Annotated in this window: 47 protein-coding genes (2 of these 47 running past the window's edge); 26 read left to right on the plus strand and 21 right to left on the minus strand. The window is 71.8% G+C overall.

The genetic code is table 11. The annotated features are described in order from the left end of the window. Positions 1-757: the 5' portion of a tetratricopeptide repeat protein gene (locus ACH4DX_RS24165; RefSeq protein WP_398156653.1), read on the minus strand. It extends 611 nt beyond the left edge of the window; the window shows 757 of its 1,368 coding nt (coding positions 1-757); the start codon lies at positions 755-757; its stop codon lies beyond the left edge, outside the window. 209 nt (positions 758-966) lie between these two features. On the opposite strand from ACH4DX_RS24165, the gene ACH4DX_RS24170 reads away from it, so the two are divergent. From ACH4DX_RS24170 to ACH4DX_RS24185, 4 genes are all read left to right on the plus strand, one after another. Next, positions 967-1,725, plus strand: a complete 759-nt coding sequence (locus ACH4DX_RS24170) for a hypothetical protein (protein WP_398156654.1) — start codon at positions 967-969, stop codon at positions 1,723-1,725. 80 nt (positions 1,726-1,805) lie between these two features. After that, positions 1,806-2,717, plus strand: a complete 912-nt coding sequence (locus tag ACH4DX_RS24175) for an aminoglycoside phosphotransferase family protein (protein ID WP_398156655.1) — start codon at positions 1,806-1,808, stop codon at positions 2,715-2,717. Position 2,718: 1 nt separating this feature from the next. Continuing rightward, complete coding sequence (locus ACH4DX_RS24180; protein WP_398156656.1) at positions 2,719-3,411, plus strand: class I SAM-dependent methyltransferase; 693 nt, start codon at positions 2,719-2,721, stop codon at positions 3,409-3,411. A 31-nt stretch (positions 3,412-3,442) separates the two neighbouring features. Continuing rightward, positions 3,443-3,988 carry an HAD domain-containing protein gene (locus tag ACH4DX_RS24185; RefSeq protein ID WP_398156657.1) on the plus strand — a complete coding sequence of 182 codons (546 nt, stop codon included), beginning with the start codon at positions 3,443-3,445 and terminating at the stop codon, positions 3,986-3,988. A gap of 17 nt (positions 3,989-4,005) precedes the next feature. On the opposite strand, the gene ACH4DX_RS24190 is transcribed toward ACH4DX_RS24185, so the two are convergent. Continuing rightward, positions 4,006-5,853: an Hsp70 family protein gene (locus ACH4DX_RS24190; protein ID WP_398156658.1), complete on the minus strand. Its 1,848-nt coding sequence runs from the start codon at positions 5,851-5,853 to the stop codon at positions 4,006-4,008. Beyond that, positions 5,853-7,229, minus strand: a complete 1,377-nt coding sequence (locus ACH4DX_RS24195) for a P-loop NTPase fold protein (RefSeq protein ID WP_398156659.1) — start codon at positions 7,227-7,229, stop codon at positions 5,853-5,855. The genes ACH4DX_RS24190 and ACH4DX_RS24195 overlap by 1 nt, the downstream gene beginning before the upstream one ends. Positions 7,230-7,677: 448 nt before the next feature. On the opposite strand from ACH4DX_RS24195, the gene ngcE reads away from it, so the two are divergent. The 10 genes from ngcE to ACH4DX_RS24245 all read left to right on the plus strand — a co-directional run bounded on the left by ngcE (position 7,678) and on the right by ACH4DX_RS24245 (position 21,692). Next, positions 7,678-9,126, plus strand: coding sequence for an N-acetylglucosamine/diacetylchitobiose ABC transporter substrate-binding protein (gene ngcE, locus ACH4DX_RS24200; RefSeq protein ID WP_398115629.1), 1,449 nt, complete (start codon positions 7,678-7,680; stop codon positions 9,124-9,126). 118 nt (positions 9,127-9,244) lie between these two features. After that, positions 9,245-10,174: a carbohydrate ABC transporter permease gene (locus tag ACH4DX_RS24205; RefSeq protein ID WP_398115627.1), complete on the plus strand. Its 930-nt coding sequence runs from the start codon at positions 9,245-9,247 to the stop codon at positions 10,172-10,174. Between the two features lie 14 nt (positions 10,175-10,188). Next, entirely contained in the window at positions 10,189-11,115 is a 927-nt protein-coding gene (locus tag ACH4DX_RS24210) for a carbohydrate ABC transporter permease (protein WP_398156660.1), read from the plus strand. Positions 11,116-11,329: 214 nt separating this feature from the next. Further along, complete coding sequence (locus tag ACH4DX_RS24215) at positions 11,330-12,529, plus strand: ROK family transcriptional regulator (RefSeq protein WP_398115623.1); 1,200 nt, start codon at positions 11,330-11,332, stop codon at positions 12,527-12,529. Between the two features lie 122 nt (positions 12,530-12,651). Continuing rightward, positions 12,652-13,749 carry a substrate-binding domain-containing protein gene (locus ACH4DX_RS24220; protein WP_398156661.1) on the plus strand — a complete coding sequence of 366 codons (1,098 nt, stop codon included), beginning with the start codon at positions 12,652-12,654 and terminating at the stop codon, positions 13,747-13,749. Positions 13,750-14,095: 346 nt separating this feature from the next. Further along, the gene (locus tag ACH4DX_RS24225; protein WP_398115619.1) at positions 14,096-14,896 is read left to right on the plus strand and encodes an ATP-binding cassette domain-containing protein; all 801 of its coding nucleotides are present in this window, start codon (positions 14,096-14,098) and stop codon (positions 14,894-14,896) included. Then, the gene (locus tag ACH4DX_RS24230; RefSeq protein ID WP_398115617.1) at positions 14,893-16,209 is read left to right on the plus strand and encodes a sugar ABC transporter permease; all 1,317 of its coding nucleotides are present in this window, start codon (positions 14,893-14,895) and stop codon (positions 16,207-16,209) included. The genes ACH4DX_RS24225 and ACH4DX_RS24230 overlap by 4 nt, the downstream gene beginning before the upstream one ends. Before the next feature lie 257 nt (positions 16,210-16,466). Then, the gene (dxs, locus tag ACH4DX_RS24235; protein WP_398116112.1) at positions 16,467-18,389 is read left to right on the plus strand and encodes a 1-deoxy-D-xylulose-5-phosphate synthase; all 1,923 of its coding nucleotides are present in this window, start codon (positions 16,467-16,469) and stop codon (positions 18,387-18,389) included. A 239-nt stretch (positions 18,390-18,628) separates the two neighbouring features. Then, complete coding sequence (locus ACH4DX_RS24240; RefSeq protein ID WP_398115615.1) at positions 18,629-20,131, plus strand: amino acid permease; 1,503 nt, start codon at positions 18,629-18,631, stop codon at positions 20,129-20,131. Between the two features lie 76 nt (positions 20,132-20,207). Further along, positions 20,208-21,692: an ArnT family glycosyltransferase gene (locus ACH4DX_RS24245; RefSeq protein ID WP_398156662.1), complete on the plus strand. Its 1,485-nt coding sequence runs from the start codon at positions 20,208-20,210 to the stop codon at positions 21,690-21,692. Positions 21,693-21,919: 227 nt separating this feature from the next. Here the strand turns inward: ACH4DX_RS24245 and ACH4DX_RS24250 are convergent, their stop codons facing one another. Beyond that, positions 21,920-22,813, minus strand: a complete 894-nt coding sequence (locus tag ACH4DX_RS24250) for a hypothetical protein (RefSeq protein ID WP_398156663.1) — start codon at positions 22,811-22,813, stop codon at positions 21,920-21,922. Positions 22,814-22,917: 104 nt separating this feature from the next. Between ACH4DX_RS24250 and ACH4DX_RS24255 the strand changes: the two genes are divergently transcribed. The 5 genes from ACH4DX_RS24255 (at position 22,918) to ACH4DX_RS24275 (ending at position 29,992) form a co-directional block, all read left to right on the plus strand. Further along, positions 22,918-24,117 carry a CapA family protein gene (locus ACH4DX_RS24255; protein ID WP_398156664.1) on the plus strand — a complete coding sequence of 400 codons (1,200 nt, stop codon included), beginning with the start codon at positions 22,918-22,920 and terminating at the stop codon, positions 24,115-24,117. A 279-nt stretch (positions 24,118-24,396) separates the two neighbouring features. Then, a complete protein-coding gene (locus ACH4DX_RS24260) occupies positions 24,397-26,625 on the plus strand; it encodes a HAMP domain-containing protein (RefSeq protein WP_398115609.1) in 2,229 nt (742 codons plus the stop codon). Positions 26,626-26,631: 6 nt separating this feature from the next. Beyond that, entirely contained in the window at positions 26,632-28,428 is a 1,797-nt protein-coding gene (gene pgsB, locus ACH4DX_RS24265) for a poly-gamma-glutamate synthase PgsB (RefSeq protein ID WP_398156665.1), read from the plus strand. Beyond that, positions 28,425-28,907: a poly-gamma-glutamate biosynthesis protein PgsC/CapC gene (locus ACH4DX_RS24270; protein WP_030574387.1), complete on the plus strand. Its 483-nt coding sequence runs from the start codon at positions 28,425-28,427 to the stop codon at positions 28,905-28,907. Before pgsB ends, ACH4DX_RS24270 begins: the two co-directional genes overlap by 4 nt. A 14-nt stretch (positions 28,908-28,921) precedes the next feature. Further along, positions 28,922-29,992: a C40 family peptidase gene (locus ACH4DX_RS24275; protein WP_398115606.1), complete on the plus strand. Its 1,071-nt coding sequence runs from the start codon at positions 28,922-28,924 to the stop codon at positions 29,990-29,992. A gap of 94 nt (positions 29,993-30,086) precedes the next feature. Here the strand turns inward: ACH4DX_RS24275 and ACH4DX_RS24280 are convergent, their stop codons facing one another. Beyond that, positions 30,087-30,458 carry an NTP pyrophosphohydrolase gene (locus ACH4DX_RS24280; RefSeq protein ID WP_398115604.1) on the minus strand — a complete coding sequence of 124 codons (372 nt, stop codon included), beginning with the start codon at positions 30,456-30,458 and terminating at the stop codon, positions 30,087-30,089. Positions 30,459-30,581: 123 nt separating this feature from the next. On the opposite strand from ACH4DX_RS24280, the gene ACH4DX_RS24285 reads away from it, so the two are divergent. Further along, positions 30,582-31,616, plus strand: coding sequence for a hypothetical protein (locus ACH4DX_RS24285; RefSeq protein WP_398156985.1), 1,035 nt, complete (start codon positions 30,582-30,584; stop codon positions 31,614-31,616). Between the two features lie 112 nt (positions 31,617-31,728). Here the strand turns inward: ACH4DX_RS24285 and ACH4DX_RS24290 are convergent, their stop codons facing one another. The 3 genes from ACH4DX_RS24290 to ACH4DX_RS24300 are packed head-to-tail and all read right to left on the minus strand — an operon-like array spanning position 31,729 to position 36,130. After that, positions 31,729-33,867 carry a 3-hydroxyacyl-CoA dehydrogenase NAD-binding domain-containing protein gene (locus tag ACH4DX_RS24290; RefSeq protein WP_398115602.1) on the minus strand — a complete coding sequence of 713 codons (2,139 nt, stop codon included), beginning with the start codon at positions 33,865-33,867 and terminating at the stop codon, positions 31,729-31,731. Beyond that, entirely contained in the window at positions 33,864-35,090 is a 1,227-nt protein-coding gene (locus tag ACH4DX_RS24295) for an acetyl-CoA C-acyltransferase (RefSeq protein ID WP_398156666.1), read from the minus strand. Before ACH4DX_RS24295 ends, ACH4DX_RS24290 begins: the two co-directional genes overlap by 4 nt. 53 nt (positions 35,091-35,143) lie before the next feature. Then, complete coding sequence (locus tag ACH4DX_RS24300) at positions 35,144-36,130, minus strand: TetR/AcrR family transcriptional regulator C-terminal domain-containing protein (RefSeq protein ID WP_398156667.1); 987 nt, start codon at positions 36,128-36,130, stop codon at positions 35,144-35,146. A 126-nt stretch (positions 36,131-36,256) separates the two neighbouring features. Between ACH4DX_RS24300 and ACH4DX_RS24305 the strand changes: the two genes are divergently transcribed. Continuing rightward, positions 36,257-37,831: an MFS transporter gene (locus tag ACH4DX_RS24305; protein WP_398156668.1), complete on the plus strand. Its 1,575-nt coding sequence runs from the start codon at positions 36,257-36,259 to the stop codon at positions 37,829-37,831. 27 nt (positions 37,832-37,858) lie between these two features. Here ACH4DX_RS24305 and ACH4DX_RS24310 read toward each other — a convergent pair whose 3' ends face one another. The 3 genes from ACH4DX_RS24310 to ACH4DX_RS24320 form a co-directional block, all read right to left on the minus strand. Beyond that, on the minus strand, positions 37,859-39,154 hold the full coding sequence (locus tag ACH4DX_RS24310; protein WP_398156669.1) for an HRDC domain-containing protein: 1,296 nt from the start codon (positions 39,152-39,154) through the stop codon (positions 37,859-37,861). A 78-nt stretch (positions 39,155-39,232) separates the two neighbouring features. Next, complete coding sequence (locus ACH4DX_RS24315) at positions 39,233-39,895, minus strand: response regulator transcription factor (RefSeq protein ID WP_016643199.1); 663 nt, start codon at positions 39,893-39,895, stop codon at positions 39,233-39,235. 438 nt (positions 39,896-40,333) lie between these two features. Beyond that, complete coding sequence (locus ACH4DX_RS24320) at positions 40,334-40,990, minus strand: DUF3000 domain-containing protein (protein ID WP_398115592.1); 657 nt, start codon at positions 40,988-40,990, stop codon at positions 40,334-40,336. Positions 40,991-41,551: 561 nt separating this feature from the next. Between ACH4DX_RS24320 and hemE the strand changes: the two genes are divergently transcribed. After that, complete coding sequence (gene hemE, locus ACH4DX_RS24325) at positions 41,552-42,619, plus strand: uroporphyrinogen decarboxylase (protein WP_398156670.1); 1,068 nt, start codon at positions 41,552-41,554, stop codon at positions 42,617-42,619. 38 nt (positions 42,620-42,657) lie between these two features. Here hemE and ACH4DX_RS24330 read toward each other — a convergent pair whose 3' ends face one another. The 3 genes from ACH4DX_RS24330 to ACH4DX_RS24340 all read right to left on the minus strand — a co-directional run bounded on the left by ACH4DX_RS24330 (position 42,658) and on the right by ACH4DX_RS24340 (position 46,654). Continuing rightward, positions 42,658-43,557 (minus strand): NAD-dependent epimerase/dehydratase family protein, encoded by a 900-nt coding sequence (locus ACH4DX_RS24330; protein ID WP_398156671.1) that lies wholly within the window; start codon positions 43,555-43,557, stop codon positions 42,658-42,660. Between the two features lie 488 nt (positions 43,558-44,045). Beyond that, entirely contained in the window at positions 44,046-45,434 is a 1,389-nt protein-coding gene (locus ACH4DX_RS24335) for an FAD-dependent oxidoreductase (RefSeq protein ID WP_398156672.1), read from the minus strand. An 86-nt stretch (positions 45,435-45,520) separates the two neighbouring features. Continuing rightward, complete coding sequence (locus ACH4DX_RS24340; protein ID WP_398156673.1) at positions 45,521-46,654, minus strand: DUF4349 domain-containing protein; 1,134 nt, start codon at positions 46,652-46,654, stop codon at positions 45,521-45,523. Between the two features lie 155 nt (positions 46,655-46,809). Here ACH4DX_RS24340 and hemG point away from each other — a divergent pair, with 155 nt between their 5' ends. From hemG to ACH4DX_RS24355, 3 genes are all read left to right on the plus strand, one after another. Beyond that, complete coding sequence (hemG, locus tag ACH4DX_RS24345; RefSeq protein ID WP_398156674.1) at positions 46,810-48,324, plus strand: protoporphyrinogen oxidase; 1,515 nt, start codon at positions 46,810-46,812, stop codon at positions 48,322-48,324. 4 nt (positions 48,325-48,328) lie between these two features. Continuing rightward, complete coding sequence (gene hemQ / locus ACH4DX_RS24350) at positions 48,329-49,048, plus strand: hydrogen peroxide-dependent heme synthase (protein ID WP_398115581.1); 720 nt, start codon at positions 48,329-48,331, stop codon at positions 49,046-49,048. 187 nt (positions 49,049-49,235) lie between these two features. Further along, positions 49,236-49,619, plus strand: a complete 384-nt coding sequence (locus ACH4DX_RS24355) for an RNHCP domain-containing protein (RefSeq protein ID WP_398156675.1) — start codon at positions 49,236-49,238, stop codon at positions 49,617-49,619. Between the two features lie 16 nt (positions 49,620-49,635). Here the strand turns inward: ACH4DX_RS24355 and ACH4DX_RS24360 are convergent, their stop codons facing one another. From ACH4DX_RS24360 to ACH4DX_RS24375, 4 genes are all read right to left on the minus strand, one after another. Then, entirely contained in the window at positions 49,636-51,294 is a 1,659-nt protein-coding gene (locus ACH4DX_RS24360; protein ID WP_398156986.1) for an alpha/beta hydrolase, read from the minus strand. A 290-nt stretch (positions 51,295-51,584) separates the two neighbouring features. Continuing rightward, positions 51,585-52,352, minus strand: a complete 768-nt coding sequence (locus ACH4DX_RS24365; protein WP_398156676.1) for a TIGR04222 domain-containing membrane protein — start codon at positions 52,350-52,352, stop codon at positions 51,585-51,587. Between the two features lie 189 nt (positions 52,353-52,541). Then, on the minus strand, positions 52,542-53,888 hold the full coding sequence (locus tag ACH4DX_RS24370; protein WP_398156677.1) for a DUF692 domain-containing protein: 1,347 nt from the start codon (positions 53,886-53,888) through the stop codon (positions 52,542-52,544). A gap of 266 nt (positions 53,889-54,154) precedes the next feature. Next, on the minus strand, positions 54,155-54,922 hold the full coding sequence (locus ACH4DX_RS24375; RefSeq protein ID WP_398116107.1) for a DUF4142 domain-containing protein: 768 nt from the start codon (positions 54,920-54,922) through the stop codon (positions 54,155-54,157). Positions 54,923-55,239: 317 nt separating this feature from the next. On the opposite strand from ACH4DX_RS24375, the gene ACH4DX_RS24380 reads away from it, so the two are divergent. Further along, the gene (locus tag ACH4DX_RS24380; protein WP_398156678.1) at positions 55,240-55,683 is read left to right on the plus strand and encodes a DUF5959 family protein; all 444 of its coding nucleotides are present in this window, start codon (positions 55,240-55,242) and stop codon (positions 55,681-55,683) included. 21 nt (positions 55,684-55,704) lie between these two features. Here ACH4DX_RS24380 and ACH4DX_RS24385 read toward each other — a convergent pair whose 3' ends face one another. The 3 genes from ACH4DX_RS24385 to ACH4DX_RS24395 all read right to left on the minus strand — a co-directional run. Next, positions 55,705-56,805, minus strand: a complete 1,101-nt coding sequence (locus ACH4DX_RS24385; RefSeq protein ID WP_398156679.1) for an alpha/beta fold hydrolase — start codon at positions 56,803-56,805, stop codon at positions 55,705-55,707. Next, positions 56,802-57,452, minus strand: coding sequence for a TetR/AcrR family transcriptional regulator (locus ACH4DX_RS24390; protein WP_398156680.1), 651 nt, complete (start codon positions 57,450-57,452; stop codon positions 56,802-56,804). The genes ACH4DX_RS24385 and ACH4DX_RS24390 overlap by 4 nt, the downstream gene beginning before the upstream one ends. A 78-nt stretch (positions 57,453-57,530) precedes the next feature. Beyond that, positions 57,531-57,671 carry the 3' portion of a peptidyl-tRNA hydrolase gene (locus ACH4DX_RS24395; RefSeq protein ID WP_398156987.1) on the minus strand. 654 nt of this gene lie beyond the right edge of the window, so only the last 141 of its 795 coding nucleotides appear in the window; the start codon falls outside the window, past its right edge — the gene reads right to left on this strand; its stop codon occupies positions 57,531-57,533.

Raw genomic sequence — 57,671 nt, forward strand, 5'->3', positions numbered from 1 at the left:
CATGGCCGTGGGGGTCGGCTTCGCAGGCAAGTTTGTAGCCGACCTGGTAATAGCGCTGGGCGGCACCTTCCTGGCCGAGGTCGTGGTGTTTCCATCCGGCGAGATAGGCGAGTTCGGCAACCGCACCGAAGGCGGATCCACGTAACGCTTCGCTGGTGAAGCGACCACGCAGCATCGGGGCGGCCGTGTCGGCGAGGTACGCGGTGACGGTGGTCAGGCCGTGTCCGCCACCGAGGCGCTCGTCGGCGGCGCTGAAGGCCGCGGTGATCTGGCGTACGACGTCGATGTCCTCTCCGCCGACCAATGCCGTGCCAGTACGAGCGCGGAGCATACGGGCGGTGGCCTCGTGGTCGTAACTGATCGGCATGGCGACGCCAGCGGTGGTGAAGGCCGCGATAGACAGGAAGCGGCGGCGCTCGACGTCGGCCCGGCCCAAGTCTGTGACCGCGAGGACCGGGTCGGATTCCGCCGGCGCATCGTCATCAGCGGCCTGAAGACCGATCTCGGCCCGGGTGATCGTCCGCTCTGATCGGCGGGACAGTGCCTCGGCCAGGTACTGACCTACCCGGCCCGACGGGGCACGAGTGCCGTTCACCCAGTGGGAGATGGCCGACTTGTTGGTCTGGAGGATCTCGCCGTTCTCGGCGGCGATGCGCCGTACGTCTCGGGCGAGGGTTTCGTAGGTACAACCGATCGCGTCGGTGACTTCGCGCAGCCGGAGGTTCGGGACTCTCTGCGTCACCACGATTGTCTCCATCCCGGAGCTGTAAACCACGTATACCGCTCCAACTGCTCTCTACCGTACCGACAGAGCGTAACCACCGGTTCACTATCCAGTAGTCGTCCGCAACGGCGCACCGTGATCCAGGCTCCCCCTGGTCCGGGCGGCACCCCGAAGTTCCGTACGCCCACACCGGGCTCGGGCATTCCTGTGTCCGGACCCGGTCGATCAGAGACGGAGACACGGTGACCACCACCGACATCACAGCTGTCACGGCCATCACGGTCGAGCTGCCCGAGGCATTCGACCCGCGCTGGAGCCGCCTGCCCGGCGTTCAGGTCGATGGCCGACGCCTCACCATCGACCCGGCCGAGTACTTCTTCCGCTTCGAGTCGAACACCTGGCTGGTCGCCGACTGGGAGCTGGTCGAGTCCCAGCTCCTGGACGTGGACGAGACGACCGAGAGCGCGATCGAGCAGCTCGCGCTCGATTTCATCAAGCAGCACGGTGAGTCGACCTCTGACGCGGCCCGCGTCCTGGCCACCGCGTACGAGGTCTACGCCCACCTCTTCCGCGACGAGCACCTCGTCGGCCTCGGACTCCCGCAGATCACCCGCGACCACCTGCGGATGCTGCGCGAGGCGGCCACGCTCATGGCGCTCAACAAGGTCGAGCCGGACGGGCACATCTCCAACGTCGGCCCGTGCTGGTTCTTCCCCGCCGCCACTTCCGTCGTCTTCGACCTTGACGACGAGACGGGCGGAGTGCTCGACGAGGTCTACCACGGCGGCTGGTTCAACGAGCACCGCCGGATCGAGTCCATCAAGGCCCACGCCGCGCTCGGCGGGCGGCTCGTGCACGGCTGCCAGTCCGTGCCGGACCAGTCCGGCGGGGTGGTCGCGCCCTACGGTGCCTCGATGGCCGCCTTCCGCGACGATCTCGCCGCCTTCAAGGCGGGTTGGATCGAGCAGGTCTACGCCCACCGCGTGCATCCCGCCGCGTGACCACCACCCCCCTCAGGCTCCGGGGCGGGTCGCACCTCCCGCCCGCCCCGGACGCCACCACCCCTCCCCGGAGCCCCCACATGATCACGAACCCCAGCGCAGAACTCCTCGACAACCTGCTCACCGCGACCGGCCGGACCGACGCCGTACGGGAGGAGGTACGCGTGTGGTCGATGTCCGGCGTCGAGCGCGTGACCTTCCCCGACGGTGCCACCGCCATCTTCAAGTACGCCAAGAAGCCCTTCGACAGCGAGGACCAGGCCCTCCGCCTGGCCCACACCCTCGGCGTTCCCGTCCCCCAGGTCCACGCCTCCGCCGTCCTGGACGGGTGGCTCGGCATGCTCATGGAGGACCTCGGACCGTCCGTCCGCGAGGCCGACGACCTCGACGGTGCCGCCGCGGCCGTGATCCTGCACGGAACTCGTACGGCGCCGCCCTTGCCCGTCCTCGACCAGGACCGGCTGCGCACACTCCCGGCCCTGGCCCTCGAGCACCTCGGACAGCTGCGCAAGGCCGACCGGTGGCAGGACGCCGACGATGTCGTGGACGCGCTCGACCGGATCGCAAGGGCCTCCGATGCCCGCTCGGCCGGAGCGACACTCGCGCCGTTCGGCTGGGTGCACTCCGAGTTCCATCCCACCAGCCTCCACATCGGGGAGCACGGCTGGCGGCTGCTCGATCTCGCCCGCGCCTTCACCGGCCCCGGCCTGCTCGACCTCGCCAGCTGGCACGGCACCGTCGAACCCCCACACCCCGTGCGCCTGCGCGTCTTCCTGGAGCAGTACGTCACCGCCGGGGGCACCCCGGACGCTCTCACCCCGCGCGGCGGGCTCACCGCCGAGAACTGGGCCCTTGGCTGGCATCGCATGTGGGCCGTCGAGTGGTTCTTGGAGCAGTCCGTCCGCTGGATCAACGATCCGGCCACCGACCCCGCCTACGTCAAGGCCGTCCGCCGCCACCTCACCGACGTCCTCCACCTCCTGGAGATCTGACGTGCTCGCCCAGGCGTCCCCCTGGCACGCCCACGCCGCCCAGCGCACCGCTGCCGGACTCGCCGAACCTCTCTCCGTACCCGCCCGGATGGAGTGGACCACGAGACTTGGCCAAGGCCCCGGAGCCGACGTCCTCGGCCCCGATCTGCGCGGCAAGAGACTTCTGGACCTCGGTTGCGGCCCCGGCCACAACGCCGCCCACCTCGCCACCCGGCACGGCGCCCACGTCACCGGCGTCGACCTGGTCGGCCTCCAGGCCCGTCGCGCCCGCTCCCACTACGGACGGCTGAACAACCTCACCTTCGTCGCCGGGCACGCTCTGCACCATCTGCACGCTTCCGACGAGCAGTTCGACGCGGTCTACTCCGTTTTCGGCGCCGTAGGGCTCGCCGCCCCCGAGCTCCTGCTCCCGGCCATCGGGCAACGCCTCACGCCCGGCCGGGTGCTCGCCTTCTCCGTCCCCCACCCGCAGCGCGGCGGCCGAAGCCCCTCCGGCGACGACCGGCCCCGCCGCGACTTCGTCACCCTTCCCGACCGCTCCCGGCTCCCCATCGCCCGGTGGGAGTTCTCCACGGACCGCTGGGAGAAGCACCTCAGCCGAGCGGGTTTCTGGCTCACCTCTGCCTACGAGTTCCACGATCCCCGCACGGTCCCCTGGCCCACCACTTTGCTGATCCGCGCCCGCAAGCTCTGACAGCCGCGTTCATCCGGCCCCTGGAGGACCGATGCATCCGCCCTACCTGCTCCTGGACATCGACGGGGTCCTCATCCCCTTTCCCGACGAGCACGGTTCGACCCCGGCCACCCATGCCCGCCATGACGTCGTCCAGACCGGCCGCAGCGCCGACAACCCGGTCACCGTCTGGCTCCACCCCGACCACGGCCGCCTGCTCTTGGACGTCATCCGCACCGGCCTGGTCACCCCTGTCTGGTGCACCAGCTGGCGCCAGGACGCCGCCACCCTCATCAGTCCGCTACTCGGCCTTCCTGCCCTGCCGTACGTCGACCTGCCGCGCCCGCAGATCACCACCAGCCACCCCGACGGGTACCTGTGGAAGCGCGACCACGTCGACGCCTGGCTCGGCAATGCCCCCGCCGTCTGGGTCGACGACGACTTCACCGGCCTCGACCATGCCTGGGCGAGAGAACGCACCGCCCGCGGGATGGCAACCCTCCTCGTTCAGCCCGATCCGCACGACGGGTTGCAGCCTGGGCACTTCACTGAACTCACGAGGTGGGTCTCCCGGTTACGTGCGGTCCATGCCGCCTGATGTCTGCTGCGGGAGCGTCAGACCAGGAAGCGCTCCACCTCCTGCGCGCGCTGGTCCATCTGCTCCGCGATCCGCTCGGCGACATCGGTGACGAGGCGGTTCACCTCGGCGGGGTCGAGGGCCGCGTGGTGCAGGGTGGTCCTGATGAGCCGGCGGGCGCCGAGTTCGGCGCCCTTCGGCAGGGCGACGACGACGGCCGCCGTGGCCGCCGCCGCGCCCACCTTCGCCGGGGTCACGCCGCCCCGCAGCAGCCGCTTGAGGAACATCATGCCGACCTGCGGCACCCTCGTGGCCGTGGCGAGGACCGACTGGGAGCCCCGCAGCATGATCCACAGCGCCCGGATGCGGCGGCTGATGGTCGTGCCGATGATCTCGGGCAGGGCGATGTCCAGCGTGAACTGGTCGTCCCGGATGCCGTACGAGCGGCAGATGCCGAGCACGAGGGGGATCAGCGACTTCTCCAGCGTGCGGCGCAGGTCCGCCAGGACCCTGTCCATGCCGGTGAGTTCGCGGATGAGCGCGTCGAGGTTCTGCTCCCCCTCCGCGTCCTCGCGCTCCGCGCGCTCCAGGAGGTGCGCGAGGAGGGTCGCCTTGGCCTGGTCGAACGCGGTGAGCAGCCCGGCACGGATGGCCTCCTCGAACGCCGGGTGGTCCCCGAGCGCGAGGATGTCGCGGCGGAACCGGGCCACGTTCACGCTGTGCCGGCCGATGCTGGCAAGACCCCGGGTGACCGACAGGGAGGGCTCCTCGTCGTTCTCCACGGTGGCCTCGGGGAACGCGGCGGCGCATAGCTCCCGCACCACGGGCATCCGGGAGCCGCCGCCGGTGAGGACCACCAAGTCGGGGCCCGGCGGCCCGAGATGCCCGCGCACCTCCGTGAGCGTCGCGGCGAACCGGTCCGCCCAGCCGCCCGGCGCCCGCACCACGCGCTCGCGCACGTCGACGCCGCGCAGGCGTTCCACGCTCAGGGTGACCAGGGCGACCAGCTCGTCGGTACAGCCTTCCTTCATGTCCTGCAATTTCAGGTCCTGGCGCGTGAACTGGGCCTCCTTGGCCCGGCGGCAGACCAGCAGCAGCATGTCGGGACCGCCGTCCCTGGCCAGGGCCTCGGTGAACTCGGGGGTGTCCGCGAAGTCCGCGCGCAGGATCGCCGCGAGGGCGGCGTCGATCTCGCGGCAGCCCAGCTCGGCGCCCACCGGCAGGTTCCTCGGGATCAGGTCCTCCACGGCGGTGAAGTCGGTCGTGGAGGAGCCCACGTCGACGACGAGGACCCGGTCGAGCCCACTGGTGTCCCGGCGCTCCGCCCTGCGGTCCCGTACGTGTACGAGAGCCGACTGGGACTCCGCCACCAGGCGCACCGGCACCTCGACGGCGCCGAGCTGCCGCTGGTACGTCCGTACGGACGCCCGGTCCCAGCCCGCGGGATGGCCGACGTACAGGACGCAGTCCTCGCGCACCTCGGGATGGGCGGCGAAGAACTCCGTGAGGAACACCTGGGCGAACTGCACCACCTGGAGGTCCGTGTGCCCGTGGCGGTTCTTGAAGTTGACGCTGAAGTGCACGCAGTTCCTGGCGAGTACGGCGTCCTCGCCGATGACGACGCGGTGGCCGAGGTCCTGTTCCGGCACCCGCCCGAGCGCGGTGACGATCGAGACGCCCTCGGTGCCGCGCGTGTGCACCTGCGCCTGACCGCGCCCGGCCGTCGGCAGCCAGCACAGCGAGCTCTCACCGTCCCCGAGATCGAGGCCCACCGCGTACCGGACGTCACGCTCCAGGTCGTCCGTGCGGTCCGTGCGGTCCATGTCGTTCGCGCCGTCCGTGCGGTCCGCACGCTCCACCCCGCCCGCGCCCCCGCCGTCCTCCATCACAGGCCCGACCCCTCTCCGACAGTCCCGTCGGCCCCTCCCGCGGAGGAACCCGGCACAGGAGCCGCGCTGCCGTTCGTCAGACCGCCGGTCACCGTGAGGACCTGGGTGAGGAGCCTGATCTCGGTCGGCGTCGGCGGATCGGGGAACGCGAAGCCCTCGCGGCGGTGCGCGACGGCCGCGAGCAGCCGTCGCACGCCCGGGTTCTCATGGGAGAGGACGACGTCCTGGCCGCTGAGGTCCGACTTGTGGAACTCGGCGTCGTCGTAGCGCCGCCAGAGGGCCGGGTCGGCCCGCAGCGCGGCGAAGAAGCCTGGGTGCTTCATGCGCAGGGCGAGCAGGGTGGCCGCGTGCAGGAGGAGTCTGGGCGAGGGCGGGTCGTCCGGGTTGAGGCGCAGGGTCACCGCCGTCAGGTTCAGGCCGTTGACGAAGCGGCGGACGCGGCGCGGATTGGCCTCGAAGGCGACCTCGATCAGCTCCCACAGTTCGTGCGAGCCCGAAAGGTGCGAGTCGGTGACCTTGCCCCGGAGGTGGCGGACGATGGCCTCGAAGGAGACCCCGGGCAGGTGGTAGGGGAAGTGGATGAGCTTTTCCAGGTACTGGCGGCCGCGGGCCTCGTCCGGGTGCTCGGCGTTGATCCGCCGCGCGGCCGCCTCCGCGACCACCTGCTGGTCCATGGCGAGGACGAACACGCAGGACGCCTCGCCGAGGAACAGCTTGAGGGAGTCCAGGACGGTGATCGCCGCGTCCTGGGTGCAGCGGTCGAGGTCGTCGACGAACAGGACGAGGCGGCCACCGTCGGTGTAGGCGCCGACCACCTCGGCGAAGTCCTGCTCGAAGCGGTTGACGTGCAGATACTTTTCCGTACCCGGTTCGGTGAGCGCGTCCTGTGCGGCGGTGACGTCGTCGGCGGTCAGGAAGCCGCCGGTGAGCGGCGCGGCGGCCCGGCGGGCCAGGAGCCAGGCGGCCGCCCGGCTGAGGCGCCGGACGGTCTCCAGGGCGCCGGACATCCGCTCGCGCAGGGCGAGGTCCCCCGTGAGGCGGCGTTCCTCCAGCTTCTGGGCGATCTCGGTGAGCACGCTCTGGATCAGGGCGTGCCAGATCTCGTCCTTCTGGTCGTACTTCCACGGGTTGAACCACACGGTCGGCAGGCCGCGCTTGCCGAGCAGGTCCTGGCAGACCTTCATGAAGCTCGACTTGCCCGTGCCCCAGGGTCCGAAGACCCCGACGGTCAGTGGCAGGTCCTCGGTGGTCGCGATGGCGGTGCAGAGGACGTCGGCGTGTCCCCGGAATCCGTAGCGGTCCCCGTCCGCGTCCGGGATCGGGTTGTCGGTCAGCAGCATGAGCCCCCCCATGCGCCGCGTCGAACCAGCCACGGTGACTGATTGTCGGCGGCATACCGCTCATGGTGCCCGAATCGGCGCTTCCGCGAGCGAAGTTCGCCGAAGTGCCCCGAAAAGGCGGGCGCGCCGAAGTGCGCGAAAAGGCCCGGTTCGCTTTCGTATTGGTACGGACTATTCCGGGACCCGGGTCACGCCGGAAACGGGTAAGCCGCCCGGCTCCCCGAGGTCTCAACTCGGAAAAGACCGCAGCCCAAACCTGCATTCGATCTTGCTTGGCAGACCTCAACTGGACTATACCTGTCGGCGTCCGCACCGCCGGATCGACCAGCCCCCGGAACGACCGACCGCGGGGCCGTTCCGGTTCGCTCCACCGTCGGCGGACACATCCCGCACCATCGCACGGCCCCAGCTTCACAACTCCGCGGTGCCGGGGAGGATCCGGTTCACCGCCTGAGTCCTGGAAGAAGGCGAGGACTTGAGCATGGGATCCACCCCTGGGACCTCCGGCAGGCCCGACGCGAGCGGTGTCGGCCGCCGCGACCTGATCAAGCGCGCGGCCGCGCTCGGCATCATCTCCGTACCGACCATGAGCTTCCTGTCGGCCTGCGCCTCCGGCGGCGGCGACGACAACGACAAGGCCGAGACGGTCAAGAAGACGAAGGAGAACCCCTTCGGCGTGGCCGAGGACAACGACCTCGACGTCTTCATCTTCAAGGGCGGCTACGGCGACTCGTACGCCAAGGTCTGGGAGTCCTCGTACGAGAAGAAGTACGGCGGCACGGTCGCGCACAGCGGTGAGCAGGACGTCACCGGCAAGCTCCAGCCCCGCTTCAACAAGGGCAACCCGCCGGACGTCGTCGACGACTCCGGCTCCAAGAAGATGAAGCTGGACACCCTGCACAAGGAAGGCCATCTGACCGACCTCACGCAGCTGCTCGACGCGCCGTCCATCGACGACCCGAGCAAGAAGATCCGCGACATCATGCTGCCGGGCACCATCGAACAGGGCACCTTCGGCGGCAAGTTCCACGCGCTGTTCTATGTCTACGCGGCCTGGGGCCTGTGGTACTCCAACAAGCTGTTCAAGAAGCACGGCTGGAAGGTCCCGAAGACCTGGGACGAGCTCCTCGACGTCATGAAGGACGCCAAGTCCAAGGGCATCGGCGGCCTCGCCCACCAGGGCAAGTACCCGTACTACATGAACATCGTGATCATGGACCTGATCGCCAAGACCGGCGGCATGGACGCCGTGAAGGCGATCGACAACCTCGACAAGAAGGCCTTCGTCGGCAACCCGGCCGCCGAGCAGGCCATCGAGGCGGTGTACGAGATCGTGGAGAAGGGCCTGCTCATGCCGGGCACCAACTCCCTGGAGCACACCGAGGCCCAGACCAAGTGGAACGAGTACAAGGCGGTCTTCATCCCCTCGGGCTCCTGGCTGGAGAACGAGCAGGCCAAGCAGACGCCCGACGACTTCGAGATGACGTTCCTGCCGCTGCCCCTCCTTCCCGGCTCCAAGATGAAGCTGCACGCCGTGCGCACCGGCGCCGACGAGCCCTTCATCGTGCCCGCCAAGGCCAAGAACGTGCCCGGAGGCCTGGAGTTCCTGCGCCGCATGCTCTCCAAGGAGGGCGCCACCGCCTTCGCCAAGGAGGCCAGTTCGCTGTCGGTGCTCGGGCCCGAGTACGTCGACGCGAGCGTGGAGCTGCGCCCCGGCATCAAGACGGCCCTCGCCGCCGTCGACGCCTGTCCGGTCGACGAGCGCTTCAACTTCCGCTACTCGGAGTGGTACGGCGAGCTGGACGTCGAGATCCAGAACGCCACCGGTGAGCTGATGGCCAAGCGCATCACGCCCAAGCAGTGGCTCCAGCGCTGCCAGAAGGCAGTCGACAAGGAAGCCGCGAAGAACCCCGACAAGAAGCGGAACTAGTCGTCGTCATCCGCCGGCCGGGACCGGGCGGTGCGGCCGGGACCGGCTCCGCCCAGGGGCCGGCCGGCGGTGCGGCGCGGCCGCGGCCCGGCCACGGCAAGGCCAGGAGCAGGGTGTCATGCATCGGAAAAAGTACCCGTTCATCGCGGGATTCCTCATTCTTCCCGTCGGGCTCTACGTATTGCTGGTCATCTGGCCCTACATCCAGACCATCAGCTACTCCTTCACCGACTGGAGCGGCGCGTCCCAGAACTTCCATTTCGTCGGCCTCGACAACTACAAGGACCTCGCGGACGACGACGTCTTCGTCAAGGCGCTGCAACACAATGCCCTGCTCCTCGTTCTGGTGCCGACCCTGACCATTCTGCTCTCGCTGTTCTTCGCCTTCATGGTGAATGTCGGCGGCCGCGGCGGGGCCGGCGGAGTGTCCGGCGTCAAGGGATCCGGCTTCTACCGCATCGTCTTCTTCTTCCCGCAGGTCCTGTCCATCGCCATCCTCGCCATCCTCTTCAAGGCGGTCTACCGCGGCGACGACTCCGGCCTGATCAACGGCACGCTCCAGGCCGTCGGCCTCGGCGACAGGAGCAGCCCCACGGAGTGGCTCAACGACCCCGACCTGGTGCTCTGGTGCATCGTCTTCGTGATGGTCTGGGCCGGGGCGGGCTTCTACATGGTGCTGTTCTCCGCCGCCATGCAGTCCATCCCCCGGGACATCTACGAAGCGGCGCTGCTCGACGGCGCCGGGCGCTTCCAGACCTTCTTCCGGGTCACGCTGCCGCTGCTCTGGGAGACGATCCAGACGGCCTGGGTGTTCCTGGCGATCCTCTCCATGGACGCGTTCCTGCTCATCTCCACCCTCACGTCGCAGGACTTCGGCGGTGGCCCCGACCACAGCAGCGAGGTCATCTCGACGTACCTGATGCGCAACTTCCAGACGTACAGCAAGAGCGGGTACGCCTGCGCCATGGGTGTGGTGATGCTGCTCCTCACCCTGATCGTGTCCATCGTCACGCTGCGGCTCAGCCGCCGTGACCGCATCGAGTACTGAGGGAGGCGCGAGCGATGACGGCTCCCGCGACTCAACCCCCGCTCACCGAGGCCAAGGTGCCGGACCGGCGGGGCGGCGGCAGCGGCCCCGGCAGGGACGGCACGGAGGGCAGGACGCTCAACGCCTTCTCGCACGGCTTCCTGGTGCTGTGGGCGGTCATGATCGTGCTGCCCCTGTTCTGGATCCTGCTCGGCAACTTCAAGACCGACTCCCAGATCAAGTCCAGCGCCTGGACCTGGCCGACCGAGTGGACCTTCGACGCCTTCCAGCGCGGCTGGGAGAAGGGCGTCGGCGACTATCTGCTCAACACCCTGATCGTCATGGTCGTCTCGGTGCCCCTGACGATGCTGCTCGGCGCGATGGCGGCCTACGTCCTCGCCCGCTACGACTTCGTCGGCAACCGGTTCGTGTACTACTTCTTCGTCGCCGGATCGATGTTCCCGGTGTTCCTGGCGCTGGTGCCGCTGTACTTCATGGTCGACCGGCTCGGCATGCTCAACACCTACCAGGGACTGATCCTGGTGTACGTGGCGTACTCGCTGCCGTTCACCGTGTTCTATCTGCACTCGTTCTTCCGGACGCTGCCCACGGCCGTGCACGAGGCCGCCGTGATCGACGGCGCCTCGCACACCCGGGTGTTCTTCCAGATCATGGTGCCGATGGCGAAACCGGGCCTGATCAGCGTGGGGATCTTCAACGTCCTGGGCCAGTGGAACCAGTACATCCTGCCCCTCACCCTGATGCAGAAGCAGAGCGGCGGCGACGAGGACCGCTCCATGCTCGCCCAGGGCCTGGTGAGCCTGATGAACCAGGGGAACTACGAGACCGACCTGCCCGCCCTGTACGCGGGCATGACCATCTCCATGATCCCGGTGCTCGTGGTCTACCTGTCCTTCCAGCGGCAGGTGCAGTCCGGCCTCACGGCGGCCACGATCAAGTAACGACGGTCACGGCCGGGCAGCGGGCCCGATCAAGTAGTCGAACGCGATCATGTCAAGGAAGCGCCCCGTACGCGGGGCGTTTCGCATGTGCGGCGGGACCGCCTCGATTTCCGTCAAGGACTTGACTGCGGCGACCCGTTCAGCAGAGCTTGGAGTTCACAACTTGTACGGGCGGCGACGATGCCGTCCGCCATAGGCGGGAGTGGATGAGTCGATGGAGACTCCGGGGTCGCAGTCGTCACTGCACCGAGCAAATCTGGAGCGGGTCGTGCGCGCGGTACGGCTCGCCGGTTCGCTCACGCAGGCGGAGATCGCCAGGACGACGGGCCTGTCCGCCGCGACGGTGTCCAACATCGTCCGGGAGCTGAAGGACGGCGGCACCGTCGAGGTCACCCCCACCTCCGCGGGCGGCCGCCGGGCCCGCAGCGTCTCCCTGAGCGGTGACGCAGGCATGGTCATCGGCATCGACTTCGGCCATACGCACCTGCGCGTCGCCCTCGGCAACCTGGCCCACAAGGTGCTCGCCGAGGAGTCCGAGCCGCTGGACGTGGACGCCTCCGCCGCCCAGGGCTTCGACCGCGCGGAACGCCTGGTCGGACGGCTGGTCGAGGCCGCGGGAGTGGACCGCTCCAAGATCGCGGGCGTCGGCCTCGGCGTGCCCGGGCCCATCGACGTGGAGTCCGGCACGCTCGGCTCCACCTCCATCCTGCCGGGCTGGACGGGCACCAAGCCCGCCGAGGAGATGAACGAGCGGCTCGGGGTGCCCGTGCACGTCGACAACGACGCCAACCTCGGCGCGCTCGGCGAGCTGGTGTGGGGGAGCGGGCGCGGGGTCAGGGACCTCGCGTACATCAAGGTGGCGAGCGGTGTCGGCGCCGGCCTCGTGATCAGCGGCCGGATCTACCGCGGCCCCGGCGGCACGGCCGGGGAGATCGGGCACATCACCCTGGACGAGTCGGGGCCCGTCTGCCGCTGCGGCAACCGCGGCTGCCTGGAGACCTTCGCCGCCGCCCGCTACGTCCTGCCGCTCCTGCACTCCAGCCACGGCGGCGACCTGACCATGGAGCGCGTGGTCGGCCTCGCCGGGGACGGGGACCCGGGCTGCCGCCGGGTGATCGCCGACGTCGGCCGGCACATCGGCAGCGGTGTCGCGAACCTGTGCAACCTGCTCAACCCCAGCAGGGTGGTCCTCGGCGGCGCCCTCGCGGAGGCCGGGGAGCTGGTGCTCGGGCCGATCAGGGAGTCGGTGGGGCGGTATGCGATCCCGAGCGCGGCGCGCCAACTGTCGGTGCTCCCGGGGGCACTTGGCTCCCGGGCCGAGGTGCTCGGGGCGCTCGCGCTCGCGCTCAGCGAGATGGGGGATTCGACCCTTTTGGACGGGAGTCTCCCGGCTGCCACACCCGCCTTCACTTAGATAACGCATGGCACCGTTGTCATCTCGTTAAGGATTTACTCCTTGACGCGTGTCGGGTGGCCGAGTTGACTTCGAGCCACCTCGGCCGCAACGACGCGGCCACGTCAGGGAGGCACCCCCGAATGAACGCATTGACGCGCCGCGTCGGCATAGGCACCGTCACCGTTTCCATGGCGCTGGCCTTGGCCGCGTGCGGAGAGGCCGGAGACGGCGAGGACAAGGGCAGCGACGGCGACGGCAAGACCATCGGCCTGCTGCTGCCGGAGAACAAGACCACGCGCTACGAGACCTTCGACCGCCCCATCATGGAGTCGAAGATCGAGTCGCTGTGCGGCGACTGCGAGGTCAAGTACAACAACGCCGCGCAGGACATCGAGACGCAGAAGAAGCAGTTCGACGCCCTGATCACGCAGGGCGTCAAGGTGATCATCCTGGACTCCGTGGACTACAAGTCCACCAAGGGCTGGGTCGAGCGCGCCAAGAAGGAAGGCGTGCAGGTCGTGGCGTACGACCGGCTCGCCGAGGGTCCGCTGTCGGCCTACGTCAGCTATGACAACGAGAAGATCGGCCGCCTCCAGGGCGGTGCCCTCGTCAAGGCGCTCGGCTCGAAGGCCAAGAGCGCCAACGTTGTCATGATCAACGGTTCGCCGACCGACCCGAACGCCCCCTTCTTCAAGAAGGGCGCCCACTCGGTGCTCGACAAGAACGTCAAGAAGATCGCGTACGAGCAGGACATCCCGGACTGGTCCCCGGACGAGGCCAACAAGAAGATGGCCACCGCCATCGACAAGCTCGGCAAGGACGGCATCGACGGCGTCTACTCCGCCAACGACGGCATGGCGGGCGGCATCATCACCGCCCTCAAGCAGCGCGGCATCGACGTCCCGGTCGGCGGCCAGGACGCCGAACTCGCGGGCCTCCAGCGCCTGCTGAGCGGCGACCAGTCCTTCACGATCTACAAGCAGATCAAGCCGGAGGCCGAGACCACCGCCGAGATCGCGGTCCGCCTCCTCAAGGGCAAGGACATCGACGACCTCACCGACCGCAAGGTCGACTCGCTCAGCGGCGACTACAAGGGCATCCCCGCCAAGCTGTACGACGCGCGGGCGATCACCAAGGACGAGGTGGCGGGCACCATCGTCAAGGACAAGGTGTACAAGGTCAACGAGATCTGCACCAAGCAGTTCAAGAAGGCCTGCGACGAGGCCGGGATCAAGTAACCCCCGGTGATCGCGGAGTGCTTTCCGGTGCAGGCGAGGTGCTCTCCGGTGCCCGCGGGGTGCTTTCCGGTGCCCGTGGGGTGCTCTCCGGTGCCCGCGGGGTGCCGTTCCCGCCCTTCCCGGGGTGTTGACGCGGCGCGAGGGCCGCGAGACACCTTCCCCAGCGGTCCGGTGCCCGCCCGAGCCACATCCCGCCCCGCGGCCGGAGGGCGGGCACCGGCCACCTCGCTCCGCCCCAGCTCCCCGGCCCTTCCCCTGCTCCCGCAGCTTTTTTCCTGCTCCCGCAGTTCTCCCCCCCCTGCTCCCGCAGCTCTTCACCATCCCCGCCGGCCAGGCGGCGAAGGAGATGATTCACGTGTCCGCTACGCCCGTGCTGGCGTTGCGCGGGGTCTCCAAGCGGTTCGGTGCCGTCCAGGCGCTCACGGACGTAGACCTCGAGATTCACACCGGTGAGGTGGTCGCCCTCGTTGGCGACAACGGCGCCGGAAAGTCCACCCTCGTCAAGACCATCTCCGGGGTCCACCCCATCGACGACGGCGCCATCGAGTGGGAGGGCACCAAGGTCGACATCAGCCGGCCGCACGACGCCCAGAACCTCGGCGTCGCCACCGTCTACCAGGACCTCGCGCTCTGCGACAACCTCGACGTCGTCGCCAACCTCTTCCTCGGCAGCGAGCTGAGGAGCGCCTCCGTCCTCGACGAGATCAAGATGGAGAAGCGCGCCCGGGAGCTCCTGGACACCCTGTCCATCCGCATCCCGAGCGTCCGCATCCCCGTCGCCGCGCTCTCCGGCGGCCAGCGGCAGGTCGTCGCCATCGCCCGCGCCCTGGTCGGCGACCCGAAGGTCGTCATCCTCGACGAGCCGACCGCCGCCCTCGGCGTCGAGCAGACCGCGCAGGTCCTCGACCTGGTGGAGCGGCTGCGCGAGCGCGGCCACGGCGTGATCCTCATCAGCCACAACATGGCCGACGTGCAGGCCGTCGCAGACCGCGTCGCGGTCCTTCGCCTCGGCCGCAACAACGGCGTCTTCGACGTCGAACGGACCTCGCCCGAGGAAGTCATCGCCGCGATCACCGGCGCCACGGACAACGCCGTCACCCGCCGCAGGGCGCGCACGGCCACGGCACTGAAGGAGGACGCGAAGTGAGCGACCTCGCCAAGACCCCCGAGCCCACGAAGTCCCGCACGGCCGCGGGCACCGCCGTGGACGCCGAGCCGTCCGCGGCCCCCGCCGCGGCCGTCGACCCCCGCCTGCTCGTGCGCGAGCAGGGCTTCGCCGGGTACTGGACGGAGTTCGTCCGCAAGGTGCGCGGCGGTGAGCTCGGCTCGCTGCCCGTCGTCGTCGGCCTGATCGTCATCGGCCTGGTCTTCCAGCTCCAGAACGACAAGTTCCTGTCCGCGAGCAGCCTCGCCAACATCGCGGTGTTCACCTCCGGCGTCGGCATCATGTCCGTCGGCATCGTCTTCGTGCTGCTCCTCGGCGAGATCGACCTGTCCGTCGGCTCCGTGGCGGGCGTCGGCGCCGCCGTCTGGGCGGTGCTCAGCGTCAACCACGGCTGGGGCGACTGGCTGTCGGTGTTCGTGGCGATCGGCTGCGGCACGGTGATCGGCGTCCTGCACGGCTTCTTCTTCGCCAAGATCGGCGTACCGGCCTTCGTGGTCACCTTGGCGGGCTTCCTCGGCTGGAGCGGCCTCCAGATCTGGATGATGGGCAAGGAGGGCAGCATCAACACGCCCACCGGCTCCGTCGTGGAGGACCTGACCACGCACTTCTTCGCCGACAAGGCCGCCGCGTACGGGCTCGCGGTGGTCGCGGTGCTCGCCTACGCGGGCTCCCAGCTCCTGGACTCCCGCCGCCGCAGGGCCGCCGCGCTGCCCTCGCGCCCGCTCAGCGAGATCCTGCTTCGCACCGGCGTGCTCGCCGTCCTCGCCCTCGTCGTCGCGTACTTCCTGAACGAGCCCAAGGGCGCCCGCGGCCTGCCGCTCGCCCTGGTGCTCTTCCTGGCCGTCCTGGTGGTCGCGGACTTCGTGGCCCGGCGCACCACCTTCGGCCGTCAGGTCTTCGCGGTCGGCGGCAACGCGGAGGCGGCCCGCCGCGCGGGCATCAACGTCGACCGGGTGCGGATCACCGTGTTCGCGATCTCCGGCATGCTCGCGGCCTTCGGCGGGCTCTTCATCGCGAGCCTCTCCGGCGGCGCGACCAAGAGCCTCGGCAGCGGCAACACCCTGATGATCGTGATCGCGGCGGCCGTCATCGGCGGCACCAGCCTCTTCGGCGGCCGCGGCAAGATCTGGTCCGCCATGCTCGGCATGCTCGTGATCCAGTCGATCCAGCAGGGCCTGAACCTGGAAGGCATGGCCAGCGAGATCCAGTACATGATCACCGGCGCGGTGCTCCTGGCCGCCGTCGTGATCGACTCGGTCTCCCGGCGCACCCAGAAGTCCGCGGGCCGCGCCTGAACCCGCAGGTCCGTGCCCGGTGCCGGTGGTCCCCGGTGCCGGGCACGGCCATGTCCGCCGCCGGACTCGGATAGGAACTTGTGTTCGCATCGAGTACGGCGTGTGCCCCGCCCCGACCAGTCGTACCAGTCTATTTACGGCCGAACGCGTGACGCCGGACTTCAGGGCCGGACTCCGCCGTCAGCGGCGGAACATTAGACTCGACAAGCCCGGCAATGCTCGAACAGCGCTACACGCTCTACTGCAAGGAGGCACGGGTGCCGCTGCTGACCCGCATCACGGGACCGCGCGATCTGGACCCGCTCGGCCCGGAACAGCTCAACGAGCTGGCGACCGAGATCCGCGGCTTCCTCGTCGACGCGGTCGCCAAGACCGGCGGCCACCTCGGCCCCAACCTCGGCGTCGTCGAGCTGACCATCGCCCTGCACCGCGTCTTCGAGTCGCCCAAGGACAGGGTCCTCTGGGACACCGGACACCAGGCCTACGTGCACAAGCTGCTCACCGGCCGCAAGGACTTCTCCGCCCTGCGCGCCAAGGGCGGCCTCTCCGGCTACCCCGCGCGCGCCGAGTCCGACCACGACGTGATCGAGAACAGCCACGCCTCCACGGTCCTCGGCTGGGCGGACGGCCTCGCCAAGGCGAACGAGGTGCGCGGCAAGGACGACCACGTGGTCGCCGTCATCGGCGACGGAGCGCTCACCGGCGGTATGGCCTGGGAGGCCCTGAACAACATCGCGGCCGCCAAGGACCGCCCCCTGGTCATCGTCGTCAACGACAACGAGCGGTCGTACGCCCCCACGATCGGCGGCCTCGCCAACCACCTCGCGACCCTGCGCACCACCGACGGCTACGAACGCTTCCTGGCCCGCGGCAAGGACATCCTGGAGCGCACCCCGGTCGTCGGCAGGCCGCTGTACGAGACGCTGCACGGCGCCAAGAAGGGCCTGAAGGACTTCATCGCGCCGCAGGGCATGTTCGAGGACCTCGGCCTCAAGTACGTCGGCCCGATCGACGGCCACGACATCGAGGCCCTGGAGTCCGCCCTGACGCGCGCCAAGCGCTTCGGCGGCCCGGTCATCGTGCACTGCATCACCGAGAAGGGCCGGGGCTACCAGCCCGCGGAGGAGGACGAGGCCGACCACTTCCACGGCATCGGCCCCATCCACCCCGACACCGGCCTTCCCATCGCCGCCTCCGGCATGGACTGGACGTCGGTCTTCGGCGAGGAGATGGTCAAGCTCGGCCGGGAGCGCGAGGACATCGTCGCGATCACCGCCGCGATGCTCCAGCCCGTCGGCCTGAAGAAGTTCGCCGACGAGTTCCCGGGCCGCGTCTACGACGTCGGCATCGCCGAACAGCACGCCGCGGTCAGCGCCGCGGGCCTCGCCACCGGCGGCCTGCACCCCGTCTTCGCCGTCTACGCCACCTTCCTGAACCGCGCCTTCGACCAGCTCCTGATGGACGTGGCCCTGCACAGGTGCGGCGTCACCTTCGTCCTCGACCGTGCCGGTGTCACCGGCACGGACGGCGCCTCGCACAACGGCATGTGGGACATGTCGATCCTCCAGTGCGTGCCCACCCTGCGCATCGCCGCGCCCCGCGACGCCGACCAGGTGCGCCTCCAGCTCCGCGAGGCCGTCGAGGTCGACGACGCGCCCACCGTCGTGCGCTACTCCAAGGGCGCCGTCGGCCCCGCCGTCAAGGCCGTCGCCACGGTGGGCGGCATGGACGTGCTGCGCCGCGCCGACGCCGAGCGGCCGGACGTGCTCCTGGTCTCCGTCGGCGCCCTCGCGCCGATGTGCCTGGAGATCGCCGCACTGCTCGACAAGCAGGGCATCTCCACGACCGTCGTCGACCCCCGCTGGGTCAAGCCGGTCGACGAGGCGATGGCGCCGCTCGCCGAGCAGCACCGCGTCGTGGTCACCGTCGAGGACAACTCCCGCGCGGGCGGCGTCGGCTCGGCCGTCGCCCAGGCCCTCAGGGACGCGGGCGTCGACGTGCCGCTGCGCGACTTCGGCATCCCGCCCCGCTTCCTCGACCACGCGTCGCGCAAGGAGGTCATGGCCGAGATCGGGCTCACCGCCCCCGACATCGCCCGCCAGGTGACCGGCCTGGTCGCGAAGCTGGACGGCCGCTTCGAGCGCGCCGGCGTGGACTCCGTGGAGCCCGCGCGCGACTGACGGCCCCCGGGGTCCCTCACCGCGTCCGGGACGGCCCGGGTCGGCCCCGTGTCCCGGACGGCCCGGGGTCGGCGCCGCCTCCGGAGCGGCCCGGGTCACGCACCGTATCCGGATGAGCCGGTTCCGCCACCGTCAAGAGTGGTGAAACCGGCCCATCCGCGTGAATGCGCCCGCGTCGAAGCATCACCTCCGCGCCCCCTCTCGATCATGTCGAGGACGACAAGCGTGGGAGGTACCCCGTGAGCAGCACCCTCTTCCGGACGAAGAAGGTCGAGCAGTCCATCCTCGACACCGAGGAGCCAGAGCACGCGCTCAAGAAGTCCTTGTCCGCGCTGGACCTGACCGTCTTCGGCGTCGGTGTCATCATCGGCACCGGCATCTTCGTCCTCACCGGCACGGTCGCCAAGAACAACGCGGGCCCCTCCGTCGCCCTGGCCTTCGTGGTCGCCGGGGTCGTCTGCGCGCTCGCCGCGCTCTGCTACGCCGAGTTCGCCTCCACGCTCCCCGTGGCGGGGTCCGCGTACACGTTCTCGTACGCGTCCCTCGGCGAGCTGCCCGCCTGGATCATCGGCTGGGACCTCGTCCTGGAGTTCGCCCTCGGCACGGCGGTGGTCGCCGTCGGCTGGTCGGGGTACATCGCCTCGCTGCTCGACAACGCGGGCTGGCAGCTGCCCGAGGTGCTCAGCGGGCGGGACGGCGCCGACGGCTTCGGCTTCGACATCCTCGCCGCCGCCCTCGTCCTGGTCCTCACCGGCATCCTCGTCCTCGGCATGAAGCTGTCCGCGCGGATCACCTCGCTCGTCGTCGCGATCAAGGTGGTGGTCGTCCTCGTCGTGATCGTCGCGGGCGCCTTCTTCGTCAAGTCCGAGAACTACGACCCGTTCATCCCGCACTCCCAGCCCGTGGAGGCGGGCGGCGGGCTGCACTCCCCGCTGATCCAGATGATGTTCGGCTGGGCCCCCGCCAACTTCGGCGTCATGGGCGTCTTCACCGCCGCCTCCGTCGTCTTCTTCGCCTTCATCGGCTTCGACATCGTCGCCACCGCCGCCGAGGAGACCAAGAACCCGCAGCGGGACATGCCGCGCGGCATCCTCGGCTCGCTGCTCATCTGCACCACGCTCTACGTGGCCGTGTCGATCGTCGTCACCGGCATGCAGCACTACAGCAAGCTCTCCGTGGACGCCCCGCTCGCCGACGCCTTCAAGGCCACCGGGCACCCCTGGTTCGCGGGCTTCATCAGCTTCGGCGCCGCCGTCGGCCTCACCACGGTCTGCATGATCCTGCTGCTCGGCCAGACCCGGGTCTTCTTCGCCATGAGCCGCGACGGGCTGCTTCCGCGCTTCTTCTCCCGCGTCCACCCGCGCTTCAGGACCCCGCACCGGCCGACCGTACTCCTCGGTGTGATCATCGCCGTCGTGGCCGGGTTCACCCCGCTGAGCGAACTCGCCGAGCTGGTGAACATCGGCACCCTGTTCGCTTTCGTGATCGTCGCGATCAGCGTGGTCATCCTGCGCAGGACCCGGCCCGACCTGCCCCGCTCCTTCCGCACCCCCTTGGTCCCGCTCCTGCCGATCCTGTCCGTGTGCGCCTCGCTGTGGCTGATGCTCAACCTGCCCGCCGAGACCTGGATCCGCTTCGCCGGCTGGATGGCCGTGGGCGTCGTCGTCTACTTCCTCTACGGGCGCTCGCACAGCATGCTCGGACGGCAACAGAAGACGACCGACGACCACCCATCACGATGAGTGACACCCCCTTCTGGCGCTCCGGCCCCGTAAGTCCCGCCTCGACCGGAACTGCGAGGCCGCTAGCGTGCGCCCCATGCTCGTCGAGCGCCTCGCGTCCACACGCTGTGTAGCCACTGGCACCGCCCCCGGCCACCGGACGTACTGGACCCGGCTGCTGCCCGCCCTCGCCCTGCTGGCCTGCGCCACCCGCCTGCCCTCCTTCGCCGGTCCGCTGTGGAACCCCGACGAGGGCTATCTCGCCGTCCAGGCCCGCCTCCTCGCGGACGGGGGCGAGCTGTACGAGACGGTGGTCGACCGCAAGCCGCCGCTCGTGCCGTGGCTGTACCGGGCCGCCTTCGCGGTGGCGGGGGACGAGTCGCTGACGTCCGTACGGATCCTCGCGATCGGCGCGCACCTGCTCACCGCCGTGCTGCTCGCCTCCCTGGCCCGCCGCCGCTGGGGGGACCGGGCGGGGCGCACGGCCGGCGTCCTGTATCTCCTGCTCTCCGTCGGCCTCAACCCCGAGGACGCGCAGGCCGCCACCTTCGAGGTCTTCATGCTGCCCGGCACGGCGGCCGCCGTGTGGAGCGCGGACAGGCGCCGTTTCGGGCTCGCGGGGACGGCGGTGGCGTGCGCGTTCCTGGCCAAGCAGACGGGGGGAGCGGTGCTGGTGCCGGTGGTGTGGCTGCTGTGGGGGGCGGGGGGTGCCGGGCCGGGGCCTGGCGGGGTGCGGCGCGAGGGGGTGCGGCTCGCTGCCGGGGTGGTGGGGCCCGTGTTCGCGGCCGCCGTGCTGACCGACCCCTCGGGCTTCGTGTTCTGGACGGTCACGGGGTCGGGCGCGTATGCGTCCTTCACCGGCTCGGAACTCCACGTGCTCGCCCGCGGCCTCGCGAACACCCTGCTGCTCGGGACGGCCTGTGCGGGGATCCTGCCGCCGGTGGTGCGGGTGCTGCGCGTCGCCAGGACCGGTGCGGCGGACCTGTGGCTGTGGGCCGGCTCATCGGCGGGCGCGGTCGTGCTCGGCTTCCACTTCTTCGGCCACTACTTCCTCCAGCTGACGCCGCCGCTTGCCCTTCTGGGCACAGTCGCGCTGCAAATCCTGCCCCGGGAGCGCACCGTCAGGGCAGTCCTCGCCTCCGCGTGCGTCTGCCTCCTGTTCGTGGCCTGGGGGCTGCTCGCGCCCCGCCCCGACCTCGCGCACGCCGAGCGCCTCGCCGCCGCTCTCCAGAGCCGCACCGCGCCCGGCGACCGCGTCCTGGTCTGGGGCATGCACCCCGAGACGTACTGGCTCGCCGACCGCACCCCGGCCAGCCGGTACCTGAGCGCGGGCCTGCTCACCAACTTCAGCGGTGGCCGCGACGGGCCCCGGGTGGGGGAGGAGTACGCGGTGCCCGGTGCCTGGCGGACTTTCCGCGCGGAACTGGCGGCTCGCCCGCCCGCGGTGGTCGTCGACGACTCCCGGGGGAAGCCGTACGGGGCGGGGCGCGTGTGGGGCCTTCGGCGGGTGCTGAGGGGTGGGGGGTACGAGCGGGTGGGGGTGGTGGGCGGGGCGGTGGTGTACGCGCGGGGGGTGGGGTGAGGCTGGGGGCCTCGCGGGGGCGCTCCAGACCCCGCTCCTCAAACGCTGGAGGGGCTGAAACGTCGCCGGTGCCGCAAAGTTCCAGCGTGCGGCGATAATCTCAGCCCGTCCGGCGTTTGAGGACGAGGCGCGGAGCGCCGATACGGGGGTCCAGGGGCGAAGCCCCGGGCGTGGCGCGAAAGGGAAGCCCCGCCCAGCCCTCCAGGGCACCGGGGGCACCCGGGGGGTCACATGCGCCGCCAGTCGCGCGTGACCGCGCCCATCGCCGCCACGGCCCCGCGCCGCCCCCCGCGGCTGTCCCGGATCCCGGCCCCGAACTCGACGTGCAGGAACTCCGTCTCCTCGGCCCAGGCGGTACGCCCCTGCACGTTGCGGCGCCCCTCCAAGGGGCAGGAACGGGCCCAGGCACGGCACACCTCGTAGCCGCGCCGCCGCAGCGCGTCCGCCAGGTCCCTGCCCTCCGCCACCGCCTCGCGGCCCCGCCCGGTGGAGGCGACCACGTCGTACCGGGGCGCGGAGTCGTCCGCCATGCCGTGCACCTGGATGCCGGGCACCCCGCGCTTCGCCAACTCGTCGCAGATGGCGTGGAACACACTCTTCCGGCGGTGCGCCACGTCCGCCTCGTCACCGTGCCCGGCTTTGCGATGTGCCCCAGCAATGACGAGCACGCCGCCGGGGGAGCGGCCGAGCAGCGCGGCGCCCAGATGCTCGGTGTTGCGGTCGGCCACCGGGTGCGGCACCTGCACGGACCAGCGGATCGGGGAGTCGAGGTCCACGTACGCCCGGCCCCAGCCGCGGGGCGCCTCGGCGTCGTCGGAGCGGTCGAAGACCTCGGCGTAGCGCCGCCCGGTGCCCGGTTCGGTGACGGTGCGGATCCGGAAGTCGACATCGGCCAGTCGGCGTTCGGCGCGGGAGCGGTGCCGGTCCAGGAGGAGGGCCACTCCTTCGGCGACGGCACGCCGCTCGTCGCGCGTGGGGCGGCGGTACCCGCTCTCCTCGGAGAAGCCCGAGGTGTAGGCGGTGACGCGCTCCTCGAGGCCCGCGTGGGCCGACACCGAACCGGAGGCGGAGCGCTCTTCGGAGCCGTCGTCCGACGAGCTGCACTGCGTGAGACTCAGCACGCTCGCAGTGACGACGGCAAGCACGGCAAGACCCCTGAGCCGCTTTGCTTTTGTGATCGGCCGAATTGGAGGGTGAGTCATGGTTGTATAAAGATAGCCTCGTGATGACACGTCCTTCTCGCGGGCTCATACCGGCCTGCGCCGCCTCGCTCGTCCTGCTCGCGGCCACCGCCTGCGGCCCCTTCGGCGACGACGGGAAGGCCGCCGACGGCGGCGACCCGGCCTTCACCGTCGCCGCGGCCGGCGACATCCTGATCCACCCCAAGCTCACCGAGCAGGCGCGCAAGGACGCGAAGGCGACGGGCAAGGGCGAGCAGGGGATCGACTTCGCCCCGATGCTGGCCGGCATCAAGCCGGTCATCAGCAAGGCGGACCTCGGCATCTGTCACTTCGAGCCGGTGGTGGGCGAGCCCGGCGGCCCCTTCCAGGGCTTCCCCGACTTCGTGGTGCCGCCGCAGGTCACCACGGCGGTCAAGGGCGTCGGCTACGACCAGTGCTCCAGCGTCTCCAACCACAGCCTCGACCACGGCCCCGAGGGCGTCACGCGCACCCTGAACGCCCTGGACAAGGCGGGCCTGCGGCACACCGGAACGGCACGGAACCAGGCAGAGGCGGACAAGCCCCTCATCACCAATGTGAAGGGCGTCAAAGTCGGTCAGATCGCCTTCGCGCTCGGCTTCAACGGACGTGAGGTCCCCAAGGACAAGCCCTGGCTCGCCAATCTGACCGACTTCGACCGGATCGCCGCCGCCGAGAAGAAGGCCCGCGCCGCCGGTGCCGAGGTGGTGATCCTGAGCATCCACTGGGGCAAGGAGCACCAGCCCAACGCCGCGGCCCAGCAGATCGAACTCGGCCGCAGGATCGCCAAGGAGACCGGCATCGACCTCGTCGTCGGCCACCACGCGCACGTCGTACAGCCGATGGAGAAGGTCGACGGCACCTGGATCGCGTACGGCCTCGGCAATCAGATCGCCCGGCACGACGCGCCGAGCGGCCTCACCGAGGAGGGCGTGATCGGCTGGTTCGAGTTCCACAAGCGCGACGGCAAGTGGGACGTCGACGCCAAGTACGTGCCCACCTTCACCGAACTCCCGCCGGACCCCGACGAGTCCGGCCGGCTCCCCAAGGGCGCCGTGCAGGACAACCGGCTGATCACCGTGGCCGAGGCGCTCCGCGACGGTGACAAGCTCAGCGACCAGCAGCGCGCCCGCTACCGCCTGGCCTTCGAGCGCACCGAAGGTACTCTGCTCAACCGCGGCGGCGGCAAGGACGGCCTCGAGGCCCTGGAGAAGTTGCCGGACTGAGAACCTTTGGAGAACACCCGGCGGCAGGGCTGGCTACCTTCGCCGCTCCCAAACAAAGTGGATCTTTGATCTAGCTCACACTTCGCCGCGTTCGTACATCCATCCGGACCCGTCATGGGTCATGACATTCCGATCGCACCCGTGCGCCGAAAACGCGCAACGGCGCGCAACCCCTTGCCCGCGTCACCCCAGTGTCACTTCGTGTCACTCCAGGAGAGGAGCACCCCCTTGGCCGCTTCGCCCACGAAGCGGCGGCACAAGGTCCGCCGAAGGACCGACATGTCACTCATCGGAGGCATCCGGCCCCCGATAGCCGTGCTGTCGGTTCTGCTCCTTGCCCTGGCGGGCGTCACCGCCCTCACCCTCGGCCGCGTCGGCCAGGAGGCCGTCCCCAAGGCCGTCAAGTCGTCCCAGCAGCACTTCGCCGAGGACGGCGCCATCGCCCTGCGCGCCTCCATCGACGAGAGCGTCACCGACCTCACCCGGACCGCGGACCTGTTCAACGCGGCCGACCCGGTGCCCGCGGACGCCGTACTCGACAAGATCGGCAGCGTCTACCAGAAGTGGATGGGCACCGCCGTCGTCGAGATCCGCTCCGGCAAGCTGATGGCCGCGCGCGGTGAGAACGTGCCGCTGGCCGCGATCGACCGCTCGAAGCTGAGCGGCGACCACGGACTCGACCCGCGCATGGTGCGCCTGGAGAACGGCGAGACCCGACTCCTCACCTTCTCCGTCCTGGCCTGGAAGGGCCAGCCCCAGCAGCTCCTCGTAGCGTCAAGCAGCCTGCGCTTCCCCGGCATCAGCCTCGGCAACTTCCGCTCCATCGCCGTCGTCGGCGAGGACGGCAAGGTGCTCAGCACCGACGGCATCCCCGAGCCCGAGCAGGTCAGCACCGACGAGGAACAGGCCGAGGTCAAGGCCTCCAACAACCAGCTCAAGGCGTTCGCGGAGACCGCGGCGAAGAAGTCCCGCAGCCACCCGCTCCTGTCCAAGGAACCGGGCTCCGGCGGCTACCTCGGCGTCAGCGGCCACCTGATCGGCGACCGCCACGACGGCGAGCGCGCCGTCGCGGGCTACGCCTCGCTCGCCGCGCCCGAGGCCGGCGAGTCCACCGTGGCCACCCGGCTCGGCCTCAGCGTCGTCGCCATGGTCCCGGTCGCCGAGGACTCCAAGCGCACCACCAGCTCCGCCTTCGGCCTGCTCGCGGCCGGCGCGCTGCTCCTGATCGGCGGCCTGACCGTCTTCTGGCTCCTGCGCACCGTGCAGCGCCCGCTGATCGGCCTGTTCCTGGAGAGCCGCAGGCTCACCCGCGGCGACCTCAACCGCCCGGTGTCCGTGCCCAAGCACGGCGAGGCCGCTCGCATCGGCGCGGCCCTGGAGCGGCTGCGCCGCCAGCTCCTCGGCGAACCGGCCGCGAAGGCCCCCGTCAAGCGCAGCAGGTTCGGCAGCAGGACCCTGGTCGCGGTCGCCGGCGTGCTGCTGCTCCTGTGGGCGGGCCCGCTGCTGCTCCTGCTCAACCGGGCCGGTGGCAGCGTCCAGGTGCCGCAGCAGATGATCAACGACCAGCGCGAGCGCACCGACACCCTCTCCGACCGGGTCCGCCGCGCGCTCAACGAGGGCCACGCCGACCTCACCTCGGTGGCCTCGCTGATCGGCGCCAAGACCGATCCGTCGGACATGGAGAAGGTCCTCGACAGCACCCTGAACCAGCACTCGCGCTACCGGTCCCTGTACGTCCTCGACAGCAAGGGCGATGTTCTCGCCAGGGCGGGCGGCGACCCGCGCGGCGCCGGCGACAAGCCGTCCGCGCAGCTGGTCCGGGTGGTCGACGAGGACGGCAAGGAGCCGGTGATCATCGGCACCGCCGAGCTGTCCGGGCGCCAGGGCGCCGCCGTGGTGGGCGAGTTCCGCATCGAGTTCCTCAACTCGCTGCTCAAGCGTCCCGGCCTCGGTTCGGTGCGGGTCGTCGACAAGGACCGTAAGATTGTCGGCGGCAACACCGGTTACCGTGAGTTCCAGGGGCTGCCGACCGGGCGCCTCGACGGGCTCGTGAAGGGCACCAGCCAGAAGGTCGGCAACAAGCCGCGGCCCAGCGGCGTCCTGTACCGCGACGGCGACGACATCCAGATCGCCGCCGCGGCCCCGTTCGCCGGTGGCGGCGTGGCCGAGCAGTTGGGCTGGACCGTCGTCAGCTGGCAGCCCGCGTCCTCGCTCTCCATCCCCGAGTACACCTTGCAGAACCGCACGGTCCTCGCGGGCATGCTCGGGGCCACGGCGGCCGTGGCCTGTCTCGGCTGGCTGCACATCATCGTGGTGCGGCCGCTGCGCAAGCTCACCGACCAGTCGGAGGCACTGGCCGACGGAGACCGCAAGACCGTCCTGTACCCGGTCCACCACGACGAGGTCGGAGCCGTCACCCGCAGCCTCGAACTGATCAGGCAGCAGCTGCCGTCCAGCGCGCAGCGCAAGCGGGATGGCGCGAGCGCCGGTCTCGCCGGAAGGAACTGAACCGCCGTGCTCTTCCTCTTCACCGTCCTGGTGGTGTGCTGTGCCGTGCTGCTGATCGCGGGAGTGATCGAGCAGCGGCGGCACTTCACCAACCTGGAACACATACCGTCGCGGGTGCTGGTCAACGGCATCCGCGGCAAGAGCTCCATCACCCGCCTGTGCGCCGGCGCGCTGCGCGGCGGCGACCTCACCACGGTCGCCAAGACCACCGGCACCGCCGCCCGCTTCATCCACCCCGACGCCACCGAGGAGCCGGTCTACCGGAAGTTCGGCATCGCCAACGTGGTGGAGCAGATAGGCATCGTGCGGCGCGCCGCCGCGTACCACCCGGACGCGCTGGTCATCGAGTGCATGGCGGTCATGCCCGCGCTCCAGGAGATCAACCAGTCCAAGCTGATCCGCTCCACCATCGGCGTGCTCTGCAACGTCCGTGAGGACCACCTCGCCGAGATGGGCCCCACCCTGGACGACGTGGCGCGCTCGCTGTCCCGCTCCATGCCGGAGAACGGCATCTGCGTGACGGCCGAGAAGGACCGCTTCGACATCCTCAAGCAGGAGGCGGACTCCCGGAACTGCGAGCTGATCTACGCCGACCCGGAGACGGTGTCCGACGAGGAGCTGCGCGGCTTCAGCTGGTTCACCTTCAAGGAGAACGTGGCGATCGCCCTGAAGGTCGCCGAGCTCCTCGGCGTGGGCCGCGACGTCGCCCTCCAGGGCATGTACGACGCCCCGCCGGACCCCGGTGTGCTCTCCGTCGAGCGGTACGTCACCGAGGAGGGCAAGAAGCTCCGCTTCGCCAACGTCTTCGCGGCCAACGACCCCGAGTCGACGCTGATGAACATCAACCAGCTGCTGGACCTCGGCGCCATCCACCGCCCGCTGAACGTGGTCATCAACTGCCGTCCCGACCGCGTCGAGCGCAACGGCCAGATGGGCGAGATCATCCCGGACCTCAAGCCGGACAAGGTCTTCGTCATCGGCCACCCCGCCAAGTCCGCCATCGACGCCATCCCCTCCGAGTGGCGTTCGCGCGCCGTGGACCTCGGCGGCGACAAGCGCGACCCGGAGGAGTTCATGCACGAGCTGATCGGGCAGCTCGGCGCCGAATCCTCGCTCGTGGCCATCGGCAACATCCACGGCCAGGGCGAGCTGCTCCTGGAGCACCTCGCCGAACTCCCCGCCGACGAGAGCGAGGACCCGGCGTCCCCGGCCGCCCCCGCGGGCGAGTCGGCGGGCGAGACGACCGGCAGCCACCACCTGTACGAGCCGCACCTCGACCCGTACCAGCACTACCCGGAGGCGTACGAGACCCGGTACAACACGGCCTCGCACCAGATCCCGGCGCAGTTCGCCCACACCCACGCCGCGCAGGACCCGTACGCGGCGCAGGGCTCCTACCAGGGCGCGTACCAGGGCCAGCAGCACCAGGGCCAGGGGCAGCACCAGGGCCAGCACCAAGGCCAGGGCCAGCACCAGGGGCAGTACGCGGCCCACGACCCGTACGCGGGGCAGGGAGCCCAGGCTCCGTACGGGAACCACGGCGGCTACGGCAACCAGGGCTCCTACGACGCCTACGGCCAGCACAACCAGCACGCCCAGCACGACCCGTACGCGCAGCACCAGACGTACCAGGCACCGCACGAGACGCAACCACAGGCACACCAGGACCCGTCTGCACAGTCGGGCCGGTCCGCACAGCAGCAACCTCCCGCACAGCGCGGCCTGTTCGAGCCGCGTGTCCAGCCCGCCCCGCCCGCCGCGGATGAAACCCAGCAGTGGCACAGCCCAGGAGAGCAGCGTTGATCCCGTCCGTCCTCACCCCCGAGATCGCCGCGGTCGGCATCGCGCTCGGGCTGCTGTTCTCGCTCGTCTGCTACCTGACGACGAACCTGTCGCCCGGCGGCATGATCACGCCGGGCTGGCTGGCGCTGACCCTCGTCGAGGACCTCCAGCGCGCCGCCATGGTGGTCGGGGTCACCGTCCTGACCTACGTCTGCGTGCTGCTGATGCAGCGCTTCGTCATCCTCTACGGCAAGCGCCTGTTCGCCGCCGTCGTCCTGACCGGTGTGGTGCTCCAGGCCACCGTGATGATCGTCCTGTCGATCGAGTTCCCGCTCATGTACAGCAACCAGACCCTCGGCTTCATCGTGCCGGGTCTGATCGCCTACCAGCTGGTGCGCCAGCCCAAGGGCCCCACCCTGCTCGCCACGGGCTCGGTGACCCTCATGGCCTATGTCGTCCTCACGGCCGGGATCCTCCTCGGCTTCATGCCGTCCGCCTGACTCCGGAGCCACTCATGCCGCTCAAGAAGAAGCGCCCCGCACTCCACGCCGTCACCGTTCTCGCCCTGCTCGCGGGCAGCACCTACCTGACCGTCGAACTGCGCAAGGACGAGCAGGACAAGACGCCCACCGTGCAGGCCGTCACCGACACGCCCGACCTCACCAACGGCACCGGGCAGGCCGACGGCAAGCAGAAGTGGGAGCGGCTTCGCAACCCCGACCGGTCCGTCCTGCGCACCGAGGACGGCAAGGTCCTCGCCACGTTCACGGACGGCGCCCGCACGGCGACGCTCTCCGGGCCGAGCCGTACCTTCGCCGAGCCCACCAACACCAAGTCCAAGGTCGTCACGGACAACTGGGTGCGGCTGATGCCGGAGAACTGGCGCCAGGGGGCCGAGAAGGAGAAGTGGTTCAAGGACTGGTTCAAGCAGTACGCCGGCAGCGAGGAGGACGACCTCTTCGCCTTCGCGTTCCAGTACGTGGAGGGGGCGCCGGTCAAGAAGGACGACGAGGGCATCGCCTACGCGGGTGACGCCAGCTTCGGGCCGCTGAACCCCAACGGCAGCGAGGGCAACGACCTGCGCGAGGAGCAGTCCGACTTCTTCGACTACCTCGGCATCCCGTACACCTTCAGGGACGGCACGACGATCCAGCCCGAGGCCAAGCGGGCGCGCGCCATCGACTGCTCCGGCTTCGTGCGGACCGTGTTCGGCTACCGGGCCCGGTTCCCGCTGATGGCCAACGACCTCTCCGGTGACGGTCTGCCCCGTACCGCCAACGGCATGGCCCGCAGCAAGGTCGGTGCGCCCGTCATACCCCTCAAGGGCGTCGCCCCGGAGGACCGCCCGAAGACCATCGACGTCGTCCAGCCCGGTGACCTGGTCTTCTTCAAGCTCGACGCGCGCACCAAGGAGCGGCTCGACCACGTGGGGATCTTCCTCGGCCACGACGGCGAGGGGCACAAGATCTTCATCTCCAGCCGCGAGGAGGTCGACGGTCCGACCATCGGCGACAAGAGCGGTACGTCCCGTCTGGACGGGAACGGGTACTACGCGTCCGCTCTGCGCAGCGCGAAGCGGCTCTGACCCTGCCGGGCGGGTGGGGGGTTCCCGCGCCGCTACCGCGGCACGGGGTTCCCCGCCCGCCCGTCCGTTTCCGGCCCGCCGTGCCGGTGCGGGGCTAGCCCCGCACCGCCCGGGGCCCCACGCACTCGGCTCCGAGTGCCCCCACCCGGCGCCGGAGTTCACGGTCCGCCGTGGCCACCACGCAGGGCCCGGGCGCCTCGGCCACGAGTTCCACGATGCGGTCGTCGCCGCTGCCGGGCGCGGAGTCCACCCGTACCCCCTCGACGGAATCGACCCCCCGCGCCTGCCCCTCGACCACGAGGACGACATCGAGGGGACCGGGACGCAGGGGCGGCAGCCCGGACGCGGCGAGCGGCACGAGCCGGTCCCGCAGCCGCTCCGCGGCCCCCCTCCGGTCCCGCCACCACCCGTCGGGCACGGAACCCACGACATTGGCACCGTCCACGACAAGGGTCACAGTCTCCATGTGGCCAAGCCTCGCACGCCCTGGTGCACCCACCCCCGCTGCGCCCATTAGAGTTGCAGGGACCCGACCTCACTGGCCCCGCCCCCGGAACGCCGCATGCCCCAAGCCCTCCCCCCACCCACCGTGACCGGCGACTGGCTCATACGCGCACGCGACGGCAGGCTCGCCGTGTACGCGTGCGAGAGCGACGCCGTGGTCTGCCGCACCCAGCGGCGCCCGGGCGGCCCCTGGACGGCCCCCCGCGCCGTCGGGGGCGAGCAGCGCGTGCACCCCGTCCTCGCCGTGGGACAGGGCACCGACGCGTACGCCCACCTGGTGTCGTGGCGCCCCACCGTCCCCGGCGAGTCCGGCCTCGTGCACTCCACGCACTTCCAGCCGCACCTCACCGCCCTCGACTGGAACCCGCTCGGCCACCCGAACAAGAAGGGCGAGAGCACCGGCGTGCCCGCCGTGACCGTCGACGCCCAGGGCCGCGCCCACGTCTTCGTCCCCAACCGCGGCGGCGGCCTCAGCATGCGGGGCCAGAAGGAGCGGGGCGGCTGGGGGCCGTGGCGCGACCTCAAGGGCAAGGGCGTGGAAGGACCGGTCGCCGCCGTCACGGGCGAGTCGGGCCTCGTCACGGCGTACGCGACCACCCCCGACGGCATCCTGCGCTGGCGCCAGGCCTCGCCCGGAGCCGTCCCCGCCCTGGACGGCGCCCCGCTCGCGGTCCGCGCCCGCCCCGGCACCCTGCGCGCCCTCGCCACGTCCGCCGAGCACACCACGCTCTACTTCACGGACGAGGCGGGGCGGTTGTGCGCGTGGCGTGGCTCCGCCGACGACGCGCCCGTACGCGTCCTGGCGGCGGCGGGCCCGGGCCCGGTGTCCGCGCTGCGCTGCGACCTCGACGGCCACGACTGCACCGTGCTGGCCCAGCGCGCCGAGAGCGGCCGTGTCGCCTTCGCCGCCCACCCGACCGAACTGGAGTCGGCCGGCGCCTGGTGGACCGAGTCGGGCCCCGCCCTGCCGATCGACGCGCGGGTCTCGCTCACCAAGGACGCCGACGGCCGGGTGGTCGCCGCGACCTTCGTACCCGGTACCGGAGCCCTGCGCCTCACCTACCGCAAGGACGAGCCCGGCCTCGCCCTCAGGCCCTGGGAGCAGGCGGCCACCGTCTGACGTGCGCGTGCGTTGTCACCCGTACGTGGAGTGCCCGGTACGTCCACGTGAAAGTGCCCGGTACGTCGTCACCTAGGACGACGCACCGGGCACCCCGAGCCCACCGCGGCGCCTACGCGGGCACGCTCGCCACGCCCGGCTCCAGGAACCGCTTGCCGTTGACGCGCTCGCTGACGCCCTCACGGTCCAGGTACGGCGTGACGCCGCCCAGGTGGAAGGGCCAGCCCGCGCCGGTGATCAGGCACAGGTCGATGTCCTGCGCCTCGGCGACGACACCCTCGTCGAGCATGAGCCCGATCTCCTGGGCGACGGCGTCAAGGACGCGGGCGCGCACCTGCTCCTCGGTGAGCACCGAGTCGCCCTGCTTCAGGAGCGCGGCGACCTCCGGGTCCAGCTCCGGCTCGGCGCCCGTCCCGGCGGAGGGCAAGTAGAAGCCGCGCTTGCCCGCATCGACGACGGACTTCAGGTTCGGGGACACCGTGAAGCGGTCGGGGAAGGCCCGGTTGAGGGTCTGGGAGACGTGCAGGCCGATGGCCGGGCCGACCAGCTCCAGGAGCACCAGGGGCGACATCGGCAGGCCGAGCGGCTCGACGGCCTTCTCGGCCACCGGCACCGGGGTGCCCTCGTCGATGACGTTCTGGATCTCGCCCATGAAGCGGGTCAGGATGCGGTTCACGACGAACGCCGGGGCGTCCTTCACCAGGACCGCGGTCTTCTTCAGCTTCTTGGCGACACCGAAGGCCGTGGCCAGCGAGGCGTCGTCGGTCTGCTCGCCGCGCACGATCTCCAGGAGGGGGAGGATCGCGACCGGGTTGAAGAAGTGGAAGCCGACGACCCGCTCGGGGTGCTTCAGCTTCGACGCCATCTCCGTGACGGACAGCGACGAGGTGTTCGTGGCGAAGATCGCGTGCGCCGGGGCGACCGCCTCCACCTCCGCGAACACCTGCTGCTTGACGCCGATCTCCTCGAAGACGGCCTCGATGACGAAGTCCGCGTCCGCGAAGCCCTCCGCCTTGTCCAGGACACCGGAGACGAGTGCCTTCAGGCGGTTGGCCTTGTCCTGGCCGACGCGGCCCTTGAGGAGCAGCTTGTCGATCTCGGCGTGGACGTAGCCGACGCCCTTGTCGACGCGCTCCTGGTCGATGTCGGTCAGGACGACCGGCACCTCCAGGCGGCGCAGGAAGAGCAGGGCGAGCTGCGAGGCCATCAGACCGGCGCCCACGACGCCGACCTTGGTGACCGGCCGCGCCAGGTTCTTGTCCGGGGCGCCCGCGGGGCGCTTGGCGCGCTTCTGGACGAGGTTGAACGCGTAGATGCCGCTGCGCAGTTCGCCGCTCATGATGAGGTCCGCGAGCGCGGTGTCCTCGGCGTCGAAGCCCTTCTGGAGGTCGCCGTCCTTCGCGGCGGCGACGATGTCCAGGGCGCGGTACGCGGCCGGGGCCGCGCCGTGCACCTTGGAGTCCGCGACGGCCCGGCCGCGGGCGACCGCCGCGTCCCAGGCCTCGCCGCGGTCGATCTCCGGGCGCTCGACCTTCACGTCGCCCTTCAGGACGGACGCCGTCCACACCAGCGACTGCTCCAGGAAGTCCGCGCCCTCGAACAGCGCGTCCGCGATGCCGAGGTCGAAGACCTGCTTGCCCTTGAGCTGCTTGTTCTGGTTCAGCGAGTTCTCGATGATGACCGAAACCGCGCGGTCGGCGCCGATCAGGTTCGGAAGGAGCGTGCAGCCGCCCCAGCCGGGCACGAGGCCGAGGAAGACCTCGGGCAGGGAGAAGGCGGGCAGTGCCTTCGACACGGTGCGGTACGTGCAGTGCAGACCGACCTCGACGCCACCGCCCATGGCGGCGCCGTTGTAGTACGCGAACGTCGGCACGGCGAGCCCGGCGAGCCGCTTGAAGACGTCGTGGCCGCCCTTGCCGATGGCCAGCGCGTCCTCGTGCCGCTTGAGGATCTCGACGCCCTTGAGGTCGGCGCCGACGGCGAAGATGAACGGCTTGCCGGTGATGCCGACGCCGACGACCGTGCCCTCGGCGGCCTCCTTCTCGACCTGGTCGATCGCGGCGTCCAGGTTCGCGAGCGAGCCCGGGCCGAAGGTCGTCGGCTTGGTGTGGTCGAAGCCGTTGTCGAGGGTGATGAGGGCGAAGCGCCCCGCGCCCGCGGGCAGGTCGAGGTGGCGCACGTGCGCCTGGGTGACGACCTCGTCGGGGAACAGCTCGGCCGCGCCCTTCAGCAGCTCGGTGGTGGTGCTCACTTGTCGCCTCCGGCGTCCTTGTGGTGCGGGTTCTCCCAGATGACCGTGGCGCCCATGCCGAAGCCCACGCACATGGTGGTCAGGCCGTAGCGGACCTCGGGCTGCTCCTCGAACTGGCGCGCAAGCTGCGTCATCAGACGGACACCGGAGGAGGCGAGGGGGTGGCCGAAGGCGATGGCCCCGCCGTACTGGTTGACGCGGGAGTCGTCGTCGGCGATGCCGTAGTGCTCAAGGAAGGCGAGCACCTGGACGGCGAAGGCCTCGTTGATCTCGAAGAGACCGATGTCGTCGATGCTCAGGCCCGCCTGGGCGAGGGCCTTCTCGGTGGCCGGGATGGGGCCGTAGCCCATGACCTCCGGCTCGACCCCGGCGAAGGAGTACGAGACGAGCCGCATCTTTACGGGCAGGCCGTTCTCGCGGGCGAAGTCCTCGGAAGCGATGATGGAGGCGGTGGCGCCGTCGTTGAGCCCCGCGGCGTTGCCCGCCGTGACCCGGCCGTGCGTACGGAAGGGCGTCTTCAGGCCCGCGAGGTTCTCCAGGGTGGTGCCCGGACGCATGGGCTCGTCCTGGGTGGCGAGCCCCCAGCCGGTCTCGCCCGCCTCCTCGTTGGTGCGGCGTACGGAGACCGGCACCAGGTCCTGCTGGATCTTGCCGTTGGCGTACGCCTTGGCGGCCTTCTCCTGCGAGCGCACCGCGTACTCGTCGGCGCGCCGCTTGGTGATGGAGGGGTAGCGGTCGTGCAGGTTCTCCGCCGTCATGCCCATGAACAGGGCGGACTCGTCGACCAGCTTCTCGCTCACGAAGCGCGGGTTGGGGTCGACGCCCTCACCCATGGGGTGGCGGCCCATGTGCTCGACACCGCCGGCGATCACGGCGTCGTACGCGCCGAAGGCGATGGAGCCCGCGGTGGTGGTGACGGCCGTCAGGGCGCCCGCGCACATGCGGTCCACCGAGTAGCCCGGCACGGACTGCGGCAGCCCGGCGAGGATGCCGGCCGTGCGGCCGATGGTGAGCCCCTGGTCGCCGATCTGCGTGGTCGCGGCCACCGCGACCTCGTCGATCTTCGCGGGGTCCAGGGCCGGGTTGCGGCGAAGGAGCTCCCGGATCGCCTTGACGATCATGTCGTCGGCACGGGTCTCGTGGTAGATGCCCTTGGGGCCCGCCTTGCCGAACGGGGTGCGGACGCCGTCGACGAAGACGACGTCCCTGACGGTACGAGGCACGATGGCTCTCCTCCAGGGTGCGGTGCGCCTGCGGCGCGCTTCCTCGGGTCATGCTACTTGTCGGTAACTACATGGCCAAGGGTCCCCCCAAAGAGGGACACGTCACACGGGCCGGAGCGTCCTCGGCGGTCCTGGCCTCCGGACCGCTCGACGAGTGCGGTGACTCCGTCCAGCATCCGGGCGAGCCCGAAGGCGAACAGCTCGTCGAGTTCGAGTTCGAACTCCTCCTGCTCGAAGAGCGTCGACAGGAGCGGATAGGCCCCGGCCGTCTGGACCGTCACCATGCGTGGTTCGTTGGAGGCCATCCACTCCTCGGGCGTCATGCCGGTGTCCTGCCGCGCCTGCGACTCCAGCTCGACGGCCGCAGCGACGCCCTGGGCGTAGCCGAGGAGGGCGAGGTGGATGTGGATGGTCTGGGCCGGCGTCAGGCTGAGGCCCTTGAGGGTGCCGAGTACCCGCTCGGTGTACCGCATGGCGTGGGGCGAGGCCATCGGCCGGGTGAGTCCGGCCATGGTCCGTGCCAGCCAGGGGTGGCGCCGGTAGAGCCCCCACAGCCACCGCGCCTCCCGTTCGAGGCGCGCCCGCCAGCCGGACGGTCGCGGCCCCTGCGGCTCGCCGTCGAACACGGCCTCCGACATCAGCCGTACGAGTTCGCTTCTGCTCGGGACGTGGCGGTAGAGCGCCATGGTGGAGACGCCGAAGTCGGTCGCGACCCGGCGCATGGAGAGCGCGGCGAGCCCTTCGGCGTCGACGAGAGCGAGCGCGGCGCGCACGACGCGGTCCCGGGTGAGGCCGTGGTGGGGAGCCGGGGGCCGTTCCCGCCCGGCGTCGGCGACCACGGTGCCGACGCCGGGCACGGCCCGCACCAGGCCTTCCCGGTTCAGGGCGGCGAGCGCCTTCGTCGCGGTCGCCATCGCGACGCCCCACTCCTGGGTGATGCGCCGGGTGGAGGGGACGCGGGCGCCGGGCGCGAGTTCGCCGGAGGCGATGCGCCGACGGATGTCACCGGCGATACGGAGGTAGGGCGGTTCCAGGACCATGGCCATACTGTACTAGTGCACTGAGAGTGCGTTTGCCCACAGAATGCCTGCTGAGGGGCCGGGCAGGGCAGGGTGCACTAGACACCTGTTTGCCGTGTACGCCACGGTCGCGGTTCCCTGCCGCGCATGGAGAACACCCCCGGCCCCCGCGCGGGGCGCAAGGAATGGACCGCCCTCGGCGTCCTCATGCTGCCCCTGCTCCTGGTCTCGATGGACGTCTCGGTCCTGTACTTCGCGATTCCCTACGTCAGCCAGGACCTGGAGCCCAGCGCCACGCAGCAGCTGTGGATCCTCGACATGTACGGCTTCGTCCTCGCCGGACTGCTCATCACGATGGGTGCGCTCGGGGACCGGATCGGCAGGCGCACCCTGGTGCTCGCCGGAGCGGTGCTCTTCGGGGCGGCCTCGGTCGCCGCCGCGTACGCGCACACCGCCGACCTCCTCATCGCCGTACGCGCCCTGCTGGGGCTCGGCGGCGCCGCCCTGATGCCCTCGACCCTCGCCCTGATCCGCAACCTCTTCCACGACGCGCAGCAGCGCGGCAAGGCGGTGACCCTGTGGACCGCCGTCATGACCACGGGCATCTCGCTGGGGCCGGTGGTCAGCGGCCTGCTGCTCGAGCACTTCTGGTGGGGCGCGGTCTTCCTGATCAACCTGCCCGCGATGGTGCTGCTGCTCGTCCTTGTGCCCTTCCTGGTGCCGGAGTTCAAGACGGCGGGAGGCGAGCGCTTCGACCTGTTCGGCTCGGTGCTGTCCCTCGGGGCTGTGCTCCTGGTCATCCACGGCATCAAGGAGTGGGCCCGGCACGGGTACGAGCCGCTGCCCGCCCTCGCCATCGGCGTGGGGCTCCTGCTCGGCCTCGTCTTCACACGCCGCCAGAGGCACCTCGCACAGCCGATGATCGACGTCGCCCTGCTCGGCAGGCGCACCTTCGGCGGCCCGGTGTTCGCCAACCTCCTCGCGATGTTCGCCACCGTGGGGATGGCGGTCTTCCTCACCCAGTACCTTCAGTCCGTCCTCGGCCTGAGCCCGTTCGAGGCCGCACTGTGGAGCCTGGTGCCCGCCGCGGGCGTGGCCGTCATGGCCCCGGCGGGGGCCGCGCTCGCACGGCGCGTGGACCGCGCGTACGTGATGGGCGGCGGCTTCGTCCTGTCGGCCTGCGGGTTTCTCTGGCTGACCCAGGTGCGCGCCGATTCGGCGCTCTGGTTCACCCTCGCGGGCGCCTCCCTCTACGCGGGGGGCCTGGTCGCCGCCATGACCCTCGCCAACGAACTCGCCCTCGGCGCGGCACCGCCAGAGCGGGCGGGGTCGGCCGCCGCCGTCCTCGAATCGGGCCAGGAGCTCGGTGGAGCGCTGGGGATGGCCGTCCTCGGGTCCATCGGGGCAGCGGTCTACAGCAGGGACATGGCGGACGTGCCGCTCTCCGGCGTGCCGCAGGCCGAAGCCGTGCGGGAGACGCTGGGCGGCGCGACGGCCGCCGCGGCCGAGCTGCCCCACGGGACCGCTGCCGCCGTCACGGCGGCAGCCCGCGACGCCTTCACGCACGGAATGGACTACGCGGCCCTCGGCGCGGCCGCCGTCATGGCCGCGGCCGCCCTCTTCTCGTTCACCTGGCTGCGGGGTGCGGGCAGGACGCGACAGCCGGCGAAACCGGCGTCCCCGCGGCCCGGGAGCCTGGAGAGCCGCGAGGTCGACATCTGAGGGCCCCCGGGCGGGCCGGGCCCCCGCCTACGGCGCGGGCGTCGCGAGGGCGGTGGCCAGCGCCGGTGCGACCTGGCTGATCTGCCACGGACGGGCGCCGTAGGCGGCAAGCGCGGAGGCGACGGAGGTGACGGAGAGGTCGGCGGGGGGCTCCCAGCAGAGACGACGGACCGTGTCCGGGGTGATCAGGTTCTCCTGCGGCATGCCGAGGCGCTCGGCGAGCGCCGACACCGCCGCCCGCGCCGCGGAGAGCCGGGCCGCCGCGGCCGGATCCCGGTCGGCCCACGACCGGGGCGGCGGCGGCCCCGCCACCGCCTGCCCGGGCTGCGGCAGCTCCGCGTCCGGCAGCGCCCTGGCGCGGTCGACCGCGGTCTGCCACTGCTCCAGCTGACGCCGTCCCATCCGGTGCCCGAAGCCGGGCAGCGCGGTCAGCGCGTGCACGTTCGGGGGGAGGGCGAGGGCAGCCTCCACGATCGCGCCGTCACTGAGGACCTTGCCGGGGGAGACGTCCCGCCGCTGGGCGATCCGGTCCCGGGCCGTCCACAGCTCCCGTACGACGGCCATCTGCCGCCTGCGCCGCACCTTGTGCATGCCGGACGTACGCCGCCAGGGGTCCTTGCGGGGCGGCGCGGGCGGCGCGGACGCGATCGCGTCGAACTCCTCGCGGGCCCACTCCAGCTTGCCCTGCCGGTCCAGCTCCTTCTCCAGGGCGTCCCGCAGGTCGACGAGGAGCTCCACGTCGAGCGCGGCGTAGCGGAGCCAGGGCTCGGGGAGCGGGCGGGTGGACCAGTCGACCGCGGAGTGGCCCTTCTCCAGGACGTAGCCGAGGACGCTCTCGACCATCGCGCCGAGGCCGACCCGGGGGAACCCGGCGAGCCGCCCGGCGAGCTCGGTGTCGAAGACGGCGGACGGAACCATGCCTATTTCCCGCAGGCACGGCAGGTCCTGGGTCGCCGCGTGCAGCACCCACTCGGCACCGGCGAGCGCCTCGCCGAGCCCGGAGAGGTCGGGGCAGGCGACCGGGTCGATCAGTGCGGAGCCCGCGCCCTCGCGGCGGAGCTGGACGAGATACGCGCGCTGTCCGTAGCGGTAGCCGGAGGCGCGCTCGGCGTCCACGGCCACCGGTCCCGTACCGGCGGCAAATGCCGCGATGACCTGCGCGAGGGCATCAGGGTCCGCCACGACGGGCGGAATGCCGTCACGCGGTTCTAGGAGAGGGGTGGGTGTCCCTTCGACGGAGACGCCGGCGACGCCTTCGTCCGGAGGAGCGCCTCCGGTGGTTCGCAGTGAGCTGTCTGCTGCGGTCTCTTGGGCGTCGGTCACCTGTCAAGGGTATCTGTGAACGCACGGCGCCCGTCGACGGAACGTTACGTCGACGGGCGGCGAGGGGGTGTGAATCAGTCAGTGGATGATGCCCGTGCGCAGGGCCACCGCGACCATTCCCGCGCGGTCGCCGGTGCCGAGCTTGCGTGCGATGCGGGCGAGGTGGCTCTTTACGGTCAACGCGGACAGGCCCATCGAGACTCCGATGGCCTTGTTGGACTGGCCCTCGGCCACCAGGCGGAGCACTTCCACCTCGCGGCCCGACAGCTCGCGGTAGCCGCCCGGGTGGCTCGGGGTGCCCGGCGGGCGCCGGTGCATACGGGCGGCGGCGGAGCCGATGGGGGCGGCGCCGGGGCGGGTGGGGAGCCCCACATTGGTTCGGGTGCCGGTGACGACGTAGCCCTTGACGCCGCCCGCGAGGGCGTTGCGCACGGCGCCGATGTCATCGGCGGCGGAGAGCGCGAGTCCGTTGGGCCAGCCCGCGGCACGGGTCTCGGACAGGAGGGTCAGGCCGGAGCCGTCGGGCAGATGGACGTCGGCGACGCAGATGTCGCGGGGGTTGCCGATGCGGGGACGAGCCTCCGCGATGGACGAGGCCTCGATGACGTCACGTACACCGAGGGCCCACAGGTGGCGGGTCACGGTGGAGCGGACGCGGGGGTCGGCCACGACGACCATGGCGGTCGGCTTGTTCGGGCGGTAGGCGACCAGGCTTGCGGGCTGCTCGAGAAGAACGGACACCAGGCCTCCTGGGGTGGCGGAACGGAACCGGCGCGGGGATGAAGCCGGGACGAACCGTGCTTTTCAAGGTCACAAACCTCTTCGGCACCAAAGCCACCCGCCTTTAGGGAATGATCACGATTTGGTGAGTAACAATTCGGACGAGTCGGACATGTGATCGATCATCCGACGATCAAAACCTCTCACCAGGCGTATCGCTCCGCGCCCGGCGCGCCGTTCGCGCCCCCGCGTCAACCGCGGGGGTCACCTTTGCGCCCGCGCCCTGCTGCGGGGCGCGCGTCGTTGCCGTGCCGTGCGCGGGGCACGGCGTGCCGTGCGGGGGGCGTGCCGTGCCGTGGCTCGGCGTGCCGCGCGTGGGGCGTGCCGTGCGGCGGCGGGGCGTGCGCGGGGCGTGGGGCGTGCCGGGTCTTCACGCGGGGCGTGGGGCGTGCCGGGTCCTTACGCGGGGCGTGGGCCGCGTCGCTGCGGCAGTGACACCACGGAGCCGTCGGCCGCCGCGGCCGGGGGCAGTCCCGCGATCTGGCACAGCAGGTCGCACCACGCCACCAGGTGCGCCCCGGTGTCCGGTACCCCGCCGGCCGCCTCGCGCGGCGTCCACGACGCGCGGATCTCGATCTGGGAGGCGGGCGGGCGCTCGGCGAGGCCGCCGAAGTAGTGCGAGCCCGCCCTCGTCACCGTGCCGCTCGGCTCCCCGCACGCCAGGCCCCTGGCCCCCAGCGCCCCGGTCAGCCAGGACCAGCACACCTCCGGAAGGAGCGGGTCCGCCGCCATCTCCGGCTCCAGCTCCGCCCGTACCAGGGTCACCAGGCGGAACGTCCCCTTCCAGGCGTCGTGCCCCGCCGGATCGTGCAGCAGCACGAGCCTTCCGTCCGCCAGGTCCTCGTCGTCCTCGACGACGGCCGCCTCCAGTGCGTACGCGTACGGGGCGAGGCGTTTGGGGGGCGGGGTCGGATCGATCTCGATCTGCGGCCGCAGCCGTGCCCCGCGCAGTGCGTCGACCGCAGCGCGAAACGGTGGCGGGCCGGTGTCCGCCACCCCCTGTGCGCCGTCCATCTCGTCGGCGCCGTCCGACCGTTGTTCTTGAGCCGCAGCCATGCGGGGAAGGTTAAGGGGAACGGCGCCTCCGTGCAGGGAGGCGCCCCTTTCGGGGCGCGCTTCGCTCTTCCCTTGACCCTGTGGGGGTGGGGTGTGGGGGGTGAGACTTTCTGGGGGGGGGCGGGGTGGGGGGCTGTCGCGCTGCGCGCTCGTCCTCAAGCGCCGGACGGGCTTGTGGTGCGCTGCGCGTTCGTCCTCGGGTGGGTGGTGGGTTTGTCGCGCTGCGCGCTCGTCCTCAAACGCCGGACGGGCTGATACTGCGCTGCCGGTTCGTTCTTGGGTGCCGGACGGGCTGGTGCTGCGCTGCGGGTTCGTTCTTGGGTGCCGGGCGGGTTGAGAGTGCGCTGCGGGTTCGTTCTTGGGTGTCGGGCGGGCTGGTGCTGAGCTGCCGGTTCGTTCTTGGGTGTCGGGCGGGCTGAGAGTGCGCTGCGCGTTCGTTCTCGGGTGTCGGGCGGGCTGGTGCTGCGCTGCCGGTTCGTTCTTGGGGGTCGGGCTTGGGTGTCGGGTGGGGATTGGTGGTCCCGGGGGTTTGGGGGGGTGGGGGCGTGCGAGACTTTGGGGGTGAGTGTCAATGACGAGGCCGTCGGCCAGCAGACCGCAGCGACGTACGACTCCGCCTTCCTGAAGGCGTGCAGGCGCGAGCCCGTGCCGCACACGCCGGTCTGGTTCATGCGGCAGGCAGGGCGCTCACTGCCCGAGTACCGCAAGGTCCGTGCGGGCACCGCCATGCTGGAGTCCTGCATGATGCCGGAGCTGGTCACGGAGATCACGTTGCAGCCGGTGCGCCGCCACGGCGTGGACGCCGCGATCTACTTCAGCGACATCGTCGTACCGCTCAAGGCCATCGGCATCGACCTCGACATCAAGCCGGGCGTCGGTCCCGTCGTGGAGCAGCCGGTCCGCACCCGCGCGGACCTCGCGCGGCTGCGGGACCTGACGCCGGAGGACGTCCCGTACGTCACCGAGGCCATCGGCATGCTCACCCGGGAGCTGGGCGAGACGCCGCTCATCGGATTCGCGGGCGCCCCCTTCACCCTGGCGAGCTACCTCGTCGAGGGCGGTCCGAGCCGCAATCACGAGCACACCAAGGCCATGATGTACGGCGACCCGCAGCTGTGGGCCGACCTCGTGGACCGGCTCGCGGAGATCACCGGCGCTTTCCTGAAGGTGCAGATCGAGGCCGGCGCCAGTGCCGTGCAGCTCTTCGACTCCTGGGTCGGCGCGCTCGCCCCCGCCGACTACCGCCGCTCCGTGATGCCCGCGTCCCGCAAGGTCTTCGACGCCGTCTCCGGGTACGGGGTGCCGCGCATCCACTTCGGCGTCGGCACCGGAGAACTGCTCGGGCTCCTCGGCGAGGCCGGGGCCGACGTGGTCGGCGTGGACTGGCGGGTGCCGCTCGACGAGGCCGCCCGGCGGGTCGGGCCCGGCAGGGCGCTCCAGGGCAACATCGACCCGGCCGTGCTCTTCGCCTCGCGCGAGGCGGTCGAGGCGAAGGCCGACGACGTGCTCGCCGCGGCGGCGGGCCTCGACGGGCACATCTTCAACCTCGGCCACGGCGTGCTGCCCACCACCGACCCGGACGCACTGACCCGGCTCGTGGAGTACGTCCACACGCGTACCGCTTCCTGAGGCCGGGCGGGGGCACCCCCCGCCGGACCCGGACGCGCCTACAGCGGTACGAGCACCGCCGCTTCCCACAGCTCCGTCAGCGACTCCGCAAGGGTGTGCTCGGGGTGCCAGCGCAGTTCGCGGGCCGCCGCGGTGATGTCCGCGCACTGCCAGGGGACCGCCGCCGAGCGGCCGGAGCCGGGGGATTCCTCCAGGCGGCCGAGGAAGCCCGCCGTGCGGACCAGGCCGTGCGCCAGGTCGCGCACCGGTATCGCCCGGCCGCTGCCGATGTTGAGCACCGGGGGGAGCGGGCCGGGAGCCGTCACCGCCAGGGCCGCCGCGCGGGCCACGTCGCGCACGTCGACGAAGTCGCGCTGGACCGACAGGTCGCCGACGCGGATCGTGCCGTGCGGGGAGTGCGCGGTGGCGTGCCGCAGCTCGGCGGCGAGCCTGCCCGGCAGGCCCGCGGAGGTCGCGCCCGCGCCGACCGGGTTCGTCACCCGCAGGACGACCGCGTCGAGGCCCGACGCCGTGACGGCGAGGGTCCCCGCGAGCTTGGTCGCGCCGTACGGGGCCGGCGGCCGGGCCGGGGCGTCCTCCGGTGTCCGCTCCCTGCCGCGGCACGGCCCGTACTCGGCCGCGGAGCCCAGGTGCACCAGGCGCGCGCCCGGCGCGGCGGCCCGCATCGCCGCGCACAGGGCGGCCGGGCCGCGGGCGTTGACCTCCGCGAGGGTCAGGACGCTGCCGCCGACCACCCCCGCGCAGTTGACGACCGCGTCCGGTGCGACCGCCGCGAGGGCGTCCGCGAGGCCGCCCTGCGGGTCGGTGGCCAGGTCGAAGCGCACGTCGGAGTCAGGGGCACGGCCGCCGGTGAGCACCTGTGTGCCCGGCAGGGCGCGCAGCCGCTCGGCGATGTGCCCGCCCAGGTATCCGGTAGAGCCCAGGACGAGTATCCGCACTCCGTCACGCTCCCTCGCTCAGCTGACGGTCCTGTCCGTCACGCTCCGATGCGTCACATGGTGCGTGCAGAAGGTGAGGCCTGTGCTGATTCTGTGAAAACTGGCGGAAAAGAGCTGGGATCAATGGAGAGGTGTGACATGGGGTGTGGGGGTGAGCGGAGCGCTTACACGTGCATGCATAGGGGTGTACGCCCTCGCGCCGCACGCCTCCGGCAGCGGGTCCGTAAGGGGCCGGAATCAGCCACGCCGCAGCGCTTCCCCTCCGCCTCGCCGGAACCCCGGGACGGAGGGAAAGCGCGTTCTGACCTGCACACCCGGTGTCTGCCGGGGAGGCCGGGGGCACGGCAGTTCAGGCCGCACTCCGGGCGCCGCGCCTCACCCGTCCCTCGCGGGGTTCGCGCGCCCGGGCGCCTTCCGCTGGGTTCGCGCGCGCCCACCCGCCCCTCGCGGGGTATTGTGCGCCCCGCCGACCCCGGCCCCGAGGGGCCCTACGCGCCGGAGCCCGCCCGTACCGCCGCCACCGCCTTGCGCGCGGCCACCAGGACCGGGTCCCACACGGGCGAGAACGGCGGCGCGTAGCCCAGGTCGAGGGCGGTCATCTGCTCCACCGTCATCCGGGCGGTGAGCGCGACGGCCGCCACGTCGACCCGCTTGCCCGCGCCCTCGCGGCCCACGATCTGGGTGCCGAGGAGACGGCCCGTGCGGCGTTCGGCGAGCATCTTCACCGTCATCGTGGCCGCTCCGGGGAAGTATCCTGCGCGGCTCGTCGACTCGATGGTCACCGCCTCGTACTGCAACCCCGCCGAGCGCGCGTCCTTCTCCCGCAGGCCCGTCCGGGCGATCTCCAGGTCGCACACCTTGCTCACGGCCGTACCGACGACACCGGGGAACGTCGCGTAGCCACCGCCCACGTTCGAGCCGATGACCTGCCCGTGCTTGTTGGCGTGCGTGCCGAGCGCGATGTGCCGCTCGCGGCCCGACACCAGGTCGAGGACCTCCACGCAGTCGCCGCCCGCCCAGATCGCCCCGCCCGCGACAGGGCCGCGCACCCGCATCGAGAGGTCCGTGAGCAGCCCGCCGTGGTCACCGAGCGGCAGCCCCGCGACGCGGGCCAGCTCCGTCTCGGGGACCACGCCCATGCCGAGCACCACCACGTCCGCGGGGAACTCGTCGTCGCCCGCGGCCACCGCGCGCGCCCTGCCGTCGTCCCCGGTGCGGATCGCGGTGACCTCGGTGTCGTTGACCATCGTGATGCCCATGCCGGTCATCGCCTCGTGCACCAGGCGGCCCATGTCCGGGTCGAGGGTGGCCATCGGCTCCTCGCCGCGGTTGACGACCGTGACCTCGTAGCCGCGCCGCAGCAGGGCCTCCGCCATCTCCACGCCGATGTAACCGGCGCCGACCACCACCGCCCTGCGCCCCTCCGTGTCACCGAGCGTGTCCAGGAGCGCCTGGCCGTCGTCGAGGGTCTGCACGCCGTGCACGCCCGGCGCGTCGATGCCGGGCAGGTCCGGGCGCAGCGGCCGGGCGCCGGTGGCGATCACGAGCTTGTCGTACGACGTCCACTCCTCGGCGCCCGACGCGAGGTCCCGCGCGCGCACCCGGCGCTCCCGCGGGTCGATCTCCAGGACCTCGGTGCGCATCCGCAGGTCGATGTCGCGCTTTCGGTGCTCCTGCGGCGTCCGCGCGACCAGCGCGTCCCGCTCGGCCACGTCACCGGCCACCCAGTAGGGGATGCCGCAGGCCGAGAACGAGGTGAAGTTCCCCCGCTCGAACGCCACGATCTCCAGCTCCTGCGGGTCCTTGAGCCTGCGCGCCTGGGAGGCGGCCGACATCCCGGCAGCGTCCCCTCCGATGATCACCAGTCGTTCACTCATACGCACACGCTACGGGGCAGGTCGCACGGGCTTCCGGTGCCGCCCCCCGGCACGGCACCGGAAGCCCTGTCCTGCCCGGGCGCACCTCACGTACCGTCAGGCGCGGCTGGGGTGTCCGGGGTTCCGGGGCCGCGTGGGGCCTCCGGCCCGCCGGGCCCGGCGGGAGGCCCGGCCGCGGGCCCCTGGAACCTCGCGGGCCCCGCGGCCCCCCGCCGCGCGATGCGGGGCCGTGCCACCCGCAGCCACAGCAGCCCGAGCAGCGCCGCGACCGCCGCGAACGGCAGGGCCGCCGCCAGGGCGACCGCCACCCACCTCAGGACCGTGACGAACGCGCCCCACCCTCCGGACAGCGCGTCGGTGAAGGACGTGCCGTCACCGCCGCCGTCCGCCGCGGACGACCGCGGCGTCTCGGTGAGCGCGAGCGTGATGGTCGCCATCGTGGTGCGGTCCTTCAGCGAGGCCTGCTGGGCGAGCAGGGACTCCAGGTCCGACTGGCGGCTGCTCAGCTCGCCCTCCAGGGACACGATGTCGCCGATCTTCGCGGCCCTGTCCATCAGCGCCCGCACCCGCGCCACGCTCGCCCGCTGCGTCCTGATCCGGCTCTCGACGTCCACGACCTGCTCGGTGACGTCCTCCGCCCTCGCGGAGCGGCTGACGAGGCGGCCCGTGCCCGCGAGTGCGGAGAGGACCTGGCCGTAGCGGTCCTGCGGGACCCGCAGGACGACGCGCGAGCGGTCGTCGCCGTTCCGGTCGCGGTCCGTGGACTCCTCGCCCACCAGGCCGCCCGCGCCCTCGGCCACCGCGCGCGCCCGGTCCAGGGCGCGCGGCACGTCCTTGACGCGCACCGTCAGGGACGCGGAGCGGACGACGTGGCTGTCCGCGGGCCGCGCGACGCCCCCGGGCCCGCGCGCCCTGCCGCCCTCGCGCCCCCCGGCGGGACCGGTGTCCCCGGCGCGACCACGCCCCCGGTCCGCCTGCCCGCCGTCGAGCCCGGCGGCTTTCTTCCCGGTGTCCTGGCGTGCCGCCGCGCCTTTGTCGTTCCCGCCGCGGGCCGTGTCGTCGTCGCCCGCGCCACCGCACCCGGCGAGCACGAGCGCGAGCAGCAGGGCGGCGGGCGCGGTGGCCCACCGGCGCCACGGCCCGCCGGAGGGTTTCGACGTACCGGGTGTCCTGGGCGTACCGGGTGCCCTGGACGTACCAGGCGTCCTTGACGTGTGCATCGGCGTACCCCCGAGGGTCGTGGTGAAGGTGCTCCTACGACGCCGGGGTGCCTCCGCGAGTTCGACCCCCGAGGTCCCGAACCGGTCCCGGCGGGGTCACGGAGCGGACTCGCCCGGGTGCCGGAGGGGCCGGGGGTGTTTGAGAGAGTGGGGGCATGCGCGCAGCGGACGGTCACACCGGTACGGACAACGGCCTCGGCACGGGCCATGGGCACGTCGTGGTCATCGGCGGAGGCATCGCGGGACTCGCCGCCGCGCACCGCCTGCTCGGCACCGGCGCGCGCGTCACCCTGTACGAGGCCTCCGCGCGGCTCGGCGGGAAGCTGCACGCCGGTGAGATCGCCGGCGTCCGCGTCGACCTCGGCGCCGAGTCGATGCTCGCCCGCAGGCCGGAGGCCGTCGCCCTGGCACGTGCGGTGGGCCTCGCCGACCGGTTGCAGCCGCCCGCCACCGCGGGTGCCGCCCTGTGGACCCGGGACGCGCTGCGGCCCCTGCCCAAGGGCACCGTCATGGGCGTACCCGGTGACGCCGCCGCCCTCGCGGGCATCCTCTCCGAGGACGGGCTCCGCCGTATCGAACAGGACCGCGAGCTGCCGCCCACGGAGGTCGGCGACGACGTCGCGGTCGGTGAGTACGTCGCACGGCGCGTCGGCCGCGAGGTCGTCGACCGGATGGTGGAACCCCTGCTCGGCGGGGTGTACGCGGGCGACGCCTACCGCATCTCGATGCGCTCGGCCGTACCCCAGCTCTTCGAGGCCGCCCGCAGCCACACCTCCCTCACCGAAGGCGTCCGCGCCCTCCAGGCCCGCGCGGCACAGCACCAGCAGACCGGTCCGGTGTTCATGGGCATCGACGGCGGCGTCGGCACCCTCCCGCTCGCCGTCGCGGACGCCGTACGGGCACACGGCGGGCGGATCGTGCTCGACAGCCCCGTGCACGGCCTGCGCCGTACCGCCGAGGGCTGGGAGGTACGGGTCGGCGGCCGGAACGGCCACGGCGGCGGGGGCGAAGGACACATCGAGCGCGCCGACGCCGTCGTCCTCGCGCTGCCCGCGCCCGCGGCCGCCCGGCTCCTCGACCACGAGGTGCCCGCGGCCGCCGCCGAGCTGCGCGCCGTCGAGTACGCCTCCATGGCCCTGATCACCCTCGCCTACCGGCGTGCCGACGCGGCCGCGCTGCCCGCGGGCAGCGGGTTCCTGGTGCCGCCCGTGGACGGACGCACCATCAAGGCCGCCACCTTCGCCACCCAGAAGTGGGGCTGGATCGCCGACCAGGACCCGGACCTGTTCGTGCTGCGCGCCTCCGTGGGCCGCCACGGCGACGAGAAGGACATCGGCCGCCCCGACGCCGAGCTGGTCGACATCGCGCGGCAGGACCTGCGCACCGCCACCGGCCTCGCCGCCGCCCCCGTCGAGTCGGCCGTCACCCGCTGGCACGAGGGCCTGCCGCAGTACCCGGTCGGCCACCACGCGCGCGTGGCCCGCGTCCGGGAGCACGTGGCGCGGATGCCGGGCCTCGTGATCTGCGGAGCGGCGTACGACGGAGTGGGCATCCCGGCCTGCGTCGCCGGAGCGCACGCGGCCGTCGACCAGCTGGCGGGAGACCTCTCCGGAGTGCGCCGGCTCACCGCCGACCCGGTGCAGAGCCTGCACGGCGGCGCGGGAGAATAGGGCCATGAGTGACGAAGCTTCCGCCAAGATCCCGAACGCCGGCAAGAAGGCGAAGGACCTCAACGAGGTCATCCGCTACACGCTGTGGTCCGTCTTCAAGCTCCGCGACGTCCTGCCCGAGGACCGCACCGGGTACGCGGACGAGGTCCAGGAGCTGTTCGACAAGCTCGCCGCCCGGGACGTCACCGTCCGCGGCACCTACGACGTGTCCGGTCTGCGCGCCGACGCCGACGTCATGATCTGGTGGCACGCCGAGACCGCCGACGAGCTCCAGGAGGCCTACAACCTCTTCCGCCGCACCAGGCTCGGCCGCGCCCTCGACCCGGTGTGGTCGAACATGGCGCTGCACCGCCCCGCCGAGTTCAACAAGTCGCACATCCCGGCGTTCCTCGCCGACGAGACGCCCCGCAACTACGTCTCGGTGTACCCCTTCGTACGCTCCTACGAGTGGTACCTGCTGCCCGACGAGGACCGCCGCCGCATGCTCGCCGACCACGGCAAGATGGCCCGCGGCTACCCCGACGTGCGCGCCAACACCGTCGCCTCGTTCTCCCTCGGCGACTACGAGTGGCTGCTCGCCTTCGAGGCCGACGAGCTGTACCGCATCGTCGACCTGATGCGGCACCTGCGCGCCTCCGAGGCCCGTATGCACGTCCGCGAGGAAGTGCCGTTCTACACCGGCCGCCGCAAGTCCGTGGCGGACCTGGTGGCGGGCCTGGCCTGAGCCGGGAGCCGATATTCGGTTGCCGCGCCCGCCGCGCGGGGGGTTTCATCGAGAGGTCGAACCTCTGCTGAGAGGTCGCGTCCTTTCGTCGGAAACCCCCTTACGGAAAGCCGGTGTTGTATGCCCAGGGCCCTGCGGAATCTCTCGAGCCCATTCCATTCCGCATCGCTCAGGAGTCACCTCTCCCATGTCCTCCAGGTCACGCAACACCTCCCGGCGGGCGCGCACTGAGGCACGCGCCCAGTCCTTCCGCTGCCTCCAGTGCGGCCTCGACGTGTCGATGACCGCACCCGGCACCGACCACCGCAACCACTGCCCCAACTGCCTGTGGAGCCGTCACCTCGACGACACCCCGGGCGACCGGGAAGCGGACTGCGGCGCCCGCATGGAACCCCTCGCCATCTCCGTGCGCGGCGACGGCGAATGGGTCCTCGTCCACCGCTGCACCCACTGCGGCGTCCTGCACGCCAACCGCACCGCGGGCGACGACAACGCGCTGCCGCTGACCCGGCTCGCGGTGCGCCCGCTGGCGCAGCCGCCGTTCCCGCTGGAGCGCCTCGGCGCCCTGTAGGGGCAAGGTCCAGGTGTCACACGACGTGGGGCCGCGCCGCCGCGCGCGGCCCCACGAGCGGTCGCGGCTCCGGGCGCGGGGCGCACGTCGCACGCCCCTCGGGGAGCCGTCCCCGCAGGAGATACGCCTCCAGGTGGTCGTTGACGCACGCGTTGGGGCCGCCCCCGACGCCGTGCGTGCCCGCGCCACGCTCCGTGACCAGGACCGATCCCGCGAGCCTTCGGTGCAGTTCCAGAGCGCCCGCGTACGGCGTCGCCGCGTCCCGCTCGGCGGCCAGGATCAGGGTCGGCGGCAGGGCGTCCGCGGTGGCGCGCACGTCCACGGGCTCCTGGCGCGGCTCGGACCAGTACGCGCACGGTAGGTTCATCCAGGCGTTGTCCCAGGTCTCGAAGGGCGCGAGGAGGGCGAGCCGCGAGTTGTCGCGGTCCCAGACGGCGAAGTCGGTGGGCCAGGGGGCGTCGTTGCACTGGACGGCGGTGTAGACGGCGTTGCCGTTCTCCTCCTCCGCGGCCGCCGCGGGGTACGGCGCGGCCTGCTCGACGAGCGGCTTGGCGTCGCCCTTCAGGTACCGCGACAGGGCCGTGGCCCGCATCGGCCAGTAGTCGTCGTAGTACGCGGCCTTCAGGAACGCCGACTGCAACTGCGCCGAGCCGACCTTGCCGCCCGCCGGTTCGCGGGTGAGCCGCTCGCGGACCGTCTCGTAGGACCGCTGCACCGCCCGGGGTGTCGCGCCCAGACGGTAGGTCCCGTGGTGCTTCGCGACCCAGGCGCGGAAGTCCGCCCAGCGCTGCTCGAAGGCCAGGGACTGGTCGAGGTTGTTGGCGTACCAGATCCGGTCCGGGGCCGGGTCGACGGCCGAGTCGAAGACCATGCGGCGCACGTGCCCGGGGAACAGCGTCGCGTACACGGCCCCGAAGTAGGTGCCGTACGAGGCCCCCATGAACGTCAGCTTCCGCTCACCGAGGGCGGCACGCAGCACGTCCAGGTCACGGGCGTTGTTCACGGTGGTGTAGTGACGCAGGTCGGCGCCCGCGTGCCGGGCGCAGCCGCGGGCGTACGCCTTCGCCCGCGCGACGCGTTCCGCCTTGTACGAGGCGTCGGGGTGGGTCGGCGAGTTGGTGGGGGCCTTGGTGAACTGCTCGGGGTCCTGGCAGGACAGGGGGGCGGATCTGCCGACACCGCGCGGGGCGTAGCCGACGAGGTCGTACGCCGCCGCGAGGCGCTTCCACTCCGGCATCGGGCCGACCATCGGGAAGTACATCCCGGAGGCCCCGGGACCGCCCGGGTTGAAGACCAGGGCGCCCTGCCGGTCGACCCGCTCGCCGTCCACCTCCCGGCCGGCCGCGACCCGGCTGACGGTGAGCCGGATCTGCTTGCCGTCGGGGCGGGCGTAGTCGAGGGGGACGGTGACCGTGCCGCAGCGCACGGACGGCGGCAGGTTCTCCGCCTCGGCGCAGGCACCGAAGCGGATGCCCGCGGCGTGGGCGCGCTGGGCGGCGAGACCGGTGCCGAGGGCCTCGACGGCGGGTGCGGGGTCGGCGGCGGCCGCGGGTCCGAACCCGGCGGCAGGGGCTCTGGGCACGGGAGAGGCGGTTGTGGGGGCGGGGGAGGCGGTTGCGGGGGCCGCGGCGAGGGCGCCGAGGACGAGGGATCCGACAGTTCCGACAGTGCCGATGACGCCGAAGGATCCGATGGATCGGACCGGTCCGACGGGTCCGACGGGTCCGATGGAACCGATGGATCGGACGGGTCCGACTGTACCGACGGGTCCGTGCGGGGTGGTTCTCGGTGCTCTCATCGCTGTTCTGCGTCCCTTTCGCGCGGCGCGGCCCCGCGGCCCCCGGATCATAAAATCGGATAAACCGCAGCAAAGGGATATTCAGTTCGACGGTCGGCGAAGTAAAGCACCGGCTCGCGGATGTCGGCGCAAAGACCCCTATGGGCCTCAGGGGGCCTCGGCGGGTCTCAGGGGTGCGACTCGCGGTACCCGTCGAGGTTCGGGTCGCGGTGGGAGAGCGCGGCGCGCAGTCCCGGGTCCTCCAGGGCGCGCAGCCCGCGGACGGCCACCGCCGTCAGATCGTCCCGCGAGGGCAGCGCCCCGAGCAGCCGCTGCCCCGCCGGAGAGGCCCAGCGCGTGGTCGGCACCTCGAACCGGGCGATGGCCAGACAGCTCAGCGTGAGGAGGAACGGCAGCGCGAACCACACCGCGACCGGCGCCCGTCCCGCGCCTCCCTGCGCGGGCAGCAGCGTCGCGCACGCCCCCAGGGCCACCACGGCGACCGCCGCGGCCCGCACCTGCCGCGCCGCGCCCGCGATGCCCGTCCAGGCCCCGTCCGGCACGGCGAGGCCCGCAGCGACGAGCCGGTCCGCGAGCGCCCGCACCGCGTCGGCGGCCGCGGCGGCCCTGCGCACCGGGGCTATCCGCGACTGCCCCGCGGGTCCGATCGCCCCCAGCACGGACCGCTCCATGTCGTCCTTGGCCACCGGGTCCACGACGGTGGCCCACCCGGTGTGCGCGAGCAGCAGCCGCCGCCTGCGCGCCATCGAGAGGAGCGCCACGTCGACGACCCGGCCGGGCCCGCCCGACAGGAACGCCGCCTCGTACAGCGTGAGCTGCCGCCCCTGATGCGCCCCCCGGGCCTCACCGGCGGCACGCACCGCCGCCAGGCACAGCCGACCGCACGTGAGCAGGGTGAGGGCGCAGGCGAGGAGCAGCAACGGAACCCAGAACATGCCGGATTTCTATGTGAAGGTGCTGTGGCGCCGCCACCGGGATTCCGCGATGTGGACGGTCGGCGGTCCACAGTGCGGGCGCGGACGGGTCCGCGGCGCGGGCGCTGGCAGGTCCGCAGTGCGGGCGCGGGCAGGTCCGCAGTGCGGGCGCGGACCCCACCCGCTCGCGCGCGAGGACACGTCCGCGGTTCAGCCCCCGAGCCGCGCCCCGGCCTCGCGCCCGGCCCGGCGCAGGGCGAGGCGTGCGGTTCGGGTCCGCCACCAGCGCGTCAACAACCTGCTGCCCGGCGGCTTGGGACCCGAGCGCTCCAGCCACCAGGTCCGCAGCTCCCCCGAGCTGTCGGGGTGCCCCCCGAGCAGCAGATGGGCGGCGAAGTCCAGCGCGTCCTCGCGGTAGCCACCCGTCATGGGGCGGGAACGGGCGTACGCGACGAAGTCCGCGCGGTACGTCGGTCCGACGATCCGCGGCAGTTCGGGGGCGACCTTCGCCACGACGTCCGCACGCTTGGCGCTCAGCGCCCGGCTCTGCACCCGCAGCCGGGACCCGTCGAAGCCCTCCGGTGCGGGCGTGCCCGCGACGAGCGCGGAGAGCAGGGCGGCCTCGGACAGCGCCACCCGCTGACGGGTGGCGGCGGGCACGGGCACGGGGGCGGTGGCGGCACCGGCGGCGGAGGCCGTGGCGGGGACGGGGGCGGCCGCCTTCCCGGCGCGCCGCGTCGCCCCCGCCACCGTGTCCCGGATCGCGTCCAGCTCCCGCTCCAGCTCGCCCCCGTCGGGGAAGTCCTCGTCCCGCTCCAGGAGCACGCCCGGCGGGCGCGTGCGCGAGGCGAGGTCGGCCAGGATGTCGAGCACGGGCTGCGGCACCGGGTGGGCGTGGCTGTCGTGCCAGACCCCGTCCCGCTCGAAACCGCCCGCCACGTGGACGTACGCGATGGCCTCGACCGGCAGTTCGGACAGGGCGCGGGCGGGGTCCTCGCCCCGGTTGACGTGGTTGGTGTGCAGATTCGCGACGTCGACGAGCAGCCGTACGCCGGTCCGCTCCACCAGCTCGTACAGGAACTGCCCCTCCGTCAGCTCCTCGTCCGGCCAGGAGATCAGCGCGGCGATGTTCTCGACGGCGAGCGGCACCGGCAGCGCGTCCTGCGCCATGCGGACGTTCTCGCAGAGCACGGCGAGCGCGTCCCTGGTGCGCGGCACCGGAAGCAGATGCCCGGCCTCCAGGGTCCTGGACGCGGTGAGCGCGCCCCCGGCCCTGACGAACGCGATGTGCTCGGTGACCAGCGGCGAACCGAGTGCCTCCGCGCGCTCGGCGAGGGCGGTGAGGCGCGCGGGGTCCGGGCGGTCCGCGCCGCCGAGCCCCAGTGCGACGCCGTGCGGCACGACCGTGACGCCGCGCTCGCGCAACCGCAGCAGCGAGTCCGGCAGATGGCCGGGGCAGACGTTCTCGGCGACCGCCTCGACCCAGTCGATGCCGGGCATGCGCTCGATGGCGTCCGCGATCTCCGGCCGCCACCCGATCCCGGTCCCCAGCAGCACGCCTCCGCCCGCCGGCTGCACGCCCCGGCCCGTCGGCTGCACGCCCCCGCCCGCCGACTGCGCCGTCGCCCCCTGCCCAGTCGTGTGCCCTGTTATGTGCTCAGGCGTGTGCTCAGTCGTGCTTCGTCCCGCCGTGCCCCGTACCGTCGTCCCCCGTGCGGTCATGGTTCCCCCTCCGTGGCTGCCGTCGGTGCCCCCGCCCGTTCCGTAGCGGGAGTCATGACCCCGGCAGTCTGCCCCGAACCCTTCGATCAGCGGTTACAGAGCTACATTTGAGGTTCCGGACGGCTGGTGTCGACGGTGCCCGGGAGGCCGGGGGAGGGCCGTGAGGTGCCTGAGACGTTGCCGGTCGGGCTGGCGGGTGCGGGGGCGGGGGGTGCGTCGCGGCCGGGGGCCGGGGGGCCTGTCGGGCTCGCGGTGGAGGTGGCGGCGGAGCCGTTCGCGATGGCGTCGAAGTCGACGTAGCCGGTGCCTTCGAGCATCGTGATGTGGTCGAGGACGGTCTGGTTGGCGTCGGACGCCAGCTGCCGCACGAGCGAGTTGCGGGTGGTGTCGCGGACCTGGGCGATGAGGGCGAAGACCTTGCCGTGGGCGACGCGCAGCAGGTTGGCGAACTTGCGCTGGTACGTCTCGCCGGTCGCCGCCGTCAGCTCCCGCAGCCAGCCCTGCTGCTGGTCGCTCGGCTGGTTCGGCAGCTCGACGCCGAGCTGCGAGGAGACGCCACGCACCCGCTGGTCGAGGTCGGTGTGGCCGACGATGAGGTGGTCGCCCGCGTCCTTCACGGCCTTGCTGGGCGCGCGCTCCACGGCCTGCTGCCCGGCGGGGATCTCCCACAGCCCGGCGAGCCGCACCTTCACCAGGAAGTCGCGGTCGGTGGCCGACAGGGGCCCCCAACGCGTGGCGACGCTCCCGGCTTCGAGGTTGGCCTCGCCGGTTCCGGAGCGGTCGGCGTAGGACCACACCGGGAAGGCGAGCGCGCCGACGGTGACGACGAGGGCCGCGATGATCAGGGCGGTGCCGTTCACGCGCCCGATGTGCCTGATGCGCTGCAAGGTGCCTCCCGAGCGTCAACCCGGCCGGGGGGCGGGCTGCTTGGTGGTACCGGAAGGTACGGGAGGGGCGGGGGCGGTGTTCAGCACAGTGAAAGTTCTGTGACGGGCGTCACGCCGGACGATGCGGGGGGCGGGGTGGCCCGGAATCGCGGCGTTGTCAGTGCCGTCGTCTAGGGTCCACAGGACAGGCCATCGCGAGCGGTGCAGGGCGCGTCGCGGTGTGCACGGGGAACGCGACGAACGCGACGAACGCGATGAATACGGCGAACGCGGCGAGCACGGCGAACTTGGGAGGGGCCATGGCGTCAGAGGAGTCGATCGACCTGATCCGCCTGGAGGGCGAGGACAACAGCGTGACCGTCCGCATCACGGGGAAGCGCCCGACGCCGGGGCGTTCCGGCGTCGAAGTGCTCGTCGGCGAGATCCTCGTCGACACGGCCTTCGTGCGGGGTTCGCTGGCCACATCGGTGTCGCCCGAGGACCTCACCGAGTGGCGCGAGACCCTCGACGCCCTGGACGGCGGCGACGACCGGACCTGGCGCGCGGGCCGGCGCGACCCGGAGCTCTCCGTCGAACTCGACCCGGACGGCGAGCTCGCCCACGTCACGATCACCGACCACACGATGTCCCGCACCTCGGTGACAGCGACCGTCACGCTCACGGACGAGTGGTTCGACGAGGCGTACGAGCGCCTGGACGAGACCCTGCGGACATGGCCCGTGGACGGGGCGCTGCGGGGCTGACGGGCGGGGCCGTGCCGGGGCTCAGGGCGCCGGCAGGAACGGGGCGATGGCGTCCAGGAAGTGGTCGTTCCGGTCGCCCGCCACCATGTGGCCCGCACCGGGTACCTCGACGCGGCGGGCGTGGGGGACGTGCGCGCACAACTCCTGGGCGATGTCGTCGCGTACGACGTCGCTGATCGCGCCGCGGACGAGCAGGAGGGGTGCGGGGGTGCGGCGGGCGGCCTCCAGGAGGCGGTCCGCCATGCCGGGCGGGTCCATGCGCCCCTCGAAGCTGTCGAGCAGCCGGGGGTCCCAGTGCCAGACCCAGCGGTCGCCCCGGCGGCGCAGGTTGTTCCGCAGGCCCTGCGGGCCCTGAGAGCCCTGCGTGCCGGGTGAGCCCTGTGGGCCCTTTGCGTCCTGCGGGTTCGTTGAACCCTGCGGGACCTGAGAGTCCTTCGTACCGGGTGAGCCCTGTGGGCCCCTTGCGCCCTGCGGGCTCGGTGAACCCTGCGGGCTCGGTGAACCCTGCGGGCTCGGTGAACCCTGCGGGTCCTGCGGGCCCCGCGTGCCCTCGGGCCCGTCCGAACGCGGCCGGTGCGGCCCGTCCGGACGCGGCCGGTGCGGCAGGTACGCCGAGACCGCCTCCGCCGCCTCCTCGACGCCCGCGAAACCGTCCGGCCGCCCCCGCATGAACTCGACGATCCGGCGCACCCCGCGGGGATCGGGCCGGTGGGCCACGTCGACGAGCACCAGGGCGCGCACCGCCGCCCTCGGTTCCTCCCCGGCGGCCAGCAGGGCACCCAGGCCGCCGAGGGAGGCGCCGACGAGCACCGGCGGGCAGGCGGGTCCGGCGAGCGTGTCGACGAGTGCCCGGACGTCGTCGGCGAACAGGCCGAGGTCGTAGGCACCGTCGGCCGACCACTCGCTGGTGCCGTGCCCGCGCAGGTCCGGGGCCACGACCCGCCACCCCAGCGCGGCCAGACGGGGGCCGGTCCTGCCCCAGGCGTGCCGTGTCTGGCCCCCGCCGTGCAGCAGGAGAAGCGGGGGTGAGGACGCCTCGCCCCACACGTCCGCCGTGAGCAGGACCCCGTCGCGGCCCGTGAAGCGGTGGGACCGGGGCGGCACGGACCCGTCGGGCGTCATGCCGAGCCGCCCCGGGAGCGGAGCGGCGCGAGGAGCCGGTCGCGGTGGGAGTCCGCGGCCGCCGCTGCCAGCGAGACGTCGAGCGCCAGCAGCGCGCGTGCCAGGAACCGTTCGTCGTCGATTTGCGCGGCCACCCACTGGTGCAGCGCACCCACGCACCCGGCGCCCACCACGGAGGCCAGCGCGTCCGTGTCGGCGTCCGCGTGCAGGACGCCCCGGGCGCGGGCGTCCGCCAGCGCCCGGCGGAGCTGGGTGAGCGGACTGCGGTCGAGCACCAGGCCGCTCTGCTCCCACTCGCGCACCAGGCGACGCGACACGACCGGATCGTCGACGAACAGCCGGACGGTCGACTCGACGACATCGCGCGGGTCATCGGTGCCGAGGAGCGCGAGACGCCGGTCGAGTTCGTCCGTGAACCCGGCGGCGAGCGCCTCCCAGACCTTGTCGCGCGGCCCGATCAGGTTGTACACGGTCGCCGGGGCCACCTGTGCCCGCTCGGCGATCCGCTCCGTGCTGAGCACCGACTCCGGTTCCGCCCGCAGGAGTTCCCGCGCCGCGTCCAGGATCCGGCTCCGCCGCTCGGCCTTGTGCCGGGCGCGCAGCCCCCGCCCCTGCCCGTCCTCCTCCGTCCGCGTCCGAGCACACATCTACAGCACGCCCTTCACCGAAAAGTAGAGAGTGCTTTAAATGCAGAGGAGGCTATGGATTTCGCAAGAGGCCGGGGTTTAGGGGCGGTCCTTCCGAGGGAGCGGGCAGAGGTGGCTGCCTCCCTCGGCCACGACGGTCTCCCCGGGGGCGATCTCCGTGAAGCCCGCGTCCCGTACCAACGGCAGTCCGGCGCGGACCAGTTCGGCCCAGCGGGACGG

This window comes from Streptomyces sp. NPDC017940, assembly GCF_044328435.1.
In the GTDB taxonomy this organism is placed as follows: Bacteria; Actinomycetota; Actinomycetes; order Streptomycetales; family Streptomycetaceae; genus Streptomyces.

Bases quoted from the DNA above. Each gene is read 5' to 3' on its own strand.
- ACH4DX_RS24390 (WP_398156680.1), bottom strand. From the start codon at position 57,452: ATGTGTGCTCGGACGCGGACGGAGGAGGACGGGCAGGGGCGGGGGCTG.
- ACH4DX_RS24210 (WP_398156660.1), top strand. From the start codon at position 10,189: ATGACGGCTCCCGCGACTCAACCCCCGCTCACCGAGGCCAAGGTGCCG.
- ACH4DX_RS24215 (WP_398115623.1), top strand. From the start codon at position 11,330: ATGGAGACTCCGGGGTCGCAGTCGTCACTGCACCGAGCAAATCTGGAG.
- ACH4DX_RS24280 (WP_398115604.1), bottom strand. From the start codon at position 30,458: ATGGAGACTGTGACCCTTGTCGTGGACGGTGCCAATGTCGTGGGTTCC.
- ACH4DX_RS24190 (WP_398156658.1), bottom strand. From the start codon at position 5,853: ATGGAGGACGGCGGGGGCGCGGGCGGGGTGGAGCGTGCGGACCGCACG.
- ACH4DX_RS24275 (WP_398115606.1), top strand. From the start codon at position 28,922: ATGCCGCTCAAGAAGAAGCGCCCCGCACTCCACGCCGTCACCGTTCTC.
- ACH4DX_RS24355 (WP_398156675.1), top strand. From the start codon at position 49,236: ATGTCCTCCAGGTCACGCAACACCTCCCGGCGGGCGCGCACTGAGGCA.
- ACH4DX_RS24385 (WP_398156679.1), bottom strand. From the start codon at position 56,805: ATGACGCCCGACGGGTCCGTGCCGCCCCGGTCCCACCGCTTCACGGGC.
- ACH4DX_RS24175 (WP_398156655.1), top strand. From the start codon at position 1,806: ATGATCACGAACCCCAGCGCAGAACTCCTCGACAACCTGCTCACCGCG.
- ACH4DX_RS24225 (WP_398115619.1), top strand. From the start codon at position 14,096: ATGATTCACGTGTCCGCTACGCCCGTGCTGGCGTTGCGCGGGGTCTCC.
- ACH4DX_RS24300 (WP_398156667.1), bottom strand. From the start codon at position 36,130: ATGGTCCTGGAACCGCCCTACCTCCGTATCGCCGGTGACATCCGTCGG.
- ACH4DX_RS24320 (WP_398115592.1), bottom strand. From the start codon at position 40,990: ATGGCTGCGGCTCAAGAACAACGGTCGGACGGCGCCGACGAGATGGAC.
- hemQ (WP_398115581.1), top strand. From the start codon at position 48,329: ATGAGTGACGAAGCTTCCGCCAAGATCCCGAACGCCGGCAAGAAGGCG.
- ACH4DX_RS24340 (WP_398156673.1), bottom strand. From the start codon at position 46,654: ATGCACACGTCAAGGACGCCTGGTACGTCCAGGGCACCCGGTACGCCC.
- ACH4DX_RS24185 (WP_398156657.1), top strand. From the start codon at position 3,443: ATGCATCCGCCCTACCTGCTCCTGGACATCGACGGGGTCCTCATCCCC.
- ACH4DX_RS24260 (WP_398115609.1), top strand. From the start codon at position 24,397: ATGTCACTCATCGGAGGCATCCGGCCCCCGATAGCCGTGCTGTCGGTT.
- ACH4DX_RS24255 (WP_398156664.1), top strand. From the start codon at position 22,918: ATGACACGTCCTTCTCGCGGGCTCATACCGGCCTGCGCCGCCTCGCTC.
- ACH4DX_RS24365 (WP_398156676.1), bottom strand. From the start codon at position 52,352: ATGTTCTGGGTTCCGTTGCTGCTCCTCGCCTGCGCCCTCACCCTGCTC.
- ACH4DX_RS24245 (WP_398156662.1), top strand. From the start codon at position 20,208: ATGCTCGTCGAGCGCCTCGCGTCCACACGCTGTGTAGCCACTGGCACC.
- ACH4DX_RS24205 (WP_398115627.1), top strand. From the start codon at position 9,245: ATGCATCGGAAAAAGTACCCGTTCATCGCGGGATTCCTCATTCTTCCC.
- ACH4DX_RS24220 (WP_398156661.1), top strand. From the start codon at position 12,652: ATGAACGCATTGACGCGCCGCGTCGGCATAGGCACCGTCACCGTTTCC.
- ngcE (WP_398115629.1), top strand. From the start codon at position 7,678: ATGGGATCCACCCCTGGGACCTCCGGCAGGCCCGACGCGAGCGGTGTC.
- hemG (WP_398156674.1), top strand. From the start codon at position 46,810: ATGCGCGCAGCGGACGGTCACACCGGTACGGACAACGGCCTCGGCACG.
- ACH4DX_RS24380 (WP_398156678.1), top strand. From the start codon at position 55,240: ATGGCGTCAGAGGAGTCGATCGACCTGATCCGCCTGGAGGGCGAGGAC.
- ACH4DX_RS24335 (WP_398156672.1), bottom strand. From the start codon at position 45,434: ATGAGTGAACGACTGGTGATCATCGGAGGGGACGCTGCCGGGATGTCG.
- ACH4DX_RS24305 (WP_398156668.1), top strand. From the start codon at position 36,257: ATGGAGAACACCCCCGGCCCCCGCGCGGGGCGCAAGGAATGGACCGCC.